The sequence below is a fragment of the Cricetibacter osteomyelitidis genome, assembly GCF_004340985.1.
GTDB lineage: Bacteria > Pseudomonadota > Gammaproteobacteria > Enterobacterales > Pasteurellaceae > Cricetibacter > Cricetibacter osteomyelitidis.
In genome coordinates, this window is the sequence record NZ_SLYB01000008.1 from 57,672 (window position 1) to 107,411 (window position 49,740).

General features: G+C 41.5%; 57 protein-coding genes and 1 pseudogene (1 of these 58 cut by a window edge). 9 read left to right on the forward strand and 49 right to left on the reverse strand.

The features are described 5' to 3' along the window. The 29 genes and pseudogenes from rpsD to EDC44_RS05525 form a co-directional block, all read right to left on the reverse strand. Positions 1 to 372 carry the 5' portion of a 30S ribosomal protein S4 gene (gene rpsD, locus EDC44_RS05385; RefSeq protein ID WP_131976149.1) on the reverse strand. It extends 249 nt beyond the left edge of the window, so 372 of the gene's 621 nt are visible here — the first part of the coding sequence; the start codon lies at positions 370 to 372; its stop codon lies off the left edge, out of view. Between the two features lie 29 nt (positions 373 to 401). Next, the gene (gene rpsK, locus EDC44_RS05390) at positions 402 to 791 is read right to left on the reverse strand and encodes a 30S ribosomal protein S11 (protein WP_100289161.1); all 390 of its coding nucleotides are present in this window, start codon (positions 789 to 791) and stop codon (positions 402 to 404) included. A gap of 16 nt (positions 792 to 807) precedes the next feature. Next, the gene (gene rpsM / locus EDC44_RS05395) at positions 808 to 1,164 is read right to left on the reverse strand and encodes a 30S ribosomal protein S13 (protein WP_005648406.1); all 357 of its coding nucleotides are present in this window, start codon (positions 1,162 to 1,164) and stop codon (positions 808 to 810) included. Positions 1,165 to 1,303: 139 nt separating this feature from the next. Next, a complete protein-coding gene (gene rpmJ / locus EDC44_RS05400; protein WP_005625868.1) occupies positions 1,304 to 1,417 on the reverse strand; it encodes a 50S ribosomal protein L36 in 114 nt (37 codons plus the stop codon). A 35-nt stretch (positions 1,418 to 1,452) separates the two neighbouring features. Further along, positions 1,453 to 2,778 (reverse strand): preprotein translocase subunit SecY, encoded by a 1,326-nt coding sequence (gene secY, locus EDC44_RS05405; protein WP_131976151.1) that lies wholly within the window; start codon positions 2,776 to 2,778, stop codon positions 1,453 to 1,455. Positions 2,779 to 2,782: 4 nt separating this feature from the next. Then, positions 2,783 to 3,217 carry a 50S ribosomal protein L15 gene (gene rplO, locus EDC44_RS05410; RefSeq protein WP_131976153.1) on the reverse strand — a complete coding sequence of 145 codons (435 nt, stop codon included), beginning with the start codon at positions 3,215 to 3,217 and terminating at the stop codon, positions 2,783 to 2,785. Positions 3,218 to 3,221: 4 nt separating this feature from the next. Then, complete coding sequence (gene rpmD, locus EDC44_RS05415) at positions 3,222 to 3,401, reverse strand: 50S ribosomal protein L30 (RefSeq protein WP_005711983.1); 180 nt, start codon at positions 3,399 to 3,401, stop codon at positions 3,222 to 3,224. Positions 3,402 to 3,407: 6 nt separating this feature from the next. Further along, positions 3,408 to 3,908, reverse strand: a complete 501-nt coding sequence (gene rpsE, locus EDC44_RS05420; protein ID WP_005717915.1) for a 30S ribosomal protein S5 — start codon at positions 3,906 to 3,908, stop codon at positions 3,408 to 3,410. Positions 3,909 to 3,923: 15 nt separating this feature from the next. Beyond that, a complete protein-coding gene (rplR, locus tag EDC44_RS05425; RefSeq protein WP_131976155.1) occupies positions 3,924 to 4,277 on the reverse strand; it encodes a 50S ribosomal protein L18 in 354 nt (117 codons plus the stop codon). A gap of 13 nt (positions 4,278 to 4,290) precedes the next feature. Beyond that, positions 4,291 to 4,824 (reverse strand): 50S ribosomal protein L6, encoded by a 534-nt coding sequence (gene rplF, locus EDC44_RS05430; RefSeq protein ID WP_131976157.1) that lies wholly within the window; start codon positions 4,822 to 4,824, stop codon positions 4,291 to 4,293. A gap of 14 nt (positions 4,825 to 4,838) precedes the next feature. After that, positions 4,839 to 5,231, reverse strand: coding sequence for a 30S ribosomal protein S8 (gene rpsH / locus EDC44_RS05435; protein ID WP_131976159.1), 393 nt, complete (start codon positions 5,229 to 5,231; stop codon positions 4,839 to 4,841). A 35-nt stretch (positions 5,232 to 5,266) separates the two neighbouring features. Next, positions 5,267 to 5,572, reverse strand: a complete 306-nt coding sequence (gene rpsN / locus EDC44_RS05440) for a 30S ribosomal protein S14 (RefSeq protein ID WP_131976161.1) — start codon at positions 5,570 to 5,572, stop codon at positions 5,267 to 5,269. A 12-nt stretch (positions 5,573 to 5,584) separates the two neighbouring features. Continuing rightward, a complete protein-coding gene (gene rplE / locus EDC44_RS05445) occupies positions 5,585 to 6,124 on the reverse strand; it encodes a 50S ribosomal protein L5 (RefSeq protein WP_131976163.1) in 540 nt (179 codons plus the stop codon). Positions 6,125 to 6,141: 17 nt separating this feature from the next. Continuing rightward, positions 6,142 to 6,462: a 50S ribosomal protein L24 gene (gene rplX / locus EDC44_RS05450; RefSeq protein WP_131976165.1), complete on the reverse strand. Its 321-nt coding sequence runs from the start codon at positions 6,460 to 6,462 to the stop codon at positions 6,142 to 6,144. Positions 6,463 to 6,476: 14 nt separating this feature from the next. Then, on the reverse strand, positions 6,477 to 6,848 hold the full coding sequence (gene rplN / locus EDC44_RS05455; protein WP_131976167.1) for a 50S ribosomal protein L14: 372 nt from the start codon (positions 6,846 to 6,848) through the stop codon (positions 6,477 to 6,479). A gap of 283 nt (positions 6,849 to 7,131) precedes the next feature. Beyond that, positions 7,132 to 7,386 carry a 30S ribosomal protein S17 gene (rpsQ, locus tag EDC44_RS05460; RefSeq protein WP_131976169.1) on the reverse strand — a complete coding sequence of 85 codons (255 nt, stop codon included), beginning with the start codon at positions 7,384 to 7,386 and terminating at the stop codon, positions 7,132 to 7,134. Next, positions 7,386 to 7,577, reverse strand: coding sequence for a 50S ribosomal protein L29 (rpmC, locus tag EDC44_RS05465; RefSeq protein WP_131976171.1), 192 nt, complete (start codon positions 7,575 to 7,577; stop codon positions 7,386 to 7,388). Before rpmC ends, rpsQ begins: the two co-directional genes overlap by 1 nt. Then, the gene (gene rplP / locus EDC44_RS05470) at positions 7,577 to 7,987 is read right to left on the reverse strand and encodes a 50S ribosomal protein L16 (RefSeq protein WP_100289144.1); all 411 of its coding nucleotides are present in this window, start codon (positions 7,985 to 7,987) and stop codon (positions 7,577 to 7,579) included. The genes rpmC and rplP overlap by 1 nt, the downstream gene beginning before the upstream one ends. 13 nt (positions 7,988 to 8,000) lie before the next feature. Then, positions 8,001 to 8,714 (reverse strand): 30S ribosomal protein S3, encoded by a 714-nt coding sequence (gene rpsC / locus EDC44_RS05475; RefSeq protein WP_131976173.1) that lies wholly within the window; start codon positions 8,712 to 8,714, stop codon positions 8,001 to 8,003. 16 nt (positions 8,715 to 8,730) lie between these two features. Next, positions 8,731 to 9,063 (reverse strand): 50S ribosomal protein L22, encoded by a 333-nt coding sequence (gene rplV, locus EDC44_RS05480; RefSeq protein ID WP_131976175.1) that lies wholly within the window; start codon positions 9,061 to 9,063, stop codon positions 8,731 to 8,733. A gap of 10 nt (positions 9,064 to 9,073) precedes the next feature. After that, a complete protein-coding gene (gene rpsS / locus EDC44_RS05485) occupies positions 9,074 to 9,349 on the reverse strand; it encodes a 30S ribosomal protein S19 (RefSeq protein ID WP_131976177.1) in 276 nt (91 codons plus the stop codon). Positions 9,350 to 9,374: 25 nt separating this feature from the next. Next, on the reverse strand, positions 9,375 to 10,196 hold the full coding sequence (gene rplB / locus EDC44_RS05490) for a 50S ribosomal protein L2 (protein ID WP_131976179.1): 822 nt from the start codon (positions 10,194 to 10,196) through the stop codon (positions 9,375 to 9,377). 19 nt (positions 10,197 to 10,215) lie between these two features. Next, positions 10,216 to 10,515 (reverse strand): 50S ribosomal protein L23, encoded by a 300-nt coding sequence (rplW, locus tag EDC44_RS05495; RefSeq protein ID WP_131976181.1) that lies wholly within the window; start codon positions 10,513 to 10,515, stop codon positions 10,216 to 10,218. Beyond that, a complete protein-coding gene (rplD, locus tag EDC44_RS05500; protein WP_131976183.1) occupies positions 10,512 to 11,114 on the reverse strand; it encodes a 50S ribosomal protein L4 in 603 nt (200 codons plus the stop codon). The genes rplW and rplD overlap by 4 nt, the downstream gene beginning before the upstream one ends. 15 nt (positions 11,115 to 11,129) lie before the next feature. Next, entirely contained in the window at positions 11,130 to 11,762 is a 633-nt protein-coding gene (gene rplC, locus EDC44_RS05505; RefSeq protein ID WP_131976185.1) for a 50S ribosomal protein L3, read from the reverse strand. Between the two features lie 14 nt (positions 11,763 to 11,776). Further along, positions 11,777 to 12,088: a 30S ribosomal protein S10 gene (gene rpsJ / locus EDC44_RS05510; RefSeq protein ID WP_001181005.1), complete on the reverse strand. Its 312-nt coding sequence runs from the start codon at positions 12,086 to 12,088 to the stop codon at positions 11,777 to 11,779. A 245-nt stretch (positions 12,089 to 12,333) separates the two neighbouring features. Then, on the reverse strand, positions 12,334 to 13,137 hold the full coding sequence (mazG, locus tag EDC44_RS05515) for a nucleoside triphosphate pyrophosphohydrolase (protein ID WP_131976187.1): 804 nt from the start codon (positions 13,135 to 13,137) through the stop codon (positions 12,334 to 12,336). Positions 13,138 to 13,280: 143 nt separating this feature from the next. Further along, positions 13,281 to 13,597: pseudogene (locus tag EDC44_RS05520) on the reverse strand (IS481 family transposase); the annotation flags it as partial. Positions 13,598 to 13,724: 127 nt separating this feature from the next. Continuing rightward, positions 13,725 to 15,086, reverse strand: coding sequence for an esterase-like activity of phytase family protein (locus EDC44_RS05525; protein WP_131976189.1), 1,362 nt, complete (start codon positions 15,084 to 15,086; stop codon positions 13,725 to 13,727). Between the two features lie 192 nt (positions 15,087 to 15,278). On the opposite strand from EDC44_RS05525, the gene bacA reads away from it, so the two are divergent. Next, entirely contained in the window at positions 15,279 to 16,082 is an 804-nt protein-coding gene (bacA, locus tag EDC44_RS05530) for an undecaprenyl-diphosphate phosphatase (RefSeq protein WP_131976191.1), read from the forward strand. Between the two features lie 46 nt (positions 16,083 to 16,128). Here the strand turns inward: bacA and EDC44_RS05535 are convergent, their stop codons facing one another. Genes EDC44_RS05535 through EDC44_RS05550 form a run of 4 tightly spaced genes read right to left on the reverse strand, consistent with a single transcriptional unit; the run spans position 16,129 to position 20,260 of the window. Then, positions 16,129 to 17,379: an FtsX-like permease family protein gene (locus tag EDC44_RS05535; protein ID WP_131976193.1), complete on the reverse strand. Its 1,251-nt coding sequence runs from the start codon at positions 17,377 to 17,379 to the stop codon at positions 16,129 to 16,131. A 3-nt stretch (positions 17,380 to 17,382) separates the two neighbouring features. Continuing rightward, entirely contained in the window at positions 17,383 to 18,051 is a 669-nt protein-coding gene (locus tag EDC44_RS05540) for an ABC transporter ATP-binding protein (RefSeq protein ID WP_131976196.1), read from the reverse strand. 14 nt (positions 18,052 to 18,065) lie between these two features. Beyond that, positions 18,066 to 18,530, reverse strand: coding sequence for a hypothetical protein (locus EDC44_RS05545; protein WP_131976198.1), 465 nt, complete (start codon positions 18,528 to 18,530; stop codon positions 18,066 to 18,068). Further along, on the reverse strand, positions 18,530 to 20,260 hold the full coding sequence (locus EDC44_RS05550; protein WP_131976200.1) for an alkaline phosphatase: 1,731 nt from the start codon (positions 20,258 to 20,260) through the stop codon (positions 18,530 to 18,532). The genes EDC44_RS05545 and EDC44_RS05550 overlap by 1 nt, the downstream gene beginning before the upstream one ends. Before the next feature lie 303 nt (positions 20,261 to 20,563). On the opposite strand from EDC44_RS05550, the gene EDC44_RS05555 reads away from it, so the two are divergent. The 4 genes from EDC44_RS05555 to arsC all read left to right on the forward strand — a co-directional run bounded on the left by EDC44_RS05555 (position 20,564) and on the right by arsC (position 24,445). Beyond that, positions 20,564 to 20,815 (forward strand): oxaloacetate decarboxylase subunit gamma, encoded by a 252-nt coding sequence (locus EDC44_RS05555; protein WP_131976202.1) that lies wholly within the window; start codon positions 20,564 to 20,566, stop codon positions 20,813 to 20,815. 22 nt (positions 20,816 to 20,837) lie between these two features. Then, positions 20,838 to 22,652: a sodium-extruding oxaloacetate decarboxylase subunit alpha gene (oadA, locus tag EDC44_RS05560; RefSeq protein ID WP_131976204.1), complete on the forward strand. Its 1,815-nt coding sequence runs from the start codon at positions 20,838 to 20,840 to the stop codon at positions 22,650 to 22,652. Between the two features lie 12 nt (positions 22,653 to 22,664). Further along, positions 22,665 to 23,969: a sodium ion-translocating decarboxylase subunit beta gene (locus EDC44_RS05565; protein WP_131976206.1), complete on the forward strand. Its 1,305-nt coding sequence runs from the start codon at positions 22,665 to 22,667 to the stop codon at positions 23,967 to 23,969. A gap of 71 nt (positions 23,970 to 24,040) precedes the next feature. Beyond that, entirely contained in the window at positions 24,041 to 24,445 is a 405-nt protein-coding gene (gene arsC, locus EDC44_RS05570) for an arsenate reductase (glutaredoxin) (RefSeq protein ID WP_131976208.1), read from the forward strand. A 142-nt stretch (positions 24,446 to 24,587) separates the two neighbouring features. Here the strand turns inward: arsC and EDC44_RS05575 are convergent, their stop codons facing one another. From EDC44_RS05575 to EDC44_RS05590, 4 genes are all read right to left on the reverse strand, one after another. Beyond that, positions 24,588 to 25,535 carry a glycosyltransferase gene (locus tag EDC44_RS05575; protein WP_165870228.1) on the reverse strand — a complete coding sequence of 316 codons (948 nt, stop codon included), beginning with the start codon at positions 25,533 to 25,535 and terminating at the stop codon, positions 24,588 to 24,590. Between the two features lie 71 nt (positions 25,536 to 25,606). Next, complete coding sequence (dusA, locus tag EDC44_RS05580) at positions 25,607 to 26,587, reverse strand: tRNA dihydrouridine(20/20a) synthase DusA (protein ID WP_131976212.1); 981 nt, start codon at positions 26,585 to 26,587, stop codon at positions 25,607 to 25,609. Beyond that, complete coding sequence (locus tag EDC44_RS05585; protein WP_131976214.1) at positions 26,580 to 27,956, reverse strand: chloride channel protein; 1,377 nt, start codon at positions 27,954 to 27,956, stop codon at positions 26,580 to 26,582. Before EDC44_RS05585 ends, dusA begins: the two co-directional genes overlap by 8 nt. A 108-nt stretch (positions 27,957 to 28,064) precedes the next feature. Further along, entirely contained in the window at positions 28,065 to 28,694 is a 630-nt protein-coding gene (locus EDC44_RS05590) for a MarC family protein (protein WP_131976216.1), read from the reverse strand. A gap of 61 nt (positions 28,695 to 28,755) precedes the next feature. On the opposite strand from EDC44_RS05590, the gene EDC44_RS05595 reads away from it, so the two are divergent. Then, the gene (locus tag EDC44_RS05595; RefSeq protein ID WP_131976218.1) at positions 28,756 to 30,681 is read left to right on the forward strand and encodes an ABC transporter ATP-binding protein; all 1,926 of its coding nucleotides are present in this window, start codon (positions 28,756 to 28,758) and stop codon (positions 30,679 to 30,681) included. Positions 30,682 to 30,703: 22 nt separating this feature from the next. Here EDC44_RS05595 and ppx read toward each other — a convergent pair whose 3' ends face one another. From ppx to nrdD, 3 genes are all read right to left on the reverse strand, one after another. Further along, positions 30,704 to 32,218, reverse strand: a complete 1,515-nt coding sequence (gene ppx, locus EDC44_RS05600) for an exopolyphosphatase (RefSeq protein WP_131976220.1) — start codon at positions 32,216 to 32,218, stop codon at positions 30,704 to 30,706. Positions 32,219 to 32,231: 13 nt separating this feature from the next. After that, positions 32,232 to 34,322, reverse strand: a complete 2,091-nt coding sequence (gene ppk1 / locus EDC44_RS05605) for a polyphosphate kinase 1 (protein WP_243647911.1) — start codon at positions 34,320 to 34,322, stop codon at positions 32,232 to 32,234. A gap of 237 nt (positions 34,323 to 34,559) precedes the next feature. After that, positions 34,560 to 36,689, reverse strand: a complete 2,130-nt coding sequence (nrdD, locus tag EDC44_RS05610; protein ID WP_131976222.1) for an anaerobic ribonucleoside-triphosphate reductase — start codon at positions 36,687 to 36,689, stop codon at positions 34,560 to 34,562. Between the two features lie 411 nt (positions 36,690 to 37,100). Here nrdD and hslV point away from each other — a divergent pair, with 411 nt between their 5' ends. After that, a complete protein-coding gene (gene hslV, locus EDC44_RS05615; RefSeq protein ID WP_131976224.1) occupies positions 37,101 to 37,631 on the forward strand; it encodes an ATP-dependent protease subunit HslV in 531 nt (176 codons plus the stop codon). Positions 37,632 to 37,652: 21 nt separating this feature from the next. After that, the gene (gene hslU / locus EDC44_RS05620; protein ID WP_207896726.1) at positions 37,653 to 39,005 is read left to right on the forward strand and encodes an HslU--HslV peptidase ATPase subunit; all 1,353 of its coding nucleotides are present in this window, start codon (positions 37,653 to 37,655) and stop codon (positions 39,003 to 39,005) included. A 43-nt stretch (positions 39,006 to 39,048) separates the two neighbouring features. Here hslU and nadE read toward each other — a convergent pair whose 3' ends face one another. From nadE to cyaY, 4 genes are all read right to left on the reverse strand, one after another. After that, entirely contained in the window at positions 39,049 to 39,777 is a 729-nt protein-coding gene (nadE, locus tag EDC44_RS05625; protein ID WP_207896728.1) for an NAD(+) synthase, read from the reverse strand. A gap of 20 nt (positions 39,778 to 39,797) precedes the next feature. Next, positions 39,798 to 40,907, reverse strand: coding sequence for a nicotinate phosphoribosyltransferase (locus EDC44_RS05630; RefSeq protein ID WP_207896730.1), 1,110 nt, complete (start codon positions 40,905 to 40,907; stop codon positions 39,798 to 39,800). 128 nt (positions 40,908 to 41,035) lie between these two features. Further along, the gene (gene recQ / locus EDC44_RS05635; protein ID WP_131976228.1) at positions 41,036 to 42,919 is read right to left on the reverse strand and encodes a DNA helicase RecQ; all 1,884 of its coding nucleotides are present in this window, start codon (positions 42,917 to 42,919) and stop codon (positions 41,036 to 41,038) included. Beyond that, positions 42,919 to 43,230, reverse strand: a complete 312-nt coding sequence (gene cyaY / locus EDC44_RS05640) for an iron donor protein CyaY (protein ID WP_131976230.1) — start codon at positions 43,228 to 43,230, stop codon at positions 42,919 to 42,921. Before cyaY ends, recQ begins: the two co-directional genes overlap by 1 nt. Positions 43,231 to 43,348: 118 nt before the next feature. Between cyaY and lptM the strand changes: the two genes are divergently transcribed. Continuing rightward, the gene (gene lptM, locus EDC44_RS05645; RefSeq protein WP_131976232.1) at positions 43,349 to 43,468 is read left to right on the forward strand and encodes an LPS translocon maturation chaperone LptM; all 120 of its coding nucleotides are present in this window, start codon (positions 43,349 to 43,351) and stop codon (positions 43,466 to 43,468) included. Between the two features lie 33 nt (positions 43,469 to 43,501). Here the strand turns inward: lptM and galU are convergent, their stop codons facing one another. The 5 genes from galU to uspA all read right to left on the reverse strand — a co-directional run bounded on the left by galU (position 43,502) and on the right by uspA (position 49,503). Continuing rightward, complete coding sequence (gene galU / locus EDC44_RS05650; protein ID WP_131976234.1) at positions 43,502 to 44,398, reverse strand: UTP--glucose-1-phosphate uridylyltransferase GalU; 897 nt, start codon at positions 44,396 to 44,398, stop codon at positions 43,502 to 43,504. Between the two features lie 75 nt (positions 44,399 to 44,473). Then, positions 44,474 to 45,838, reverse strand: a complete 1,365-nt coding sequence (locus EDC44_RS05655) for a phosphohexomutase domain-containing protein (protein ID WP_131976236.1) — start codon at positions 45,836 to 45,838, stop codon at positions 44,474 to 44,476. 36 nt (positions 45,839 to 45,874) lie between these two features. Further along, the gene (csrA, locus tag EDC44_RS05660; protein WP_131976238.1) at positions 45,875 to 46,078 is read right to left on the reverse strand and encodes a carbon storage regulator CsrA; all 204 of its coding nucleotides are present in this window, start codon (positions 46,076 to 46,078) and stop codon (positions 45,875 to 45,877) included. A gap of 177 nt (positions 46,079 to 46,255) precedes the next feature. Beyond that, positions 46,256 to 48,880, reverse strand: coding sequence for an alanine--tRNA ligase (gene alaS, locus EDC44_RS05665; protein ID WP_131976240.1), 2,625 nt, complete (start codon positions 48,878 to 48,880; stop codon positions 46,256 to 46,258). Positions 48,881 to 49,074: 194 nt separating this feature from the next. Continuing rightward, complete coding sequence (gene uspA, locus EDC44_RS05670) at positions 49,075 to 49,503, reverse strand: universal stress protein UspA (protein WP_131976242.1); 429 nt, start codon at positions 49,501 to 49,503, stop codon at positions 49,075 to 49,077. Positions 49,504 to 49,740 lie beyond the last annotated feature (237 nt).

The window sequence follows — 49,740 nt, forward strand, 5'->3', positions numbered from 1 at the left end:
AACAACGGCTTTGTGACTCACCAGTTGGCGAGCCTCTGCACGAGTTGCTGCAAAGCCCATGCGATAAACAACGTTATCCAATCGACCTTCTAATAACACTAATAAGTTTTCACCTGTGTTACCTTTTAAGCGGTTTGCTTCTTTATAGTAGTTACGGAATTGACGTTCTAAGATCCCGTACATACGGCGAACTTTTTGCTTCTCACGTAATTGACTACCATAGTCAGACAAACGCGGTTTACGAGCACCGTGTTGACCGGGTGCTGTATCAATTTTACATTTTGAATCAATCGCACGAACGCCAGACTTAAGGAATAAGTCAGTGCCTTCGCGACGGCTTAGCTTGAGTTTAGGACCCAAATATCTTGCCATTTTCTTTCTCCAACTATCCTATAACGCCATTAAACACGACGTTTTTTCGGTGGACGACAACCGTTATGTGGAATCGGAGTCACATCAGTAATATTCGTAATACGGAAACCCGCTGCATTTAATGCACGAATAGTAGACTCACGACCAGGACCAGGGCCCTTAACCATAACTTCCAAGTTCTTTAAGCCAAACTCTTTTACGACTTCAGCACAACGTTCTGCTGCAACTTGTGCGGCAAACGGGGTAGATTTACGAGAACCACGGAAACCTGAACCACCTGCAGTTGCCCATGCAAGAGCATTACCTTGACGGTCAGTAATTGTAACGATTGTATTATTGAAAGATGCGTGGATATGAGCTACGCCATCTACAATTTGTTTTTTTACACGCTTACGTGCACGAACTGGTGTTTTAGCCATCTTCTATTTACCCCGACTATTTCTTGATCGGTTTACGAGGACCCTTACGGGTACGCGCGTTAGTTTTAGTACGTTGACCACGTACAGGTAAACTACGACGATGACGTAAACCACGATAACATCCTAAGTCTAATAGACGTTTGATGTTTAATGTTACTTCACGACGTAAGTCACCTTCAACGGTAAATTTACCAACTTCGTCACGCAGTTTATCAATCTGCTCTTCAGACAATTCTCTGATCTTAACATCTTCAGCAATACCAGCTGCTGCACAAATAGCTTGTGAGCGGGTTTTACCGATACCGTAGATCGCAGTTAATGCAATTACAGCGTGTTTGTGATCAGGAATGTTAATGCCTGCAATACGGGCCACTATGCACTCCTATTATTAAAATTAATTGATACACTGATCTTGAAAAGCCCGTTTTCAGGATACTCAAACAGTGCATCAGGACATAAATGAGCTGAGCAGTATAACTGCTCAGCAGGTTCTTTGCAAGAAAAATGTTTAATTAACCTTGACGTTGTTTATGTTTAGGGTCGCTGCATAATACACGAACAACACCTTCACGTTTAACAATTTTGCAGTTACGACACATTTTCTTAACGGAAGCACGAACTTTCATTGCTTATCCCTATTTACATTTAAAAGACAATAAAATTATTGTCCAAACCCTTTAAGGTTTGCTTTTTTCAACGCAGATTCATATTGACTTGACATCAAATGACTTTGAACCTGAGCGATGAAATCCATAATTACCACTACAACAATCAGTAAAGAAGTACCACCAAAATAGAATTGTACGTTCCATGCCGATGTCATAAGATAAGGAACCAAACACACAAATGTGACATATAACCCACCAATTAAGGTTAAGCGGGTCATAATTTTATCAATATAACGTGATGTCTGTTCACCTGGTCTAATTCCCGGTATGAATGCACCAGATTTTTTCAAATTATCTGCAGTATCACGAGGATTATATTGCATTGCAGTATAGAAGAAACTAAAAAACATAATTGCCGCTGCATACAAAACCAAATACAATGGTTGTCCTGGCGCTAACAATAATGATAAATCAGAAAGCCATTCTAAACTTGCCCCTTGGCCAAACCAAGTGGTTATAGTTGCAGGGAACAAAATAATACTTGATGCAAAAATTGCCGGCATTACACCTGCCATATTTACTTTTAATGGCAAATGCGTGCTGTGCCCACCAAGAATTTGACGACCTTGCTGACGTTTAGCATATTCAACACGGATTCTTCTTTGTCCTCTTTCGATAAAGACAACAAAATATGTTACTGCAAAAACAATTACGGCAATTAATAAAAGAACTAATAGATGCATTTGCCCTTGACGAGCCTGCTCAATAGTTTGACCGATTGCAGAAGGAAGTCCTGCCACAATACCTGCAAAAATAATTAAAGAAATACCATTACCAATACCGCGTTCTGTAATTTGCTCGCCTAGCCACATTAAGAACATCGTTCCCGTTACCAAGCTCACAACAGCAGTAAAGTAAAAACCGAAGCCTAAATTTGGAACTAGACCCGGTAACATGCTTGGCAAACCTGTCGCAATACCAATTGCTTGGATCGTAGCTAATACCAACGTGGAATAACGAGTATATTTGCTAATTTTACGACGACCGGCTTCACCTTCTTTCTTTAATTCTGCTAATGCAGGATGTACGGTTGCCAATAATTGAATAATGATAGATGCCGAAATATACGGCATAATCCCTAAGGCAAAAATTGACGCTCGACTCAACGCACCACCAGAGAACATATTAAACATATCAATGATGGTGCCCTTTTGTTGTTCGATTAATTGAGCTAATACGGCCGAATCAATACCAGGAACCGGAATGAAAGAACCAATACGAAAGACGATCAGTGCACCTAAAACAAACCATAATCGACGTTTTAGCTCACCAGTACCGCTTTGAGTGCTTCTATTTTGATACCCTGGTTGCTTAGCCATTTAATTATTCCTCAACAGAACCGCCAGCCGCTTCAATGGCTGATTTTGCACCTTTAGTTACACGTAAACCGCGAACAGTTACAGCACCTTTTAGTTCACCTGCAAGAATTACTTTTGCAAATTGAATATCTTTAGTGATTACGTTCGCTGCTTTTAATGCATCTAATGTAACAACGTTACCTTCAACTTTAGTTAAATCATTCAAACGGACTTCAGCTGTAACAGCTGCTTTCATTGAAGTAAAACCAAATTTCGGTAAACGACGATATAAAGGCATTTGGCCACCTTCAAAACCTCGACGAACACCACCGCCAGTACGAGATTTTTGACCTTTATGACCACGGCCGCCTGTTTTGCCTAAACCGGAACCAATACCACGACCTAGACGCTTAGCACTATGCTTCGCACCTTCAGCCGGAGATAGAGTATTTAAACGCATTCTCTTACTCCTCTACTTTAACCATGTATGAAACTTGGTTGATCATACCGCGTACCGCTGGGGTATCTTCTAATTCAACAGTATGACGGATATGGCGAAGTCCTAAGCCTTTCAATGTAGCTTTGTGTTTCGGTAAACGAGCAATAGAGCTACGAGTTTGAGTTACTTTAATAGTTTTAGCCATAATCAATTACCCCAAAATTTCATCAACGGTTTTACCGCGTTTAGCAGCAACCATTTCTGGTGATTTCATATTTGCCAGTGCATCAATAGTTGCACGAACAACGTTAATTGGGTTGGTTGAACCATATGCTTTTGAAAGTACGTTACGAACACCTGCAACTTCTAATACTGCACGCATTGCACCGCCGGCAATAATACCGGTACCTTCACTAGCCGGTTGCATAAATACGCGAGAACCCGTATGAGCACCTTTGATAGGGTGCTGTAAGGTACCTTCGTTTAATGCAACATTGATCATATTGCGACGTGCTTTTTCCATCGCTTTTTGGATCGCTGCCGGAACTTCACGAGCTTTACCATAACCAAAACCTACGCGACCGTTACCATCACCTACCACAGTTAATGCGGTAAAGCTCATAATACGACCACCTTTTACAGTTTTTGATACACGGTTAACCGCGATTAGCTTCTCTTGCAGTTCACCAGCTTGTTTTTCGATGTTTGCCATCTAAAATTACCTCTATTAGAACTGTAGACCAGCTTCACGGGCTGCGTCCGCTAAAGTTTGGACACGACCATGATATTTAAAACCAGAACGGTCAAATGCAACATCTTTGATGCCTTTAGCTAAAGCTCTTTCTGCAATTGCTTTACCTACTGCAGCGGCTGCATCTTTGTTTCCGGTGAATTTCACTTGCTCACTAATTACTTTTTCAACAGTTGAAGCAGCGGCAAGAACTTCTGAACCGTTCGGTGCGATTACTTGTGCATAAATATGACGCGGAGTACGATGAATAACTAAACGAGTTACTCCTTGCTCTCTCATCAAATGACGCGTACGAGTCGCACGACGGATACGAGCTGATTTCTTATCCATAGTGTTACCTTAATTATTTCTTCTTAGCCTCTTTAGTACGTACCACTTCATCAGCGTAACGTACCCCTTTACCTTTATAAGGCTCAGGACGGCGATAAGCACGAATATCTGCTGCAACTTGTCCGATTAGCTGTTTGTCTGCACCTTTCAATACGATTTCCGTTTGAGAAGGGCATTCTGCAGTAATACCTGCTGGCAATGTGTGCTCAACAGGGTGAGAGAAACCTAAACTTAAAGCAACTACGTTGCCTTTAATTTGGGCTCTGTAACCTACACCCACCAATTGTAATTTACGAGTGAAGCCTTCTGTCACACCGATAACCATTGCATTAACTAACGCACGTGCAGTACCTGCTTGTGCATCAGCATTAACAATATCTGCACGAGGTGCAAATGTTAATTCGTTGTTTTCAAATTTAACTTCAACTGAACTGTGAATGTCACGAGATAATGTGCCATTCTTTCCTTTAACCGTTAATAGCTGACCGTCGAGTTTAACCTCTACGCCGGCAGGAACATTAACGGGTGCTTTTGCAACACGAGACATTTCCTACCTCTCTATTAAGCTACGTAACAGATAATCTCACCGCCCAACCCCGCTTGGCGAGCTGCACGGTCAGTCATCACACCTTTAGATGTAGAAACAACTGCAATACCTAAACCACCCATAATTTTTGGTAATTCGTCTTTACGTTTATAAATACGAAGACCAGGACGGCTTACACGTTGAATGCTTTCTACAACCGGTTTACCTTGGAAATATTTTAAAGTAATTTCCAATTCAGGCTTGGTGCCTTCTAAAACTTTAACGCTTTCGATATAACCTTCGCTAGCTAATACATTGGCAATTGCCACTTTTAGCTTGGATGAAGGCATACTAATCGCAACTTTGTTCGCAGCTTGACCGTTACGAATGCGGGTCAACATATCTGCGATTGGATCTTGCATGCTCATTTGATTTTACTCCGATTCCAAAATAAAGTGGTAAATTACCAACTTGCTTTCTTAAGGCCTGGAATTTCGCCACGCATCGCAGCTTCACGAACCTTAATACGACTTAAACCAAACTTACGAAGAACGCCGTGAGGACGTCCGGTTTGGCGGCAACGGTTACGCTGACGGATTGGGCTAGAATCACGCGGTAAAGTTTGTAACTTTAACACGGCATCCCAACGCTCTTCGTCAGAGGCGTTTACATCTGAAATAATTTTTTTCAATTCAACGCGTTTAGCGTAAAATTTTTCAGCCAATTTAGCACGTTTTAAATCGCGCTCTTTCATTGATTGTTTAGCCATCTATAACCTGCCTTATTTACGGAATGGGAAATTAAAGGCAGCGAGCAGTGCTTGGCCTTCTTCATCACTTTTCGCCGTAGTGGTGATAGTAATATCTAAACCACGCACGCGATCCACTTTATCATAATCGATTTCAGGGAAGATGATTTGCTCACGCACACCCATACTATAGTTACCACGACCATCAAAAGACTTCGCACTTAAACCACGGAAGTCGCGGATACGTGGAACCGCAATTGTAATTAAACGTTCAAAGAACTCCCACATACGTTCACCACGTAGTGTTACTTTACAACCGATTGGATATCCCTGACGGATTTTAAAGCCGGCAACTGATTTGCGAGCTTTAGTTACTAATGGTTTTTGACCGCTAATTGCTGCTAGATCTGCTACTGCATTATCTAACAATTTTTTATCGGTCAATGCTTCACCCACACCCATATTCAGGGTAATCTTTTCGATTCGTGGGACTTGCATGACAGATGAGTAGTTGAATTTAGTTTTTAATTCATTAACTACTGTATCTCTGTAGTAATCATGCAGTTTCGCCATCGCATTACTCCAGTTTATTAAATTGTTTTACCAGTTGATTTGAAGAAACGAACCTTTTTGCCCTCTTCAAATCGGAAACCTACGCGGTCTGCTTTGTTTGTCTCAGGGTTAAAGATCGCAACGTTTGATACATCAATCGCAGCTTCTTTTTTCACTAAACCACCAGCTTGGCCTAATGCCGGAACCGGTTTTTCGTGTTTAGTAATAATATTTAAACCTTCAACAATCACTTTACCGTTAGGTAGTACCTTTGTTACTTTACCACGTTTACCTTTGCCTTTTTCAGCGCTACCGGTAATCATAATAACTTCATCGTTTTGACGGATTTTTGCAGCCATTTTCTCTTCTCTCCTTACAGTACTTCCGGAGCCAAAGAAATGATCTTCATAAACTTCTCAGAACGAAGTTCACGAGTCACAGGTCCGAAGATACGTGTTCCGATTGGTTGCTCACTGTTATTGTTTAACATAACACAAGCATTACCATCGAAGCGAATAACTGCACCATCTGGGCGACGAACACCCTTCTTGGTGCGCACCACAACTGCTTTTAAAACATCACCTTTTTTAACTTTACCGCGTGGAATTGCTTCTTTTACAGTAACTTTGATGATATCGCCAATAGCAGCGTAACGACGGTGCGATCCACCTAGAACCTTGATACACATTACGCTGCGAGCTCCTGAGTTATCAGCAACATCCAGCATAGTCTGTTCTTGGATCATATTAGTGCTCCGCTAAAATCTAAAAAATCCCCTTTCGACAATCTAATCGGGACGAATCTGCCCAACACACAGGTTAGACAGGTTGCGGATTTTATCACAACGCCCAATACCAATCAAGTTTTAATCAAGGATTATTTGTCTGATATTGATAAATAATTTTAACAAAAATGACCGCACTTTTTATTACACGGATTATGCCGTCAAGTGCGGTCAAAATAAAAGAAATTTCCAAACAAAAAGCCCCGGCATGACCTGCCGGAGCTTTTTTAATTTTTATCGTTAATTAAGCTACTGCTTTTTCAACGACTCGAACTAAAGTCCAAGATTTAGTTTTAGAAACCGGACGACATTCGCGGATTTCTACTACATCACCTTGTTTAGCTTCGTTATTCTCATCGTGCACGTGTAATTTAGTGGTACGACGGATAAATTTACCTAAAAGTGGGTGTTTTACCATACGCTCGATTGCGATAGTAAAAGATTTATCCATTTTATCACTGATCACGCGACCTTGCACGGTACGAATTTTATCAGTCATTACTCACCCGCCTTTTCGGTTAATACAGTTTTTACTTGTGCAATGCTACGACGCACTTGTTTTAACTGATGGGTTTGTTGAAGCTGACCGGCGGCTGCTTGCATACGCAATTTGAATTGCTCACCTAACAAGTTAACCAATTCAGCATTCAGCTCTTCAACACTTTTTGTACGTAGTTCTTGAGCTTTCATTACATCACCGTCTTAGTTACGAATGTTGTTTTAATCGGAAGTTTAGCCGCCGCTAATGCAAATGCATTACGTGCGATTTCTTCTGACACACCATCCATTTCATAAAGTACTTTACCCGGTTGGATTAAGGCTACCCAGTACTCAACGTTACCTTTACCTTTACCCATACGGACTTCTAATGGTTTTTCAGTAATTGGTTTGTCCGGAAATACACGAATCCAGATTTTACCTTGACGTTTTACTGCACGAGTCATCGCACGACGAGCGGCTTCGATCTGACGTGCGGTTAAACGACCACGACCAACTGCTTTTAAACCAAAGGTACCGAAGCTAACTTCTGTACCACCGGCAATACCACGGTTACGACCCTTGTGGACTTTACGGAATTTTGTACGTTTTGGTTGCAACATTTAACAATTCTCCTTACTTACGACCTTTACCGCGGCCTTTTCTGTTATTAGGCTTGTCGGCAGGTTGTTGTTCTGGTTGTTGTGCGATTGCAGCCATACCACCTAAAATTTCACCTTTGAAAATCCATACTTTAACGCCGATAACGCCGTATGTAGTATGAGCCTCTGCAGTGTTATAATCGATGTCCGCACGCAGTGTATGTAATGGCACACGACCTTCACGATACCATTCTGAACGTGCAATTTCTGCACCACCTAAACGACCGCTTACTTCAACTTTGATACCTTTAGCACCTAAACGCATTGCGTTTTGCACTGCTTTTTTCATCGCGCGACGGAACATCACACGACGCTCAAGTTGGGAAGCGATACTATCTGCAACTAATTTTGCATCTAATTCAGGTTTTTTCACTTCAGCAATGTTGATTTGAACCGGAACGCCTGCGATAGCTGCAACTGCGTTACGTAATTTTTCAACATCTTCGCCTTTTTTACCGATAACGATACCAGGACGAGCTGTGTGAATTGTTACACGAATACTTTTAGCAGGACGTTCGATAGTGATACGTGATACTGAAGCATTCGCTAATTCTTTATTTAAAAATTTACGTACTTTGAAATCGCCTTCTAAGTTATCAGCGAAATCTTGTGTATTCGCGAACCACGTAGAGCTCCAAGGCTTAACGATACCTAGGCGAATACCATGTGGATGTACTTTCTGACCCATTGCTATTCCTCTACGATTAACGATCTGACACAACCACAGTGATGTGGCTTGTACGTTTTAAAATACGATCTGCACGACCTTTAGCACGTGGCATAACACGCTTCATGCTAGGACCTTCATCAACAAAAATTTTGCTAACTTTTAGATCATCGATATCTGCACCGTCATTATGCTCTGCATTAGCGATTGCAGACTCAAGCACTTTCTTCACTAAAGCCGCAGCTTTTTTGTTAGTGTAAGTTAGAATTTCTAACGCTTGAGCTACTTTTTTACCACGGATTAAATCCGCAACTAAGCGAGCTTTTTGTGCTGAAGTGCGAGCGTAACGATGTTTTGCAATAGTTTCCATCTTTTACCCCTTACTTCTTAGCTTTCTTATCTGCGGCATGACCGCGGTAAGTACGAGTCGGTGCAAATTCACCTAGTTTGTGACCGATCATTTCATCGGACACAAATACAGGAACGTGCTGACGACCATTATGGACTGCGATGGTCAATCCAATCATTGATGGAATGATCATTGAACGACGGGACCAAGTTTTAATTGGTTTTTTATCCCCGCTTTCCACCGCCTTCTCTACCTTCTTCAACAAGTGTAGGTCAAGGAAAGGACCCTTCTTGAGAGAACGTGGCATGGCTTATCCTCTTGATTAATTAAAATTATTTACCACGGCGACGTACGATATATTTATCAGTACGTTTGTTGTGGCGAGTTTTCTTACCTTTGGTTTGAACGCCCCATGGAGTCACAGGATGTTTACCAAAGTTACGACCTTCACCACCACCATGTGGGTGATCTACTGGGTTCATTGCTGTACCACGAACTGTAGGGCGAATACCTCTCCAACGGCTTGCACCGGCTTTACCCAGTACACGCAACATATGTTCAGAGTTACCTACTTCACCGATTGTCGCAGAACATTCAGCTAATACTTTACGCATTTCGCCTGAACGTAAACGTAAAGTAACATAGTTACCTTCACGTGCAATGATTTGTACATACGCACCTGCGGAACGAGCGATTTGACCGCCTTTGCCAGGTTTTAATTCAACGTTATGCACTGTTGAACCCACTGGGATATTACGCATTGGTAAGCTGTTACCAGCTTTGATTGGTGCGTTAACACCCGCTTGGATTTGATCGCCTACTGACAAGCCTTTAGGTGCTAAGATATAACGGCGTTCACCGTCTTTATAAAGCACTAATGCAATGTTTGCAGAACGATTCGGATCGTATTCCAAACGCTCAACAACCGCTGGAATGTCTAATTTATTACGTTTGAAATCAACTAGACGATAGTGTTGTTTATGACCGCCACCAATGTGACGAGTAGTAATACGACCATTATTATTACGACCACCGGTTTTAGATTTAGTATCTAATAACGGGGCGTAAGGTTTACCCTTATGTAATTCAGGGTTTACAACTTTAACAACGTGGCGACGACCAGCGGAGGTCGGCTTACATTTAACGATAGCCATTATTTTCTACTCCTCCGAATTACTCAGCACCTTCAACGAAGTCCAAAGATTGGCCTTCAGCTAAAGATACATATGCTTTTTTCCAGTCACTACGACGTCCGACTTTCGCACCGCGACGTTTAGTTTTACCTTTCACGACAACAGTACGAACAGAAGCTACTTTCACTTCAAATAATTGCTCAACAGCGTTGGCAATTTCAACTTTATTTGCATCTAAAGCTACTTTGAAAACGATCGTATTGGACTGTTCAGCGTTATTTGTTGCTTTTTCAGAGACATGTGGTGCTTTGAGCACTCTTAGCAAACGTTCTTGACTCATGCTAGGATCTCCTCAATTTGTTTTACAGCCTCAGCAGTAACAACCACTTTATCGAAAGCAATTAAGCTAACCGGGTCAATACCTTGAACATCACGTACATCTACTTTGTAAAGGTTACGCGCTGCTAAGAATAGATTTTCATCTAAATTTGCTGTAATGATTAACACATCTTCAAGTGCCAACTCTTTTAATTTTTTAACTAAAACTTTCGTTTTTGGTGCATCAATTTCAAATTTTTCAACAACGATTAAACGCTCTTGACGGACTAATTCAGAAAGAATGCTCTTAATAGCACCACGGTACATTTTCTTATTCACTTTTTGGCTGTGATCTTGTGGTTTCGCAGCAAATGTTACACCACCAGAACGCCAGATTGGTGATTTGATATCACCGGAGCGAGCACGACCTGTACCTTTTTGACGCCAAGGTTTTTTACCTGAACCAGACACTTCAGCACGAGTTTTTTGTGCGCGAGAACCTTGACGAGCACCAGCTGCATAAGCAACAACAACCTGGTGAATCAATGCTTCGTTAAACTCACGTCCGAAGGTAGTTTCAGAAACAGTGAGTGCGTTTGCACCAACAACTTGTAATTCCATCTCTATCTCCTAGACTTATGCTTTAACTGCCGGTTTTACGATAACATCACTATTAGTTGCACCCGGAACGGCACCTTTTACTAATAATAATTTACGCTCAGCATCAACACGAACAACCTCAAGGGATTGAACGGTTACACGTTCAGCACCTAAGTGTCCAGCCATTTTTTTACCTTTAAACACGCGACCCGGAGTTTGGTTTTGACCAATAGAACCAAGTACACGATGTGATAAAGAGTTACCGTGGGTAGCATCTTGAGTACGGAAGTTCCAGCGTTTAACACCGCCTTGGAAACCTTTACCTTTAGAAGTACCGGTAACATCAACTTTTTTAACATCAGCAAGGATGTCAACGTTAATCTCTTGACCTAAAGTGAACTCAGCAGTTTCACCTTCAGTACGAAATTCCCATAAACCGCGACCAGCTTCAACACCTGCTTTCACGAAATGACCTGCTTCTGGCTTAGTTACACGACTTGCTTTTTTAGAGCCAGTAGTAACTTGAATTGCAGAATAGCCATCTGTTTCAACAGTTTTAACTTGAGTAACACGGTTGGCTTCGATTTCGATTACGGTAACTGGAATTGAAACGCCTTCTTCAGTGAAAACGCGCGTCATACCAAGTTTACGACCGATTAAACCAATCATTGTAATAACCTCTATTAACCTAGACTAATCTGCACGTCAACGCCGGCAGCTAAATCTAAACGCATTAATGCATCAACAGTTTTTTCTGTTGGCTCAACAATATCAACCAAACGTTTGTGAGTACGGATTTCGTACTGATCACGAGCATCTTTGTTTACGTGTGGAGAAATCAACACGGTGAAACGCTCTTTACGAGTTGGTAAAGGAATTGGGCCACGAACTTGAGCACCAGTACGTTTAGCTGTTTCTACGATCTCCGCTGTAGATTGATCAATTAAACGATGATCAAAGGCTTTCAAACGGATACGGATTCTTTGGTTCTGCATTTAGACCAGAGCTCCAATAAAATTTAGCTAATAATAAAACTGACACCATCGCTTCTCTAACGTCTAAATAGAAAAAGAAAAGGAGGTGCAGCAAACCTGTTATAGCCCCCATATCGGGAACATTGTAGTGCAACATATCGTTACACACGTTTAATAAATGATTACATTAAACGACTTTCAAACTGAAAGTGGGCGGGATTTTACACAAACCCACCGCACTTTGCAAGGGATTTTCTCAATTATTTTCAGATATTTTCTGATTTCTCGGCTTTTTTCACTTCGTCCCATAAAATATCCATTTCAGCCAAGGATGATTCCTGCAACGATTTATTCTCTGCCGCTAATTTCTGTTCTATCGCACGAAAACGGCGTTCAAATTTATGATTGGCTTTTCGCAACGCTTCTTCCGTGTTGCATTTTAAATGACGGCTTAAATTCGTTACTGCAAATAAAAGATCGCCGATCTCTTCTTCGATCTTTTCCTGTGCCAAGTGCGGTCGGTTCAACTCGAGTTTTACCTCCTGCAACTCTTCTTCGACTTTGGCAAATACCTGATTCACATCATTCCAATCAAATCCGATTTTGGCACATTTCTTTTGCAGCTTCTCCGCCCGCAACAATGCAGGAAAAGCATTCGGCACATTATCTAAAATGGAATTATGCCCTTTTTGCCGATTTTCCGCCGCTTTAACCTGATTCCAATTTTGCAAGGCTTCTTGTTCATTATTTGCCACACTATCGCCAAACACGTGAGGATGGCGGCGAATAATTTTCTCATAAACACCGTCTAACACGTCATCAAAGGTGAATTTGCCGTCTTCTGCGGCAAGCTGACTGAAAAACACCACCTGCAACAGCAGGTCGCCCAATTCTTCCTTCAAATCCACCGTACTTTCCTGCTCCACGGCTTCCACCACTTCATAACTTTCTTCCAGTAAACAAGGAATCATTGAGCGGTAATTTTGTTTTAAATCCCACGGACAACCACCGTTAGGGTTACGCAGCTGGGCGATAATTTGGATAAAATCATTGATTGAATGTTGTGACATAAGGTTTCCTGCAATTAAAATACTATCTTTTTATAAATTATGTTCTATGTAGCGTTGTGCTGAGATAATTAACGTTTAATTTTAGCTGTAGAAGATCAAACTCAATCTGACAGTCCCTCGTTTAAAACCCCGCGTCTGTCAGATTAATTTGAGCTTAAATTCTTTTCTTCCCAAATCCGTTTTCCATCAAGCAGTGTTTCTATCGGTGTTCGTCCGCAGCACATTTTCCCTTGATGAGTTCGGCGATGATTATAATAGCTTAACCATTCATCCAAATCACCCTGTAATTGGCTTAAATCTATATAAATTTTCTTACGGAATGTCGCCTGGTAAAATTCCTGTAGAATCGTCTTATGGAAACTATGAACGTTTGCTGATAAATACGTCCTACGCCTTTCAGATTACCGACGTAAAATGTATCTTGAGAACCGAGATAACCGGGATGAGCTGTTTCAATTTCTAAACGGGAAACTCTCACTTTTTTAGTGTTTTATCAGATTAGGTCTGCTCTTTTATACTTTTTAAAGTATATAATAGAACCGTAGAATCAATCTAACTATTATTCTACAGTTCTTATTTGAATTTAATTATTTCAACTTCAACAACGATTCCACATTTAATAAAATCATTTCATTGTCATCAGCTTGGTTTGGTTCTCGGCTGCTGGAATACGGTAAGTTGTTATCATTACCAACGATGATATGTTTGTCATCCACTAAATCCACGTTTTCAATGGTAAAAAACGGAAATTTAAATACGCCTTCACTCAACGGTTTTTGTGCGATTTTATTCGAATCTTGAATATTTAACAGATCCACATAACCCAATTTTTCCACATTTTTACCGGCATTGTTTTGGTCGAATTTAATCAAATAAACACGTTTAAATTTCGGTAGGTTGTTAAAACAGGTTTTAGCTTCGTTATCTTCTGTTGCACACGCTTTTTCTACTACACCTTCACCATTATCACGCTCAATTACCAAAGCCCGATTTTCATCGATCATATTAAAATCTCCGATAGCATAGCTGTTATTTTCTAACGGATATTTCCAGAAATTGCCCGTCCATTTTTGGCTTGTTACATCAAACTCTAAAATACGTAAATAATTTTTGCCATTATCATTTTCATAGCTATTTTGATCAGCATTCCATAATGGTCCTTCTAATAATGGATATAATTTTTTACCGTCAATGGATGCCGCCATACCTTCAAAACCTTTGGAACGTTTGACTTCAAAACTCACTTTATCTGTAGGAGTTGCCGGCATTTTTATGCTGAAATGTTCCGGTGAATGTACAATTTTTCCATCCACTTCCGTTTGAAAAATATTTAACACTTTGCCTTTTAAGTCTGTTTGAATTAAATAAGGTCCAAATTCTTCACCAATCCAAATATGATCACCAATAATTTGTAAACTTTCCGGGTCGAAATCAGAACCGGTTAAATAACGTGTTTTGGTCGATTCATTTATAATATGAAATGGAATTTTTTTATCCGGATCGTGTAAGAAAATAGTTTCTAACTGTTCAAATTTATGGTTTTTAAAATCAAAATTATAGTGTGTGAGATATAACATAAAATCCGGTGAGTTAGCTTTGCTGCCTGCTCCATTATCCGTTAGCACCCAATAACTGCCGTCATCCATTTTGGTAATACCGGAATTGCCTTGCAGCGGCTGTCCGTTAAATGGCAAAAATACACCTGTCGGACGTTTATCAGAAATACCTTCAATGCTGTTTAACTTTTCCGTGCGTTGATTGGTAGTAAATTTTCCAGCGTGCTTTAGCACATCTGGTGCATCTTGCGGTGCTTGCACAAAAGATTGTGCAGGTAAAACCGCATGTCCGGCTAAAACGGCTTTATGTTCAGAGGTATTTGCATAATTATATTGTGTTATAGCTAATCCGATTGCTACTACGAGAACCGATTTACAAATTTTAAATGTCATAGGTAATGCTCCTTGTTATTAAATTTTCTTGTTATTTTAAAAAGTTAATATGACAATCTGATGACTGCCGAGTTTTTCAAATCACTTTTCAATAAATTTTAGCTTTCAGCACATAATTCCGTTAAAATACCGCTCGAATAAACGCCGTTCTGTGAAAGTGCGGTCATTTTTTTAAAAATTTTGGGGAAATTTATGTCTGAATTAGTTATTGCGGCGATTTTAGGATTAGTGGAAGGTTTTACAGAATTTTTGCCGGTGTCATCCACCGGTCACATGATTATTGTCGGGCATTTACTCGGTTTTGAAGGCGAAAAAGCGGCCACCTTTGAAGTGATCATTCAGCTTGGTTCAATTTTGGCTGTCGTGGTGATGTTCTGGCGGAAACTCTTTGGACTCATCGGAATTCACTTCGGACAAAAACCGGACCAAACCCAACCGCACTTAACTCTTGGGCATATCCTATTAGGTATGATTCCTGCGGTGACATTAGGCTTGATGTTCCATAAAAATATTAAATCGTTATTCAGCCCCGAAATGGTGATGTATGCCTTAGTTGTCGGCGGTATTTTATTGATTATTGCGGAAAAAGTACGCCCGACCGTAACGGCGCATAGCGTTGATCAAATGAGTTATAAACAAGCATTCAGTATCGGTGTATTCCAATGTTTAGCCTTGTGGCCGGGCTTTTCCCGTTCCGGTGCGACGATTTCCGGCGGCTTGTTGATGGGTGTCGGTCGTCACGCTGCGGCAGAATATTCCTTTATGCTCGCCGTGCCGATGATGATGGGAGCAACGGTATTAGATCTGTATAAAAGCTGGAATATTCTCACATTGGCGGATTTACCGATGTTCGCTGTGGGTTTTGTAACCGCCTTTGTAGTTGCCTTGATCGCTATTAAAACATTCTTAAATCTCATTAAACATATTTCGTTTATTCCATTTGCAATTTACCGTTTTATCATAGCGATTGCGGTATATTTTGTGTTCATTCACTAATTATTTACAGGGCGTATAAGATGTTACGCCCTTATCTTTATTGAAGCTAATTTTCTTCCCGCAACATTTTCACCGGTGATTTTGTATATAAAATTAATGACGGCACTAAAGCGATCACAACCGCAGTGAACAACATCAACGAAATTTGCGAAATATCTTCCAAAGTAAAGCCGACCAGCAGGGTGAAGCCGCTTTTTAGGCTGATTTGCTGTGAAATAATCAGTGTTGCGATATAGCCTAATGCAGCTCCCGCAATCACAGAAAACGTAAGCAATAAAAATAAACCGAACCATACCAACCAAAGAATTTTATATCGCGGTGCACCGAAAATCCGCCAGGCGGCAATTTGTTTTTGCTGTTGCTTTAAATATAAGGTGATGATCATCATTAAGGCTATACCTACCAATACTTGTGTCACCACGGCAATCCAAGACAGCACGGTTTTGCTGTCGCCTAATACGCCATAGACTTTCACCAACACTTCGGCGGGAAATAAGGCTTGTGTATGATCATTGCGATATTCACTGCGGAGTTGATAAGCTGCGGCAAAGCTGACGGGTTTGACAATAATAGCGGACACACCGAGTTCCGAATGTTCGTGAATATCTGTTAATTGATTAATTTCAGTGGGCGGTAATGCTTTGTTGGTGACGGGATGGGAATGAACGTGGTTGTGTTTTTGATCACGATGAGCGTGCACTTCCCATAGGGTTTCAATGGGCACTAATACGGCAGTGTCCCAAATGCTGTGATCTTCCGGCAAAATACCTACGACTTCATATTCGACCTCATCGTGACTATGAGCTCCGTGCTCTCCCACTTGACCGTGTAACGGTGAGAATTTATCGCCGATGCGGTAACCGGTTCTAGCTCCGACCACCGCTTCAAAAGCACGTTCAAATAAACGCCCTTGAACCTGCCGTTTGCCGCCGTCGGTCACAAAGGTTTTACTGGTGCCTATGATGGGCATTCCTTTGGTAAAATCACCAAATGCCAAAGGTGCCGCCCATTGCACGCGGGAATCCATGGAAAGTGCGGTCAAATTTTGCGTTTCGATCAGCGGTAGCATTGAAGGCTGTAAAAATACGGTGGAAAGCACCAATTGGGTTTCACTACCTAAACCGCCAATCACCAAATCAAAACGTTCGGCAGCTCTGGCACTGCCTTCGCGAAATGCCCGTTCCTGCAAATTTACCGCCACACTCAAGGCGACCGAGAGAGCTATCAACAGCATTATCATCAGCGTGCCGAATTTGTTTTTGCTAAAATTAAGCCATAATAATTTAATCATTAACATTGTCTAGTTCTCGTGCCGAATCTCTCCGTTTTCCAAATAAATGCGGCGTTGCATTTTGTAAGCCAGATTTTTATCGTGAGTGGACACAATCAGCGTACAACCCGCTTGCGTAGCCATTTCCTGCAAAAGTGCGGTAATAATTTCACTATTTTCTGCATCCAAACTGGCAGTGGGTTCGTCGGCAATCAAAATATCCGGCTTGCTCAATAACGCTCTGGCGATGGACACTCGCTGCATTTCACCACGTGACAGGCACTCGACTTTGCCGCTGATTTGATGAAAATTCATTTTTTCCAATAATCCTACCGCTCTTTGTTTGATTTTATCGGGAATATGCCTATGGCGGAACGCATAAGGCAATAACACATTTTCTAAGGCGGTAAGCCCTTGAGTTAAATGGAAATCCTGCATCACAATGCCGATATGGTTAAAACGCCATTGATCCCGTTTATTTGCGGATAATCGGGCAAGGTCGATGTTATCCCAGAATAGTTGGTTTGCCTGCACATCAATCAGCCCGCTTATCGCATTTAGTAAGGTGGTTTTACCCGAACCGGACGGGCCGAGAATCGCCAGTTGCTGGCAAGTTGGAATCATTAATTGGGGAATTGACAAAATCGGAGCGGGCAGATTGGGCACTTTGATTTGAAGCTGATTAATCTCTAAATTCATACTTTTTCTCGCAATCATAATGATTTAAAGCTCGCATCACGCAGTCTCAGCATACTCACAAAACCGGTGTCGGGATCAATAAACATACCGTGTTCCAGCACGCCTTCCACTTCAATAATGGCGTTAAATTGCACGAAGGTTTGCCGTTTTTTTAAGTACACCACCAAAATATCTTCCGGCCAATCCGCATCGCTGGAACAAAACGGACAAATCGCCATCGGCATTTTGGTCAGTACGAAAAATTGCGATTCCGCTTTTAACGGCGGAGCCATAAAACCTTGAATTACCACTTCTTTGCCGGATAAGGTTTTGACTTTATCGCTAAATTCAAGACCTGTGACGGAAAACTTGCCGTACAACTGATCAAAATCTAAAGTGTTATCAGCCTGCACGGACTGACTTATCAGCAATAAACAGCCCAGTAAAGCCAGGCTGTTTACGCATAAAAGTGCGGTCACTTTTAAGAAAATTTTTTTCATTATTTCACTGCAAGTGCATTCACGATTACTTTGAATAAATCGGAATTTTCCATATAGCCGTGAATCGCGTCAGCTCCCGGTCCTTGTGCCTGAATGATCATATCATCCACGGAATGCACGCCGGTGTCGCCGGAGCGAGGAATATTGCCCTGGCGGAACATTGCTCCTTCAACGGATTTATATTCTTCGTTTGCAACATATGTGCCTTTTTCATTTTTAATTGCCGGTACGAATTGGCGATCAAGTTTAGGGCGGAATGTTTCGTAATAATCCGGGAAAGAGGCGAAAAATACTGCTAAACGTTTGCTTACATCCCATTTATCCGGATAGCCGTCTTTGTTTTCATCGGTATAATTCGGCCAGCCCGCCTCTTGATAAGTTCCCACTTTTTCACGCATATCGCCCGGTTTTTCATCATCCACCGTACCGATAATGGCAATGCCGTGCGTATGGTCGCCGGTTACCAGAATTAATGTGTCCGGATGAGTTTTGGCAAATTCTTTCGCGATCTCTACGGATTGATCCAACATAATCGTGCTGGCAAACGCTCGTTCCCAATCCAGCGGGTGAGAGGCTTTATCGATTAACGCCGATTCCACCATTAAGAAAAAGCCGTCTTGATCTTGAGAAAGTACATCAAGTGCGGTTTTGGTCATCTCGGTTAAATCCGGTTGATCGGGAAATTTTTTCGTACTGTCATTTTGTAAGAAACGACGATCCAATACCGTATTCATATTGCCGGTATGAAACAAACCGAGCAATTTTTCTGTTTTTGTGCCGTCAACCGCCTTTAATTCCGTGGCATTGGTCACCAACCGATAGCCGTCTTTTTGGAATGCTTCAATAAAGTTTTTATCGTCTTTACGTTTGGAACCCGGTGTGCTTTTCGGTAGGAAATACGCCGAACCGCCGCCTAAAATAACTTCTGGACCAACATTATACAGCATCTCGGTAATTGCTGCTTTTTCTGCCCGGCGGCGGGTATGTGCCACCACCGCAGCCGGCGTTGCGTCTTGCAATTCCGCATCTGATACGATACCGACAGACATTTTGGTGCGACGTTTTAGCAATTCGGCAATGGTTTCTTGTTTCGGGTGATTAAAATTATCTGCCGAACGGCTGGCATACACGCCTAAAGCATTCACTGCGGATTTATGTCCGGTCATATAGGCACTGGCGGTATTGGCACTATCCGTTGCGATGGAATCCGTACTGGATGTGCCGATAAAGCCCATGTAAGGCAAACTGTCCATAGCCAAACGACCGTTTGCTTTACCTTCGTTAATACCTTTAGACAATATGCGAGCGCCTGTGCGATGAGCTACCGATAAGCCGTCGCCGATAAACAAAATCACGTTTTTGGCTTTACGCACATCCGGCGTAGCAAATACGTTCCAATTAACTTCCGTTTGTTTGCCGTTTACCGTGACACTCACTTTATAATCACCAGCTTGTGTCAATGAGGCTTCACGAACCCATAAAGCGGACACCTCTTTGCCGTCTTCTTTTTGTACAAACTCGACTTTATCGCCCAATACGGCTTTAAAATCCTGACCATTAATAAGAATTTTCGCCTGTTCCGGTTTGATCACTTCATCAAATTCAATTTTGAAATCAAATTTTCCGCCTGCAACCATAGTGGCTCGGTCAATGGGATAAATTACATTTTGTGCCATTCCGCTCGAAGACAAAACAGCACCGATTAATAACACTAAACAACTCTTTTTCATGGACTTATTTCTCCTAATATACACGATGTAATGTTAGCGAGAGTAAGTATAGGTAACAATTATGACAGTTTAATGACAAAAAAATCGTCCGATTTGAAGTGCGGTAGAAATTCTAAAAATTTTCACCGCACTTTCGCTTGAACTTATTTCTATTGCTAACCGTTTAATTCATAATCGCTTTTGAAAATTAAAATAGGGGCTGTTTCATTCGTTTTGTGATCTTTATCACAATTTTTTTTAAAAATTTCAAGTATTATTACAAAGCTTTTATTTTAATCAGTTAAAAATATGGAGTCTTCACTTATGACAAGCTCGGAGTTAATGCTTGAAGGTGTCAATCTAATGTTTTCCGGTATGGGATTTGTGTTAGTGTTTCTCACCATTCTGATCTTTGCGATCAAATTAATGTCTAACACGATTAATCGCTTTTTTCCCGAACCGGTGATTGTACCAAAATCCCCATCCCCCCAACCTGTCGCTGATGATTTAGAACGCTTACGCCCCGTTATCGTAGCCGCTATTGCTCATCATCGTCGCCAACAAGGCTTAAATTAATTATTGTTTTATAAGGATTATTATTATGACTACAAATAAAAAAATTGCTGTTACCGATTTAGTATTGCGTGATGCTCACCAATCATTGTTTGCAACCCGTATGCGTTTGGATGATATGTTACCCATTGCGGCTGAGTTGGATGATATCGGATATTGGTCATTAGAAGCCTGGGGTGGTGCGACTTTTGACTCTTGCATTCGCTTTTTAGGTGAAGACCCGTGGGTACGTTTGCGTGAATTGAAAAAAGCTATGCCGAAAACGCCATTGCAAATGTTATTCCGCGGTCAAAATATTTTAGGCTATCGTCACTATGCGGATGATGTGGTTGATCGCTTTGTGGAGCGTTCCGTAGCAAACGGTATGCATGTATTCCGTGTATTTGATGCGTTGAACGATCCGCGTAATATGCAGCAAGCCATTAAAGCCGTGCGTAAACAAGGTGCCCATGCACAAGGCGCGTTAAGCTATACCACCAGCCCGGTTCACACCTTGGAAACCTGGTTGGATGTCACCGAACAGTTATTAGACATCGGCGTAGATTCTTTAGTCATTAAAGATATGTCCGGTATTTTAAACCCGATGGACGGTGCGAATTTAGTGGCTGAAATCAAAAAACGTTATCCGGAAGCGAAATTGCATTTACACTGCCACGCCACCACCGGTATGGCGGAAATGGCATTATTAAAAGCCATTGAAGCGGGCGTGGACGGTATCGATACATCTATTTCATCCATGAGCGGCACTTACGGACACCCGGCAACAGAAGCCTTGGTTGCAACCTTGCAAAACACACAATACGACACCGGCTTAGATATTAATAAATTAGAAAAAATTGCGGCTTATTTCCGTGAAGTACGCAAAAAATACGCAAAATTTGAAGGTCAATTACGCGGTTCCGACAGCCGTATTTTAGTGGCTCAAGTACCGGGCGGCATGTTAACCAACCTAGAAAGCCAATTAAAACAACAAAATGCGTCCGACAAATTAGATGCGGTATTAAAAGAAATTCCAAAAGTGCGGGAGGATTTAGGTTTTATTCCTTTAGTAACACCGACATCACAAATCGTAGGTACGCAAGCGGTAATCAACGTATTAATGGGCGAACGCTATAAAACCATCGCTAAAGAAACGGCGGGCATCTTAAAAGGCGAATACGGTCGCACACCGGCTCCGGTAAATGCACAATTACAAGCCAAAGTCTTAGATGGCGGCGAACCGGTGACAGATCGTCCTGCGGATCATATTGCACCTGAAATGGATAAACTTGAAGCGGAAGTGAAACAACAAGCTCAAGAAAAAGATATTAAATTGGCAGAAAATGCCATTGATGATGTATTAACTGTGGCATTATTCCCACAAATCGGTTGGAAATTCCTAGAAAACCGCGGTAATCCGGCAGCCTTTGAACCGGCACCGACAGCAGAAACTGCGGCAAAACCGACCGCACCTGCAACTACACCGAAAGCAGCAACTAGCGGTTCGGCCGTTTATACTGTGGAATTAGAAGGCAAAGCTTTTGTGGTGAAAGTGAGCGAAGGCGGCGAAATCAGTAATATTACACCGACCGCAGCGCCGGCTCCAACCGCTGCACCAGCCCCGACCGCCTCACCGGCAGCGACCGGCGGTGTACCTGTGACCGCACCAATGGCGGGCAATATTTGGGATGTAAAAGTCACCGAAGGGAAAAAAGTGGAAAAAGACCAAGTGTTGCTTATTCTTGAAGCAATGAAAATGGAAACGGAAATTCGTGCGGCTCAAGCAGGTACAGTACAAGGTATCAGCGTGAAAAAAGGCGACAGCGTAGCTGTGGGCGACACCTTAATGACCTTGGCATAACAGGCGGTTTTTATGGATAGTATTATTGCGTTACTAAAAGGGACGGGCATCGCCCACCTTGAGTGGGGACAGGCGGTGATGATTATCATCAGCCTGATACTGCTCTATCTCGCTATTGTGAAAAAATTTGAACCGCTCTTATTGTTGCCTATCGGTTTCGGTGGCTTGTTATCCAATATTCCCGAAGCAGGAATGGCGTTTACCGCATTGGAAAATTTACTTCACAGTGGTTCCGCAGAGCAACTGGCAATTATTGCAGGCAAGCTGAATAGTGCGGCAGATCCGGCTTCCATTAAAGCGGCACTTTCTGCCGCAGCACCTTCCGTGCAAAATACATTGGAAGTGCTGGCTAAGGATTTAGGCTATGCCCCCGGTGTATTAGCCACATTCTATAATGTGGCTATCGGTTCCGGTGCGGCTCCGCTGATTATCTTTATGGGCGTAGGTGCAATGACGGATTTCGGCCCGTTGTTAGCCAATCCGAAAACCTTATTGCTCGGTGCCGCGGCACAGTTCGGTATTTTTGCCACCGTATTAGGTGCATTGGCACTCAATATGTTCGGCATTATCGATTTCACTCTGCCGCAAGCAGCCGCAATCGGTATCATCGGAGGTGCAGACGGTCCGACGGCCATTTACTTAGCCAGCAAACTTGCACCGGAGTTATTAGGTGCAATTGCGGTGGCGGCTTATTCCTATATGGCGTTAGTGCCGTTAATCCAACCACCGATTATGAAGCTGCTCACCACCGAACAAGAACGTAAAATCCGTATGGTACAATTACGCACAGTAAGCAATCGTGAAAAAGTATTGTTCCCAATTGTGCTTTTGGTGTTGGTTGCACTCTTATTACCGGATGCCGCACCGCTGCTCGGTATGTTCTGTTTCGGTAACTTAATGCGTGTAAGCGGCGTAGTAGAACGTTTAAGTGACACCGCACAAAATGCCTTAATTAATATCGTGACCATTTTCTTAGGGCTTTCCGTGGGGGCGAAACTGGTCGCAGATAAATTCCTGCAACCGCAAACCTTAGGAATCTTATTACTCGGTGTGGTAGCATTTGGTATCGGTACCGCAGGCGGGATTTTAATGGCGAAACTGATGAATAAATTCAGTAAAACCAAAATCAATCCGCTTATCGGTTCGGCCGGGGTATCCGCTGTGCCAATGGCAGCCCGCGTATCAAACAAAGTCGGTTTGGAAGCGGACAGTCAGAACTTCCTGTTGATGCATGCGATGGGACCAAACGTTGCCGGTGTTATCGGTTCCGCCATTGCAGCCGGTGTAATGTTGAAATATATCAGTGCAATGATGTAATATCAGCATGCTATGAATTTAAGGGGCGTTCATCGCCCCTTTTCTATACAATTTAATAAAGGAAATCCGTTATGGAAAAAGTCACTATTTATCACAACCCGAAATGCAGTTCATCCCGCAACACCTTAGCATTACTCAAACATTTAGGCTTGGAGCCTGAAGTGGTTTTATATTTGCAAACCCCGCCTAATGAAACCGAGTTACGCACATTGCTTGCACAAATGCAACTTTCACCGAGAAAACTTATCCGCACAAATGAAACGGTTTACAAAGAATTAAATTTAGAGAATCCGAATTTAACGGATGATGAACTCATCAATGCAATGATTGAACACCCGATTTTAATCAACCGCCCAATTGTGGTTAGCGAACAAGGTGCAGCATTAGGACGTCCCATTGAAGCGGTATTATCCATACTCAACACTCCATTAACCGAACCGTTTGTTAAAGAAAACGGGGATGTGATTGCTCCGTAAAGTCTTGGCTGCCGCCACTGAAAGATCAAAATTGAAAACCGATGGATATTTAGTAAGATATTAATAAAAGAGCGGTGGAATTTTTTCAAATTTCACCGCTCTTGTATGTCACCTAATTAATATATTTCTTCCACAGATCGACTCATCCCTGCCGAGTACCTCTTGAAATAGTAAAAGTCGAGACTAATTTCTTAATTTTTGGGGCTTTTGATTTCACTAATGCCACACTATTGCGTAGAACATTAAATGTTTGTCGTCTATTTTCACCAAGTACCGATTCAGTAAACGGACGAATTTTATCTAATGTCTGTTCCGCTAATTGAATACGTTTCTCATCATAAATATATCGATAGCAAATAAAAGCCAAATTGGCTCTTTCTTCATCACTCAATATCGGAAACAGACGAGCGTAGTATTTTTCTAAGACCGGCTGTACAACATCGTTAATTTCATTGATTTTATTAGATTGTTGAGCTTTATGAAGCCGATATTTAAACAAAGGTTCTGCTAAATTAGCAAACGTTGCTCCACGCAAAGCACAATCAATCCACATTTCAAAGTCCCCGGCTACCACAGCATTGCCAAAACGAATATGATTCTCGCAAAACCAATGATTACGCCACATAATGGTGGGATGGCATAAATTATTCCGTGCTATTGCCATATGAGCTTTGATGAAATCATCTTTTTCAGGAATTTTTATTGTTCTAATCTCATCACCTTCCGCATTAATACAGGTTGCAAAAGTCCCTAAAACATGTATTTGAGGATGTTGGTCTAAAAAAGCAATTTGTTTAGCAAAACGTTCAGGCAAACTGATATCATCACAATGCATTAATGCTGCATATTCAACATCAGGCATCTTTTCCAAACGTTCCAATAGATAATTCATAGTGCCATCTTCACGATGATTTTTTTCAAAATGCACGACTTCCATATTAAGATGTGATTGAGCATATTGCTCTAATATTTCACCGCTATGATCCGTTGAGCAGTCATTTACCGCTAAAATCCGGAAATCTTGAAAGGTTTGCTCTGATAAAGATTGCAAGGCTTGAGACAAATATTTTTCGCCGTTATATACCGGCATAATCACACATAATTTCATTTATATAAGGTACTATATGTTTAAAATGTAATATAAAGTTCAAAAAAGTGCGGTTAGTTTTCCACAAAATTTAATGCAGTTTGCACAACATCGACTCCGGCTCCGAGCTTATGTGCATTTTCGCTTAAATGGCGTCGCCACTGCCTTGCACCTTTGCAGCCTTGAAAAGCCCCCAACATATGACGGACAATATGATTGAGATAAACCCCTTGTGATAATTGACGTTCAATGTAAGGAAACATATTCTCCACCGCTTCTTTTGGAGAGATGATCGAGCTTTGCGGATCAAATAACGCCTGATCGATATAACCGAGCAATGACGGATTTTGATAGGCTTCGCGGCCTACCATCACACCATCTACGTGCTGCAAATGCCGTTTGATTTCATCAATGGTTTTAATACCGCCGTTAATGCTGATAAGCAATTGCGGAAAATCCCGTTTAAGCCGATATACCCGTTCATAATCTAATGGTGGAATTTCTCGGTTTTCCTTCGGACTTAAGCCTGAAAGCCAAGCCTTGCGAGCGTGTACGATAAATTCCCGACAGCCTGCATTATGCACTTTTTGTACAAAATCCATGAGAAACTCATAACTGTCCAAAGTATCAATGCCGATACGGGTTTTCACTGTCACGGGAAGTGTGGTGGCTTCTTGCATTTTTTCTACACATTCCGCCACCAGCTCCGCTTTCGCCATTAAACAGGCACCGAACATCCCGTTTTGCACGCGATCTGACGGACAGCCCACATTCAAATTAATTTCCTGATAGCCGCGTTGTTCCGCCAGCTTTACACAATGGGCTAATTGTTCCAGATCACTTCCGCCCAGCTGTAATGCCACAGGATTTTCCTGTAAATCAAAATCCAAATGATCATATTTGGCGTGAAGAATGGCTCCGGTTGTAACCATCTCGGTATAAAGCAACGTGTGTTTACTGAATTGGCGATGAAAATAGCGACAATGCTTGGTTGTCCAATCTAACATGGGTGCAACAGCAAATCTGCCGCGATAAAAGTGCGGTTGATTATTCATTAATTTTCTTTTCTTCTAATTTATATTCTTCTTGGATCCGCTGACGAAATCGACTCGCGGCGAAATGATAAAAGGGTTTCGGGCAAAATTGGCGTGAAATCATTGATGCAATCAAACTGCATACCAACATCCAAAACAGTACCGGTTGACTTCCCGTCATTTCCATCACAATCACACTGCCGGTAACCGGTGATTGCGTGGCAGCGGCAAGAAACCCCGCCATACAAAGCAATACTAACAACCGTTGATCCACAACACCGCCGGTGAGCGACCAAATATCTGCACCGATACCGGCACCGGTGGTTAATGCCGGGGTGAAAATCCCGCCTGCAATGCCCGACCAATAGGTCGTTACCGTAGCAAATAGCTTCGTGACACCAATGCCGTCCGGCCGTAATGCTTCGCCGTCCAAGGCTTTGGTCACCACGCCGTAGCCCGTGCCGTAGGTTTGTCCGTGGCTGTACATTCCCAGTGCGGCCAAGATCAAACCAAGCAAAAGTGCGGTATAAATCGGGTGTTTTCTCACCCAACCGCGATATAAGTTTGGTACATAGCTCGCCACGCCTTTGGCTAATAAACGGGCAAATATCCCGCCTGAAATGCCGCACACAACACCGCATAGCAACAACCAAAGTGTCATTTTCGGAATTGTGGTCGCTCCTTCATATTGGGGAAAATAAGGGTTATTACCTTGAATAGCCACTAAAATAAAACCGGCGGCCAACACACCGAGCAATACGCGGCGTTCCCAACGTAATAACGTACCGCGACCAAGTTCCTCAATGGCGAAAATCACTCCTGCCAACGGTGCATTAAATGCCGCAGCCAAACCGCCTGCAGCACCGGTAGCCATTAATTCATTGGCACTCAAGCCTTTGAATGCGAAATTATGCCGACGGCAGAAATTGCCCCAAGCCAACATTACTGCGGCACCGACTTGTACTGACGGTCCTTCACGCCCCACAGAAGCGCCGATCACCATCGCAAGAAACGTGAGCGGAATTTTCCACAGGGTCTGACCGAATGCTACCAAACGGCTTTTATTTGCACTGTGCGGCAAGCTGATGGAGGCAATTACTTGCGGAATACCGCTGCCTGCCACATAAGGCGTATAAGTTTTGGTAAACCAAGCCAATCCCGCTAAACCTAGAGGCAGGATAATCCACGCAGCTAAAGGATATTTTCCCATCCAATAAGTATTGAGTTCCAATCCCAAATCAGCCAGTTTTGCGAACCCTAAAGAAAATAACGCTACCCAAGCGGCACCTAATAGCAGGCAAATAAATTCTACGCTTTTATGGGAAATGCGATTGGTTTGGCGAACTTTTTTATGGATAAATCGGCGTAATACTTGAGTGTAAGCAGGCATAATGTTTGTAAAATTAGCGATTAGTTGACGAAATTATAAATTTTTTCTGCCAAAAAACAAAGTGCGGTCAAAATTTTTCAATTTTTGACCGCACTTAAATTGTTTTAACTAACCGGCTTGCGTAGCTATTTCCTGGAAAAAATCCCGAATACCGATCAATACGTTATTCACAGCAACGGCAGCCAGAATCAATCCCATCACACGACTAATGATTGCTGCACCGGTATTGCCGATCACGCTCTGAATTCTATTGGCGGCAATAAACAATAAATAAGTGATAATTAAAATGGAAAGCATAATTAACGCGGTAAAGGTTTGATCCATAATGCTGTAACGATGGTTATCCGTAAGCAGCACAATGGCCATCATCGCACCGGGTGAAGCAATGGACGGTACGGCTAAAGGATAGACGGCTAATTCTTTCAAATTGGTGGAAAGGCGGATTTCCTGCTCAGGTTTGCTTTCGCCGAAAATCATTGTTAATGCAAATAAAAACAATACAATACCGCCGGCAATTTGAAAGGCGGGTAAAGGAATTTGCATCGCTTCTAATAAAAATTGTCCGGCAATCAAGAAAAATACCAGAATACCCGCAGCTACTTCTACGGCATGACGAGCAATCTTACGGCGGTCATCGATAGGCAATCCGACGGTTTTCGCCAAATACACCGGCACGGAACCGACGGGATCGATTACCGCCCAGAGCACCACAAATTGAACAATCAAAGAATCAAACATAATGAAATCCTATAAAATAAGCTATAATGGCTACCATATTACAACAAAATGAAGCGAAATAATGATCTTTTTTTCAAATTTAATTTTAAAACGCGGGCAAACCATTTTACTTGAAAATGCTAATGCAACCATTAATCCAAGTCAAAAAGTGGGCCTGGTCGGTAAAAACGGTTGCGGCAAATCGACGTTGTTTGCCTTGTTAAAAGGCGAACTCACGGCCGAAAGCGGTGAAGTAAAAATGCCGCATAATTGGGCGTTAGCCTGGGTGAATCAAGAAACACCTGCGTTGGATATTTCCGCCTTGGATTATGTTATTCAAGGTGATCGCGAATATTGTCAATTACAACAACAGCTTGAAATCGCAAATCAACTAAATGACGGCAATGCCATCGCACGTATTCACACCCAATTAGACACTATTGATGCCTGGACAATTCAAGCCCGTGCCGCAACCTTATTAAACGGTTTAGGCTTCACTCAAGCACAATTACAACATTCCGTGAAATCCTTTTCCGGCGGTTGGCGAATGCGGTTGAATTTGGCACAAGCCTTGCTTTGCCGTTCTGATTTATTGTTACTGGATGAACCCACAAACCATTTAGATTTGGATGCGGTAATTTGGCTGGAACGCTGGCTGGTGAACTATAAAGGCACGCTCGTGTTAATTTCTCATGACCGCGACTTTCTTGATCCTATTGTGAATCGTATTTTGCATATTGAAAATCAACAGATTAATGAATATACCGGTGATTACTCATCATTTGAAGTACAACGAGCGACAAAACTCGCCCAACAAACCGCACTTTATCGCCAGCAACAGCAAAAAGTCGCTCATTTACAAAGCTATATTGACCGCTTCAAAGCCAAAGCCAGCAAAGCCAAACAAGCGCAAAGCCGTATGAAAGCCTTGGAACGTATGGAATTGATTACACGGGCTTATGTGGATAACCCTTTTCATTTTGAATTTCGCGAACCGCTTACCCTGCCGAATCCCCTATTGACGATGGATAAAGTCAGTGCAGGTTACGATAACGGCAAAAGTGCGGTAGAAATTTTGCAAAAAATCAAATTAAATCTCGTGCCCGGCTCACGCATCGGTCTGCTCGGCAAAAATGGTGCGGGCAAATCCACCTTAATAAAATTACTGGCAGAGGAACTGACCGCACTTTCGGGCAACGTACAGTTGGCAAAAGGCGTGCAGCTCGGCTATTTCGCTCAGCATCAGCTTGATACCTTGCGTGCTGATGAAACCGCATTATGGCATTTACAAAAACTCGCCCCGCAACAAACGGAACAACAACTACGGGATTTTCTCGGCGGTTTTGCTTTTCACGGCGATAAAGTCAATCAAACGGTATCGTCTTTTTCTGGCGGTGAAAAAGCCCGTTTGGTGCTGGCATTAATTGTGTGGCAGCGGCCGAATTTGTTGCTGCTGGATGAACCTACCAACCATTTGGATTTAGATATGCGTCAGGCGTTAACGGAAGCCTTGGTAGATTATCAAGGTTCACTTGTCGTGGTTTCTCACGACCGGCATTTGCTGCGTAATACTGTGGAAGAATTTTATTTAGTCCACGATAAGCAAGTGGAAGAATTTAAAGGCGATTTGGACGATTATCAAAAGTGGCTGACGGAAATCAATAATGCTCCGAAAAGCAGCGAAAGTGCGGTAGAAATTAAAGAAAATTCCAATGGAAACCGCAAAGAACAAAAACGCCGTGAAGCAGAACTACGTCAGCAAACCGCTCCGCTGCGTAAAAAAATCAGTCAATTTGAAATGCAAATGGAAAAACTTTCTACCGAACTGGCAGAAATCGAAAACCAACTGGCGGACAATGTTCTCTATCTTGCAGAAAATAAAGAAAAACTCACCGCACTTTTAGCACGCCGGGTGCAGGTGAAAACGGATTTGGAAAACGTTGAAGCCCATTGGTTGGAAATGCAGGAAGAATTAGAAGGATTATTAAAGGAAAATTCAGGGGCGTAATGCCCCTTTGTTTTTGAATTTTTTAACTAAAATTAAACTGAATTCCAATCGTTTTTAACACGGTTTGCTCTTGCGTCAAATCATTCACCACTAATGGATTTCGTTCCAAATAGCCTTTTTCAAATTCCAATTCCCAATTTTCTCCGCCGTGATTGATGTGCAGAATATCATTGTCGGTAAATTCTGCTGCTTGGCGGGAGCGGTTGATAATCACGGCTAAACGTAATAAAACGATTAACGCGATTGTATCCCGTTTATGAAATAAACCCTCTTTAGGTAATTCCAAGGCTTTGAACGACTTAATATGAAAGCGGACTAAATTAACCAAAAGTTGCTTTTGTTCCGGGGAAAAGCCCGGTAAATCCAAACTTTGCAACATATACGCGGAATGTTTTTGTACACCGCTGTGATTTAATACCAATCCGATTTCATGCAGTTGGGCGGCAGCGGATAAAATGCTGTGCATTTCGTCAAGTTGTTCATTATTATGCCAATGATCGTATTTTTGCAGCAATACATCGGCGGTATGACTAACGCGGCCGGCCTGCGACTGATCAATGGCAAAATTTTTCATCACGCTGTTTATGGTACGTTGACGAATATCATCCACTTGAAAGCTTTGCTCCAAACCGTACATCACTCCTTCACGCAACGCACCGTCGGAATAACGCATTTGTTCAATACGAAAGGTTTCAAACACGGCATTTAAAATGGCTAATCCAGGTAAAAACAATGCCAAACGATCCTCTTCCAATCCGGCGATTTTGAGTTTATCCAGGCTATCAAATTTCAGTGTTTGATCAATGAGCTGTTTCAAATTCCCGGCAGTAATAACATCGCTATTGTAATTGGCTTGTACCACTTGGCTAATGGCTTTCACCGTGCCGGATGAACCTAACACCGCCTGCCAACCTAAATTACGGTAATCCCAAGACAGATCTTCAATTTTTGCCAAGGCGGCTTTTTGTGCTTTATAAAATTGCTTTTCACTGATTTTTTTGGTATCAAAAAACGCTTTGGCGAAACTCACACACCCCATATGTCGGCTTTCACAACGCAATGGTGTAAAACCGTCACCGATGATCATTTCCGTCGAACCGCCGCCAATATCCACCACCATTTTTCGACCATTTTCCGGCTGGGTATGGGAAACGCCTGAATAAATCAATTCGGCTTCTTCCTGACCGGAAATAATTTGAATCGGAAAAGGATAAACCGCTTTAGTTGCCGCTAAAAAATCCTGATTATTGACCGCTCTTCTGAGCGTATAAGTGGCGACGGTACGTACATTTTCAACAGGAATCCCCTGCAAACGTTCGGCAAATAATGCCAAGCAATCCACACCGCGTTGAATGGCAGCTTGATTTAAACGGTTTTTGTTATCCAGCCCGTCCGCTAACTGCACACGCTGTTTTAAACGGGATAAAACTTGAATCGATCCGTTAACAATGCGGACTATCATCATCTGAAAGCTATTGGAACCTAAATCTACGGCGGCAAAGTGCGGTAGGTTTTCGGCTTGTTTTTGTGTGTTCATTATAACTCTTTAGTTACTTTTTAGGGGCGGCTTTATTCGCCAAGTATTCATAAATGGCAATCTGCGAACGACAAGCCGGTTTGTCATTGCGGACATATTCATTTTTTTCATCAGCATCAATAATACGGGCTTTTACATTATCTGCAAGCTGAATATTGAGAATATCGATCACACATTGTTTTGTCCGAGCATCATATAGCGGAGCACCTACTTCAATACGACGGTCTAAATTACGGGTCATTAAATCGGCGGATGAAATATAGACATCCGGATCACCTTCATTTTCAAAATAATAAACGCGCGGATGCTCTAAAAAGCGATCGACAATACTGATAACATGAATATTTTCACTGAGATTTTTCACTCCTGCACGTAACGCACACATTCCCCGAATAATCATTTTCACCGTTACACCAGCCTGACCGGCTTCATAAAGCAAATCAATAATTTCCTGATCCACCAGATTATTGACTTTAAAAATAATACCGCTTTTTTTGCCGTCCTTTGCGTTTTTGATTTCCCGTCTTACCAGCGACATCAAATTTTGACGAACATTGACCGGAGAAACCAATAAATGATTGAAATTCATAGAATTAAACGGCATTTCAATAAAACGGAAAACATTGTTGACTTCTTTGGTAATTTTCGGGTTTTTGGTTAATAATGCGAAATCCGTATAAATTTTTGCGGTATTCTCATGGAAATTCCCGGTTCCCACATGAGCATATTCCACCAAATTCCCCTTTTCTTTTCGGGTAATTAAAAAGAGTTTTGAATGAATTTTAAAACCCGGTGATGAAAACACCACTTTGATATGATTATCCGTCAGCATTTTAGACCAATGAATATTGGCTTCTTCATCAAAACGGGCTTGCAGTTCAATAATTACCGTCACTTTTTTACCGTTATTCGCCGCATTAATTAACGCCTGAATAATACGGGAACGAGAAGCTACACGATATAAATTAATCTTCAACGAGATGACATTCGAATCAAAAGACGCTTGGCGGAATAATTCACAGATCACATCAAAGCTATGATACGGATAATAAAACAGAATATCCTGTTTACTGATAGCATCTAAAATCGGACAGCGCGATTTAATTTGAGGATGCTGAATAGGTGATAATGAGCTATTTAATAATTCTTTTTTACCGAGATCTGGAAATTGCAACAAATGCTTGAAACTTAAATAACGTTCACCAGCTTCAATTGAGTCTAAATTACTCATATTCAACCGCTCTTTTAATAATTTCAGCAAACCTTTCGGCATGGTTTTTTCATATAAAAAACGCACCGGCTGCGCGGCAATACGTTGTTTCAAACTGGAAGACATTAACTCCAACAAGCTGTATTCCACTTCGGTCACCAAATCATATTCTGCGTCACGGGTCATCCGAATAGAATAAGCGGTAATTTCATCATAATCAAATACGGAATTGGAAAAAATTTCATCCAAACAAAAACGGATAATATTATCTAATAAAATAATGCGCTGATGGCGTTTATAACGTTCTTTCGGCAATACCACAAAGCGGGGAAGTTTATCGGAAGGAATCGGCAATACAGCCAATTGGGAAATTTTTTTATTTTTCTTCAGTTCGACAATAAGGTTTGAGTTATGTGCATTTAAAGAAGCGGATAAATCAATTTCTTCATTTAAAATTATCGGAAAAACCTGTTGGTTGATTTCTTTTCGAAAATACGCTTTCAACCAATCTTGATGAAAAACGGAGAGTTGACTTTCATTAATTAAGAAGATTTGATGTTTTGCCAATCGTAACATCAAACGATTGTATAACTCCGAAAATTTTTCGTTTAACTGCTCCGTACGTTTTTGGATTTTCTTTAAATGCGTACGGATTTGTTTGGCAGGTAACGATTCCTGGTTACGAATTATCAGTAGCTGATGCTTTAAATTCGCAAAGCGAACTTGATAAAATTCATCTAAATTAGAGGCAAAAATACCCAAAAAGCGGATACGCTCCAATAATGGATTGCTTTCATCTGCGGCTTCTTGTAAAACACGTTCATTAAATGCCAACCAACTCAGTTCTTTAGCGGTATATTTTGTTTCATCATTTTTGTTTTTAAAAATCATCATGAATCGTCCCCATTGTGATATTTTTCGCTTTACCAGAAATTATGATCTTGAGAACGCTATTCTTACAAAAGTTTATGACAATTTAATGACTTGTAAAAATCTTCTATAGAAAGAAAATTGAATATGAACGTTTTATAACCACTCAATTTATTTAATAATACTAACTTAATGATTGTTCGACAAAAAATAAGGCAAGCATGATTCTGTCAGCTTACCTTATTAATAAACGCTTTATAATTACAAATGTTTCACTCTGCGTTTCACTTCTTCCTGTTTACCCGCATTAAACGGACGGGCATCGGGGCTGCCGAGATAACCGCATACGCGGCGGGTGACCGACACTTTGCTGCTGTCGTGATTGCCGCATTTCGGACAGGTGAATCCTTTGCTGGTACATTCAAATTCACCGGTAAAGCCGCATTCGTAACATTCGTCAATCGGTGTGTTGGTGCCGTAATAAGGTACGCGGTCGTAGCTGTAATCCCACACATCTTCCAAGGCTTTCAGATTGTGCTGAATATTCGGATATTCGCCATAGCAGATAAAACCGCCGCTGGCTAATGGCGGATAAGCCATTTCAAAGTCCAGTTTGTCGTATGGATTGACTTTTTTCTCCACATCTAAGTGATAGCTGTTAGTGTAGTAGCCTTTGTCCGTCACACCGTCAATCATACCGAACTGTTTGGTATCCAAACGACAGAAACGATCGCATAGATTTTCGCTTGGGGTAGAGTATAAGCTAAACGCATAGCCTGTTTCCGCCCGCCATTGTTTTGCTCTATCGCTTAAATATTTAACGATTTCCACACCTTTTTGACGTAGCGTTGCATTATCATAAATATGCGTATCGCCGAATAACGCATTGATGGTTTCGTGAATACCGATATAGCCTAATGACACGGAAGCCCGGCCGTTTTTGAAAATCTTCGCAACATTTTCATCGGCTTTCAAACGCACGCCGCACGCCCCTTCCATATATAAAATCGGTGCTACGCGGGCTTTGGTATTTTCCAATCGGGCGATTCGGGTCATCAATGCCCGTTTTACCACGCTCAAACGTTGATCCAAAATTTCATAGAATTTGGCTTCATTACCTTTCGCTTCAATGGCAATGCGCGGCAAGTTCAAACTCACCACCCCCAGATTATTGCGGCCGTCGTGAATTTCTTCGCCTTGTTCTTCATAGGCATTTAAGAAACTGCGGCAGCCCATCGGAGCTTTGAAAGAACCGGTTACTTTCACTACTTGGTCGTAGTTTAAAATATCCGGATACATCCGTTTGGAGGCACATTCCAATGCAAGCTGTTTCACATCATAATTCGGATCGCCTTCCGCCTGATTCACACCTTTTTTAATGGTGAACACCAATTTCGGGAACACCGGAGTTTTATGATTTTTACCCAAACCGCGGATACGATTTTTCAAAATTGATTGCTGGATTAATTTTTCCTGCCAGCTGGTTCCTAAACCGAAACCAAAGGTTACAAACGGCGTTTGACCGTTAGATGTATGCAGGGTATTCACTTCGTATTCTAAGGATTGAAAGGCGTCAAAACATTCTTTTTCAATCAATGTTTTAGCATAACCTTCCGCATCAGGAATATTCCATTGAGCAGCGGTTTTCAATAATTTTTCATAGCTTTGCTGCACATAAGGAGCAAGCACTTCATCAATGCGGTTAATAGTAGTACCGCCGTAAATATGGCTGGCCACTTGAGCAATAATTTGAGCCGTAACGGCGGTAGCCGTGCCGATAGATTTCGGCGGTTCGATTTCCGCATTGCCCATATTAAAGCCGTGCTCCAACATACCTTTTAAATCCACCAGCATACAGTTGAACATCGGGAAAAACGGAGCATAATCCAAGTCGTGATAATGAATTTCGCCTTTTTCATGTGCATCCACCACATCTTTCGGCAAAATATAGTTTTTGGCATAATGCTTCGCTACAATACCCGCCAATAAATCCCGTTGGGTCGGAATCACTTTAGCATCTTTATTAGCATTTTCATTTAGCAGTTCCACGTTGCTTTGCTCAATCAATCCTTCGATTTCACGAGTCAAATGGCTGCGTTTCTCGCGAGCCAAATCGCGATCATGACGGTATTCGATATAAGCACGGGCAATTTGCGGATATTGGCTGTGCATCAAATGGTTTTCAACAATTTGCTGAATTTGGTTAATATCGATTTCTTGCTGATAGCGGGTGAAAATCTCATCACACACCTGCTGTCCCAGACGGTAGCAGAATAATTCGTCGTTAATTCCTACCGCACTTGCGGCTTTTTTTATCGCATTGATAATTAACTGAATTTCAAATCCGCAACGGGAACCGTCGCGTTTTATCACCATAAATGATGTACCCATGATATTGTCCTATATATTGTGGTTTTATAAACGAGAGATACTATATATAGTTTAAATAAAGATATCAACACACAATATATAGGGCTATTTATTTACATTTTATTAACTTTTGTGCTTACTGATTGGTTTTATTGAGAAATTTTTTTATTTATTGCGAATGGCTCTTAAATTATTTTTTCAAATTTGTGATCAAGATCAAAATTTTGTGAAAAATATACCGCACTTATGGCAATATAATTTTTGTCTTGTTGATGTGAAGTATAAGGAATTTCGATTTATTGAAAAAATAGAAAAAAGTGAAAATCATTTTTAACTGAGATGAAATAATAAAAAGTGCGGTTCAAATCTTGAAATATTTTGTAGCAATCTCCATATATCAAACAAATTTCATTTGAACAAAAGGACAGAATTATGACTACAATCGTCAGTGTACGCCGCAACGGTCACGTTGTTGTGGGCGGCGATGGCCAGGTATCTTTAGGCAATACCGTAATGAAAGGCAATGCCCGTAAAGTACGCCGTTTATATAACAATAAAGTATTGGCAGGGTTTGCCGGCGGCACGGCGGATGCTTTCACTCTGTTTGAATTATTTGAACGTAAATTGGAAATGCACCAAGGGCATTTATTAAAAAGTGCGGTAGAATTAGCCAAAGAATGGCGAACCGACCGTGCGTTACGTAAATTGGAAGCAATGTTGATCGTCGCCGATGAAACGGAATCATTGATCATAACCGGTTTAGGCGATATGGTTCAGCCGGAAGCAGATCAGATTTTGGCTATCGGATCCGGTGGTAACTACGCCCTTTCTGCCGCCCGTGCGTTAGTGGACAACACAGCACTTTCCGCACGCGAAATCGTGGAAAAATCCTTAAAAATTGCCGGTGATATTTGTGTATATACAAATACCAATTTTACTATTGAAGAATTACCCAATGAATAATCAATTCAAGGAACTATTATAATGTCAGTGAATCAAAAAGCAGAAATGACACCAAGAGAAATAGTGTCGGAATTAGACAAGCACATTATCGGCCAAGCAGATGCCAAACGTTCTGTGGCCATTGCATTGCGTAACCGTTGGCGTCGTATGCAATTGGATGAACCACTGCGTCATGAAGTCACTCCAAAAAATATTTTAATGATCGGTCCGACCGGTGTGGGTAAAACAGAAATTGCCCGCCGTTTGGCAAAGCTCGCCAATGCGCCGTTTATTAAAGTGGAAGCCACCAAATTCACCGAAGTGGGCTACGTAGGTAAAGAAGTGGACTCTATTATCCGCGATCTCACTGACAGTGCCATGAAACTAGTACGTCAAACCGAAATCGAAAAAAACCGTTTCCGTGCTGAAGAAGCGGCGGAAGAACGCATTTTAGATGCATTGATTCCACCGCCAAAAAATCAATGGGGTGAACCCGAAAGCGGTCACAACGCAAGTAATAATACCCGTCAAATTTTCCGTAAAAAATTACGCGAAGGCGAATTACAAGACAAAGAAATTGAAATCGATGTTTCTGTCGGCATGTCAATGGGGGTGGAAATTATGGCACCACCGGGAATGGAAGAAATGACCAACCAGTTGCAGTCAATGTTCCAAAACCTGTCTAATGAGAAAACCAAAAAACGCAAAATGAAAATTAAGGATGCGATGAAAATTTTGGTAGACGACGAAGCGGCTAAATTAGTGAATTTGGAAGATTTAAAAGAAAAAGCCATTGAAGCCGTAGAACAACACGGTATTGTGTTTATCGACGAAATCGACAAAATCTGTAAACGCGGCGACACTTCCGGTCCGGATGTGTCTCGCGAAGGAGTACAGCGTGATTTGCTACCGTTGGTGGAAGGTTCAACCATTAATACCAAACACGGTATGGTGAAAACCGATCATATTTTATTTATCTGTTCCGGTGCATTCCAAGTAGCCCGCCCGTCGGATTTAATTCCGGAATTGCAAGGCCGTTTGCCGATTCGTGTGGAACTTTCTGCTCTAAGTGCGGATGATTTTAAACGAATTTTAACGGAACCGAATGCATCACTCACCGAGCAATATCAGGCTCTGATGAAAACCGAAGGGGTGAATATCGAATTTAAACCGGATGCCATCGACAGCATTGCGCAAGCGGCTTTCCGTGTGAATGAGAAAACCGAAAACATCGGTGCCCGTCGTTTGCACACCGTAATGGAACGCTTAATGGATAAAATTTCCTATAACGCCAGTGATATGAACGGTGAAACGGTGATTATCGACGGGGCTTATGTAAAAGACGCACTGGGCGATGTAGTGGAAAACGAAGATTTAAGCCGCTTTATTTTATAAGGATAACAGGGAGCATTGTGCTCCCTTTTCATCAATAATCAACTCAACAAGGCTTAGGCACGGGAGCCATTCGTCTTTTATGATGAGAGCGGTTGTGCCAAAAGTCGATTTGTTTTTGAGCTTGTTCCGAAACCTTTTCACCACGTAAAAAGGCATCAATTTCTGCATAACTGACCCCCATTTCACTTTCATCCGTTTGCCCCTGCCATAAACCGGCACTTGGAGATTTATCTAATACTTGTTGCGGTACATTGAGTAAACGGGCTAATTCATACACTTGCTCTTTACGTAATTGTAGCAAAGGTGCTACATCCACACCGCCGTCACCAAACTTGGTAAAGTAACCGGTCAACCATTCTGCGGCGTTATCCGTCCCCACAACAATAGCCTGGTGGCTTTGGGCATAAGCGAAAAGTGCGGTCATTCTTAAACGAGCTTGTACATTGCCTGCAATCACATTTTGTCTGTTTGCAGTTTCATTAAATAAAGGTTGCATGGATTGCATAAAGGCATCATAAGTGGCGGTAATCGGCACTTCCATGACGGGACAACCGGCACTTTTGGCTACCGCAAAAGCATCGCTGATATCTTGTTGTGATGTAGTCGCTGAAGGCAGGATAATGCCTTGCACCGGTGAACCGGTTCGCATTAAAAGATGTGCAACCACTGCAGAATCAACCCCACCGCTAATGCCCACCACATAGCCTTTTGCACCGTATTCCTGACGTTGTGCTTCAAGCCAGTTCACTAAATAATTGAGATAATTTTGCATTCTGTTAGTCCTTATCTGCATTAAATTTCCACAAAATCCACCGCACTTAATCGTGGGTTAGGACTATATTTCCTACCTTGTTTGGCTTGTTCCACACCGTTTAATTTCACGCAATCACCGGTGAAACCGATATTCACTTTCAGTAAACTGGAACCTACGCCATAAGAATCCACCGGTGCATTACATTGACGGAAACGACGAATTTTTTCCGCATCAAATCCGCCACTTACGATAATTTTTACCTTAGGGAAACCGGCAGCATCTAAGTGCTCGCGTAAGCGCTGAATCAATCGTACATTAGTACCACGTAAATCATCCTGCCCGAATTCATGTTGATTATTAAGGAAATATTGATCCACCATATTGGCTGATGTATCCACCCGAACACCATACAGCTTGTCGCCGAAATGACGGGCTACCGTTAAACTGTCTTCGATGACATTATTATGATAATCAACCAGAGCAATCAAATTATCTTCCGGATAAGTCGATAAATAGGCTTCACAGGCTTTCACCAAATCACCGTCAAATAACTGAATTAATGCATGCGGCATAGTGCCCACACCTGCTTTGCCCCACCATTCATTCATTGCGTGGGTAGCTTGAGCGGCAGCACCGCCGATATAAGCGGAATAACCGTCACCGGCTTGTTGAGAAAAATGATCATCGCGATCACCCATAAAAATCACATTATCTTCGCCCGCTGCCTGCACTACGTTATATACATTAGTGGCTACCGATGTACGACGTGCCAAAATGCCGTCAATAATCCCTTCCAAATAACCGAAATCTTCATAATAGCCTTCAATCATCAATACGGTTTCAAAAGGGGAAATTTTATCGCCATCGTTTAATGCCCAAATTTTCAGATTTTGCGGCTCCACGGCAAAAGTATGCAATAACGCAATGGCCTCATCTACACCGCATAAGACGGCATCTTTTTTCTGGAAAAATTGCATTGTGACGGTTTGTTTAGGTCTTTTTTGTTTGATGATTTCAGTAGTTTTTAAAAAATAAACCGCTGAAAACCAACCGCTCTTTACACGCGGATCGAATTTAAAAGTGCGGTTGGTTAGGCGTGAGATTTTTCCTTGACGTTTTAATTCAAATTCTTTTTCTAACATCGGCATAATTTCCATATTTTTACGATTAACCTGGCAAAATTGAAAAGTATTTGCTACAAAATCAAAACGAAATATGCTCCTTTTTAGCATAAAAATCAAGTTAAATATAAAACTTTAGGAAATATCACCGTACTTTATTCTAAAATAAGCGGTTTCTCGGCACGCTGTAATGCCTTCTTATGTTCACGAATAATCGCTAAAAACGGCGGGGCAAAACGTTCCAGCTTTCTGGCTCCCACGCCATTTATTTGTAGCATTTCACGATCATTAATCGGCATATAACGACACATTTCTTGTAATGTAGCATCATTGAATACCACAAACGGCGGAATATTCTCCGTATCGGCAATCTGTTTACGTAAGAAACGCAGACGAGCAAACAGATCTTTATCATAATCAGTGACGGTTTGACGTTGTACCGTAACTTTGCTAACGGAAGTTGTTCTTGGTAATGCTAATTGCAGTGACATTTCACCACGCAACAGGGGACGAGCATTTTCGGTCAGTTGTAACGCTGAGAAATTGGCAATATTTTGTACGATAAAACCGAGATGGATTAACTGGCGGCTCACCGATAACCAATATTCTTGCGAATGTTCCTTGCCGATACCATAAACACTGAGCTTGTCGTGCTGCAATTCGCTAATACGCTGATTATGCAAACCACGTAGCACAGCAATCACATAATGTGCACCAAAACGCTGCCCGGTACGATAAATGACCGACATCATTTTTTGTGCATCCGTTAAGCCGTCATATTTTTTCGGCGGATCCAGGCAAATATCACAGTTCTGGCAAGGTAAACTGCGGTGTTCGCCAAAATAATTGAGCAACACTAAGCGGCGGCACGTTTGGCTTTCCGCAAAAGCATTCATCGCTTGCAGTTTATGCTCTTCGATTTGCCGTTGTTTATTTTCCGGCTTTTCCTGTAAGACTTTATGCAGCCAGGCATAATCTTCCGGGGCATATAATAAAATAGCTTCTGCCGGTAAGCCGTCACGCCCTGCCCGGCCGGTTTCCTGGTAGTAAGATTCGATACTGCGGGGCAAGTCAAAATGAATGACAAACCGCACATTGGATTTATTAATCCCCATACCGAAAGCCACTGTCGCGATCACCACTTGCAGGTTGTCCCGTTGAAATGCCCGTTGCACCCGCTCGCGTTCCGCCGTACTCATTCCTGCATGATAACCGGCCGCGGCAATGCCTTTATGCTGCAAACTTTCCGTCAGTTTTTCTACTTTGCTGCGGCTATTGCAATACACAATCCCGCTTTTGCCTTTTTGTTGATGAATCAATTGGTACAGTTGCAAGGTTGGTTTGAATTTTTCCACCAACGTATAGCGGATATTCGGTCGATCAAAACTGCCTACATATAAGTGCGGTGCATTTAATTTAAGATTTTGCAGAATATCGTTGCGGGTTGTCTGATCGGCAGTAGCAGTTAATGCCATTATAGGAGCATCGGGAAAGGCGGCTTTTAAGCCGCCAAGCTGAATATATTCCGGACGAAAATCATGTCCCCATTGTGAGATACAATGTGCTTCATCAATGGCAATAAAGCTCACTTTACACAGGGAAATAAAACGGAAAAAGCTGTCGGTCATTACTTTTTCAGGAGAAAGATAAAGCAATTTCAGCTGTCCCGAAATGGCTTTATTTTGCACCTGTTGCTGCTGTTCAAAGGTTTGCGTGGAATTAAGATAATCTGCTTCAATACCGTTTGCAAGCAGTTGATCCACCTGATCCCGCATTAAGGAAATCAGCGGCGAAATCACTAAAGTCAAACCATCAAAACAAAGTGCAGGAATTTGGTAGCATAGGGATTTGCCATTACCCGTTGCCATAATCACCAAGCTGTCTTTACCCTGTAAAGCGGCATTGATGACATCTTCTTGTCCTTGACGGAACGATTGATAGCCGAAAACAGCACGCAACACTTCAAGTGCGGTTAAATTTTGTGGATTTTTTACCGCACTTTCTGAATAGACTTGAGCGTAAGAGGATAATTCAGACATTAAGATTGAAAGCTAACAATTTCACCGTGTGCGGCACAAGCTTGTTGCAATGCCTCCCAAAACAGCACGCCATCGCTGTTAATCCATTGATTATGTTTAAATGCAAAATGCAGCCCCCCCAAACGGCTTGCCAGCCATAATTCTAACAACGGTTCTTGCTTATTGATAATAATCTGGCTGCGATCATCAAAAGTAATGGAAAATACCGAACCTTGTTTATCACAATCAACATCGCAATTCTGTGCTTCCAATTGTTCTTCAATACTATTCCACACCAGTTCGATATTTTGATGAAATTCTGCTACATTCATAATCTATGTTTTCCCCCATTAAATAAATGCTAAATTATAGAGATTTTCTGCGAATAACGATAGCCAAAAGGCGTAATAAATGGTAAAAAGTAAAAAAATTTAAATTAAGGATATAAAAATGAAAAAATTACTTTCGATTTTCTTATTAGGCACAATCTGCTGCTTATCCGCATGCGGAGTAAAAGGGCCGTTATATTTTCCGGAAAAAGCACAGGCAGAACAAAATCAACAAAAATAAAAACAATAAGGGATCCGTAGATCCCTTTATTCATCAATGTTCTTTTAATTTTTTTGCCAGTTCTTGGATGAAACCTTTAAATTCTTTTCCTAATTTCTCATGCTGCAAGCCATATTCCACAAAGGCTTTCATATAACCGATTTTATCTCCGCAATCAAAACTTTCGCCGGTCATATGGAATGCTTCGACCATTTCTTTTTCAATCAGCATATCAATAGCATCGGTTAATTGAATTTCATCACCTACACCGACAGGCGTTCTTTCCAATAAATCCCAGATCGTTGCAGAAAATACATAACGTCCTACAACCGCTAAGTTAGACGGTGCTTTTTCCACACTAGGTTTTTCTACAATACTATTAATTTTTGCACTATCACCGCCTTGTAGCTCCACGCCGCCGCAATCTGCAATCCCATAACTGCTTACTTCTTCTCTCGCCACCGGAGCCACCATAATTTGACTGGTTTTCGTTTCATTAAAACGCTTAATCATCGCAGAGAGATTTTCAGTTTTTTGGTTAGCGGTAAATTCAGCTAATAACACATCAGGTAACACTACCACAAAAGGCTCATTACCAACAGCCGGACGACCGCATAACACTGCGTGCCCCAAACCTTTTGCATTACCTTGACGGACGTGCATTAAAGTCACGTCTTTCGGACAAATTGAACGGACTTCATCCAGCAACTGACGTTTTACCCGTTTCTCCAACATGGTTTCCAATTCAAAAGAAGTGTCAAAATGGTTTTCGATAGCATTCTTAGATGAATGTGTAACTAACACGATTTCTTGAATTCCCGCTGCTACACATTCATTTACAATATATTGAATTAATGGCTTATCCACCAAAGTCAGCATTTCTTTCGGAATTGCTTTAGTTGCCGGCAACATGCGAGTTCCTAACCCAGCAACAGGAATAATCGCTTTCATAGTTTTCCTTCAAAAAATAAAATAGCATAAACCGCACTCTACCATCTTTAATAAAGTGCGGTCATTTTTTTATAATTATTGACGTAATAAAGCCAAAATTTCTTCGGTTTTTTCTGTCATTAATTTTTTATCGCCACGGGTTTCAAGATTTAAACGCACTACCGGTTCGGTATTTGAACTGCGTAAATTGAAGCGCCAGTTTGGATATTCGATGCTGATACCGTCTGTTTCATCTACGCTTAGTGCATCTTTTTCGTATGCCGCACGTACGCGAGCAATTGAGGCTTTCGCATCGGTTAATTTACTGTTGATCTCACCCGGTGACGGATAAGTTTCCAATGCTTCACCCACAAGTTGACCTAAAGTTTTTCCTGTAGTTGAAACCAATTCCATTACCAATAACCATGGGATCATACCACTATCACAATAGAAGAAATCGCGGAAATAGTGGTGAGCACTCATTTCACCGCCATATACCGCATCTACCGCACGCATTTTTTCTTTAATGAAAGAGTGACCGGATTTAGACATAATCGCTTCACCGCCATTTTCTTCCACTAATTTAATGGTATTCCAGATTAAACGCGGATCATAAATGATCTTCGCGCCTTTATATTTTTGTAAGAATGCTTGTCCTAACAATCCCACAATATAATAACCTTCGATAAAGCCACCGTTTTCATCAAATAAGAAGCAACGGTCGAAATCACCGTCAAAGGCGATCCCCATATCCGCTTTATTGGCTAATACCGCATCAATAGTGTCTTGGCGATTCTCATGCAAAATTGGATTAGGAATACCGTGTGGGAACGTACCATCCGGATTATTATGAACTTTCACAAATTCTACCGGAATGCGTCTGGCTTTAAATTGAGCTTCAATAGCATCAATGACATGCCCTGCCGCACCATTACCGGAATTAATCACCAATTTTAACGGTTTAAGATTATCTAAATTAATAAAAGAGAGTAAGTGTTCGACATAATCCCCCACTACGGATAATTGTTTATATTCGCCGCGTTTAGTCACTTCGGGGAAATTATTTTCTTCCGCTAAGCGTTGAATATCGGCCAATCCGGTATCGGCACTGATAGGACGAGACCCTTCACGCACAAGTTTTAATCCATTGTAATCCATTGGATTATGACTCGCGGTGACTTCAATACCACCGTCAGTTTTCAAGAATGAGGTGGCAAAATAAACTTCTTCTGTACCGACTTCCCCCAAGTCAATAACATTCACGCCGGAATCAAGCAAGCCGTTTGTTACCGCACTTTTCAATTCTTTGCTGGTTAAACGAACATCGCCTCCCACAACAATCGTTTTAGGCTTTAAAAACTGACCGAATGCCCGACCAATTCGGTATACAATATCTACATTTAGCTCAGAACCCAACTGACCGCGAATATCATAAGCTTTAAAACAAGTTAGTTTTCCCATTGAACTCCTCCAATACTGCCTTTTGTAAATAAAACCCTAAGCTTGTTCAACAAAGTCTTCATTTTCCACAGAATCCAGAGATTCTTTGATTCGGTGATAAATTTCTTCTCGATGAACAGAAACATCTTTAGGAGCCTTAACCCCTAATTTCACTTGATTACCACGAATATTCAAAACTGTGATAGATACATCATCACTAATGAGTAAGCTTTCGCCAACTTTACGAGTTAATATTAGCATACAAACCGCCCCATTTTTTATCAATATAAACGTCCTTGTTGCCAATCAATCCCTTATTTACTTAATAACTAATTCTCGACAACTCATTGGTAACTCGTTTATAAAACTTATAATTACAACAAATTGCGAGTTATCATACAAAAACTTACACTACTCAAGTAATAATGCAAGGAATACTTACAAATTTTGTGACAACCACTCCTCACAACACTTCAATGCTTCTATCGCATTTTCAGGTTGCGTACCGCCTGCCATAGCCATATCCGGCCGGCCGCCACCTTTTCCGCCAACTTGCCGAGCCATTAAATTGACCAGCTCACCGGCTTTTACTTTGCCGGTTAAATCTGCCGTCACGCCGACAATTAAATTAATTTTATCATTATTGACCGACGCAAAAGCCACGACTGCAGAACCTAACTGGTTCTTCAAATCATCAACCATAACCCGCAAAGATTTCGCTTCAACATTATCCAATTGCTGAATAACAACGGAAACGTCGTTAATTTTTACCGCACTTTTAGCAAAATCGGAACCCGCTTGTTGTGCAGCTTTTTCTTTCAACTGTTGCAATTCTTTCTCGGTTCTTTTCGCTTTATCTTGCAGCTGTTGAATTTTTTCCAACAAGGAATTAGTATCGGATTTTAATAACTCCGCACTTTGATTCAATAAAGCCTGCTGTTGATGTAACCAAGTAATTGCATTTTCACCGGTCACCGCTTCTACACGGCGAATACCTGCAGCGATTGCACTTTCACTGATAATTTTAAATAAACCGATGTCACCGGTGCGTTTTGCGTGAATACCACCACAAAGTTCAATAGAAAAATCGCCCATTGTGACAACGCGAACTACATCACCGTATTTTTCACCAAATAAAGCCATCGCACCTTTTGCTTTAGCCTCATCAATCGCCATTATTTCCGTGCTGATCGGGTTATTGGCACGCACTTCACGGTTTACAATACGTTCGACTTCCACTAACTGTTCTTTGCTGATTGCTTCCGGTTGAGCAAAGTCAAAACGTAATGCGGTATCTGACACTAAAGAACCTTTTTGGGCGACATGTTCCCCCAACACTTGACGCAATGCCGCGTGCAATAAGTGAGTTGCAGAGTGATTCAATGAAGTTTGTTGACGACGTTCAGCATCCACAACTGCATTAATAGTCTGCCCTACGGACAACGTACCTTGAGTCAATTCGCCAATATGCCCGAATACCTGACCATATTTTTGCGTATCTTTTACTTCAAACAATACGCCATTGGCTTGTAAACGGCCTGAATCACCAATTTGACCGCCGGATTCCGCATAAAACGGTGTATTTTCTAAAATAATCACCGCACTTTGGCCGGCTTTAATTTCATTTACCGCTCGACCGTCATAGAAAAGTGCGGTCACTTTTGCCAAAGTTTCCGATTCCGTATAGCCTTCAAATTTCGTTGTGCCCTCAACGCGAATTACATTATTGTAATCCATGACGAACTGATTTGCAGCCTGTGCTCGTTGACGTTGTGCTTCCATTTCTTTATCAAAGCCCGCTTCATCAACAATAATATCACGTTCACGACATACATCAGCGGTTAAATCTAACGGGAAACCGTAGGTATCATACAGTTTAAAGGCCACTTCACCGGATAATACACCATTTTTTACTTCCCCCAAGGCTTCGTCTAATAATGTCAAACCACGTTCTAAGGTACGAGCAAATTGTTCTTCTTCCAAACGTAATAATTTTTCAACGTTAACTTGTTTATCTTTAACTTGTTGACCGGCATCAGCCATGACTTCAATTAATGTCGGCACTAATTTATAAAAGAACGCTTCTTTCGCGCCTAATAAATGCCCGTGACGCACAGCTCGGCGAATAATACGACGTAATACATAACCGCGACCTTCATTCGACGGAATCACGCCATCAGCGATTAAATAGGCACAAGAACGAATATGATCCGCAATCACGCGTAGTGATTTATTATTTAAATCCGTTTCACCGGTAATTTCCGCTACTTTCTTAATAAGAACCTGGAAAATATCAATTTCGTAATTAGAATTTACGTGTTGCAATACCGCAGAAATGCGCTCCAAGCCCATTCCGGTATCTACAGACGGTTTTGGTAATTTTTCCATCGTGCCGTCTGCTTGGCGATTATATTGCATAAACACCACATTCCAAATTTCAATATAACGGTCACCGTCTTCTTCCGGCGATCCCGGCGGCCCCCCCCAAATATGATCACCATGATCATAGAAAATTTCCGTACAAGGACCGCAAGGACCAGTATCACCCATTTGCCAGAAATTGTCCGAAGCATAAGGTGCACCTTTATTATCACCGATACGAATAATACGTTCCGCAGGAATACCTACCGTTTTATTCCAAATATTATAGGCCTCATCATCGGTTTCATAGACAGTTACCCATAATTTTTCTTTTGGTAAGCCCAACCATTGTGACGAAGTCAGATATTCCCAAGCAAATTGAATCGCATCAGATTTAAAATAATCACCAAAACTGAAATTCCCAAGCATTTCAAAAAACGTATGATGTCGTGCTGTATAGCCGACATTTTCTAAATCATTATGCTTACCGCCTGCACGTACACAACGTTGTGCTGTTGTTGCACGATGATATGCACGTTTTTCCAATCCTAAAAATACCTCTTTAAATTGATTCATCCCTGCATTAGTAAATAGCAATGTCGGATCGTTTTCCGGCACTAAAGAACTGCTCGCTACAACCCGGTGCCCTTTACTATGAAAAAAATCAAGAAATGACTGTCTGATTTCAGCTGTTGTTTTCATTCATTAAAACCTTGTTTGTACTTATTAAATTTTTCTTTCTTTATTGTTACATATTTTGTAAGTTTATCAATCGCTAAATAGCTAATTATGTAAATTTTAGCAATTTTTTAAGCTACAAAAAAACAAAACCGCACATTCCATTTCACTTGCAATGAAAGTGCGGTCAAAAAATTCAATTTTTACTTACTATTCCGTCATTCCTCGTCACGAAGCGGCACAACAAGCATATCAATTGGAATATTATTCATTAATTGACGAGTTGAAGACATTAATTTACTCCAAAAATCTTGGTGATGTCCTGTAACCAATAAATCCACATCATATTGTGCGATAGCATCAGTTAAAACTTGACCGAGATCACCGCTACCACTCAAACGTTCTGCAACTGGATAACCTGCCTGATCAGCCAGCTGAGTTAATGCTTGATGGGTTTCGGTTGAAATACGGTCTTGCATTGAAGACATATTCACATCGATCAATCCTGTATACAAATCAGAGAAGTTAACATCAACGTGGATGATTGATAGTTTGGCTTCATTCCGTTTTGCCACTTTTACCGCTTTTTCTAATAAAAATGAACTTTCTTCTGAAAGATCGACGGCAACTAACACGTGTGTATACATATTCTACTCCTTAGTCCGATTTGACAGTTAATCTAATACTTTTTTCCGTATGCTCAAAGTATCATGTTTAACATAAAAAAAATATGAAGCAGATCACAGAATTGAGAAAATGATCAAAAATTTCTATATAAATTAAAAAAATAAAAAAACCGCAACTCTTTCAAATTGCGGTTTCTTTAATTTGAACCTGATGGTGTCCTACTCTCACATGGGGAAACCCCACACTACCATCGGCGT

Coding starts and splice junctions, on each gene's coding strand:
- hslV (WP_131976224.1), top strand. CDS start 37,101: ATGACTACAATCGTCAGTGTACGCCGCAACGGTCACGTTGTTGTGGGC.
- EDC44_RS05630 (WP_207896730.1), bottom strand. CDS start 40,907: ATGCCGATGTTAGAAAAAGAATTTGAATTAAAACGTCAAGGAAAAATC.
- EDC44_RS05590 (WP_131976216.1), bottom strand. CDS start 28,694: ATGTTTGATTCTTTGATTGTTCAATTTGTGGTGCTCTGGGCGGTAATC.
- rpmC (WP_131976171.1), bottom strand. CDS start 7,577: ATGAAAGCTCAAGAACTACGTACAAAAAGTGTTGAAGAGCTGAATGCT.
- EDC44_RS05550 (WP_131976200.1), bottom strand. CDS start 20,260: ATGAAAAAGAGTTGTTTAGTGTTATTAATCGGTGCTGTTTTGTCTTCG.
- recQ (WP_131976228.1), bottom strand. CDS start 42,919: ATGTCTGAATTATCCTCTTACGCTCAAGTCTATTCAGAAAGTGCGGTA.
- rplO (WP_131976153.1), bottom strand. CDS start 3,217: ATGCGTTTAAATACTCTATCTCCGGCTGAAGGTGCGAAGCATAGTGCT.
- rpsJ (WP_001181005.1), bottom strand. CDS start 12,088: ATGCAGAACCAAAGAATCCGTATCCGTTTGAAAGCCTTTGATCATCGT.
- EDC44_RS05595 (WP_131976218.1), top strand. CDS start 28,756: ATGATCTTTTTTTCAAATTTAATTTTAAAACGCGGGCAAACCATTTTA.
- rplN (WP_131976167.1), bottom strand. CDS start 6,848: ATGATCCAAGAACAGACTATGCTGGATGTTGCTGATAACTCAGGAGCT.
- lptM (WP_131976232.1), top strand. CDS start 43,349: ATGAAAAAATTACTTTCGATTTTCTTATTAGGCACAATCTGCTGCTTA.
- EDC44_RS05540 (WP_131976196.1), bottom strand. CDS start 18,051: ATGAATTTAGAGATTAATCAGCTTCAAATCAAAGTGCCCAATCTGCCC.
- rplR (WP_131976155.1), bottom strand. CDS start 4,277: ATGGATAAGAAATCAGCTCGTATCCGTCGTGCGACTCGTACGCGTCAT.
- rplP (WP_100289144.1), bottom strand. CDS start 7,987: ATGTTGCAACCAAAACGTACAAAATTCCGTAAAGTCCACAAGGGTCGT.
- bacA (WP_131976191.1), top strand. CDS start 15,279: ATGTCTGAATTAGTTATTGCGGCGATTTTAGGATTAGTGGAAGGTTTT.
- rplX (WP_131976165.1), bottom strand. CDS start 6,462: ATGGCTGCAAAAATCCGTCAAAACGATGAAGTTATTATGATTACCGGT.
- rplW (WP_131976181.1), bottom strand. CDS start 10,515: ATGAGTCAAGAACGTTTGCTAAGAGTGCTCAAAGCACCACATGTCTCT.
- mazG (WP_131976187.1), bottom strand. CDS start 13,137: ATGTCACAACATTCAATCAATGATTTTATCCAAATTATCGCCCAGCTG.
- EDC44_RS05525 (WP_131976189.1), bottom strand. CDS start 15,086: ATGACATTTAAAATTTGTAAATCGGTTCTCGTAGTAGCAATCGGATTA.
- rpmD (WP_005711983.1), bottom strand. CDS start 3,401: ATGGCTAAAACTATTAAAGTAACTCAAACTCGTAGCTCTATTGCTCGT.
- rpmJ (WP_005625868.1), bottom strand. CDS start 1,417: ATGAAAGTTCGTGCTTCCGTTAAGAAAATGTGTCGTAACTGCAAAATT.
- EDC44_RS05535 (WP_131976193.1), bottom strand. CDS start 17,379: ATGTTAATGATTAAATTATTATGGCTTAATTTTAGCAAAAACAAATTC.
- ppk1 (WP_243647911.1), bottom strand. CDS start 34,322: ATGATGATTTTTAAAAACAAAAATGATGAAACAAAATATACCGCTAAA.
- nrdD (WP_131976222.1), bottom strand. CDS start 36,689: ATGGGTACATCATTTATGGTGATAAAACGCGACGGTTCCCGTTGCGGA.
- hslU (WP_207896726.1), top strand. CDS start 37,653: ATGTCAGTGAATCAAAAAGCAGAAATGACACCAAGAGAAATAGTGTCG.
- rplE (WP_131976163.1), bottom strand. CDS start 6,124: ATGGCGAAACTGCATGATTACTACAGAGATACAGTAGTTAATGAATTA.
- rplD (WP_131976183.1), bottom strand. CDS start 11,114: ATGGAATTACAAGTTGTTGGTGCAAACGCACTCACTGTTTCTGAAACT.
- uspA (WP_131976242.1), bottom strand. CDS start 49,503: ATGTATACACACGTGTTAGTTGCCGTCGATCTTTCAGAAGAAAGTTCA.
- rpsC (WP_131976173.1), bottom strand. CDS start 8,714: ATGGGTCAGAAAGTACATCCACATGGTATTCGCCTAGGTATCGTTAAG.
- arsC (WP_131976208.1), top strand. CDS start 24,041: ATGGAAAAAGTCACTATTTATCACAACCCGAAATGCAGTTCATCCCGC.
- EDC44_RS05655 (WP_131976236.1), bottom strand. CDS start 45,838: ATGGGAAAACTAACTTGTTTTAAAGCTTATGATATTCGCGGTCAGTTG.
- EDC44_RS05575 (WP_165870228.1), bottom strand. CDS start 25,535: ATGCCGGTATATAACGGCGAAAAATATTTGTCTCAAGCCTTGCAATCT.
- alaS (WP_131976240.1), bottom strand. CDS start 48,880: ATGAAAACAACAGCTGAAATCAGACAGTCATTTCTTGATTTTTTTCAT.
- rplC (WP_131976185.1), bottom strand. CDS start 11,762: ATGATTGGTTTAATCGGTCGTAAACTTGGTATGACGCGCGTTTTCACT.
- dusA (WP_131976212.1), bottom strand. CDS start 26,587: ATGAATAATCAACCGCACTTTTATCGCGGCAGATTTGCTGTTGCACCC.
- rpsE (WP_005717915.1), bottom strand. CDS start 3,908: ATGGCAAACATCGAAAAACAAGCTGGTGAACTGCAAGAGAAGCTAATC.
- EDC44_RS05555 (WP_131976202.1), top strand. CDS start 20,564: ATGACAAGCTCGGAGTTAATGCTTGAAGGTGTCAATCTAATGTTTTCC.
- ppx (WP_131976220.1), bottom strand. CDS start 32,218: ATGAACACACAAAAACAAGCCGAAAACCTACCGCACTTTGCCGCCGTA.
- rpsS (WP_131976177.1), bottom strand. CDS start 9,349: ATGCCACGTTCTCTCAAGAAGGGTCCTTTCCTTGACCTACACTTGTTG.
- galU (WP_131976234.1), bottom strand. CDS start 44,398: ATGAAAGCGATTATTCCTGTTGCTGGGTTAGGAACTCGCATGTTGCCG.
- csrA (WP_131976238.1), bottom strand. CDS start 46,078: ATGCTAATATTAACTCGTAAAGTTGGCGAAAGCTTACTCATTAGTGAT.
- secY (WP_131976151.1), bottom strand. CDS start 2,778: ATGGCTAAGCAACCAGGGTATCAAAATAGAAGCACTCAAAGCGGTACT.
- nadE (WP_207896728.1), bottom strand. CDS start 39,777: ATGCAAAATTATCTCAATTATTTAGTGAACTGGCTTGAAGCACAACGT.
- rplF (WP_131976157.1), bottom strand. CDS start 4,824: ATGTCTCGTGTTGCAAAAGCACCCGTTAATGTTCCTGCCGGCGTAGAG.
- rpsH (WP_131976159.1), bottom strand. CDS start 5,231: ATGAGCATGCAAGATCCAATCGCAGATATGTTGACCCGCATTCGTAAC.
- EDC44_RS05585 (WP_131976214.1), bottom strand. CDS start 27,956: ATGCCTGCTTACACTCAAGTATTACGCCGATTTATCCATAAAAAAGTT.
- rplV (WP_131976175.1), bottom strand. CDS start 9,063: ATGGAAACTATTGCAAAACATCGTTACGCTCGCACTTCAGCACAAAAA.
- rplB (WP_131976179.1), bottom strand. CDS start 10,196: ATGGCTATCGTTAAATGTAAGCCGACCTCCGCTGGTCGTCGCCACGTT.
- EDC44_RS05565 (WP_131976206.1), top strand. CDS start 22,665: ATGGATAGTATTATTGCGTTACTAAAAGGGACGGGCATCGCCCACCTT.
- rpsK (WP_100289161.1), bottom strand. CDS start 791: ATGGCTAAAACACCAGTTCGTGCACGTAAGCGTGTAAAAAAACAAATT.
- rpsQ (WP_131976169.1), bottom strand. CDS start 7,386: ATGACTGATAAAATTCGTACCGTGCAAGGTCGCGTGATCAGTGATAAA.
- EDC44_RS05545 (WP_131976198.1), bottom strand. CDS start 18,530: ATGAAAAAAATTTTCTTAAAAGTGACCGCACTTTTATGCGTAAACAGC.
- rpsN (WP_131976161.1), bottom strand. CDS start 5,572: ATGGCTAAACAATCAATGAAAGAGCGCGATTTAAAACGTGCTAAATTG.
- cyaY (WP_131976230.1), bottom strand. CDS start 43,230: ATGAATGTAGCAGAATTTCATCAAAATATCGAACTGGTGTGGAATAGT.